Genomic DNA, 56,158 nt, shown 5'->3' with positions numbered 1-56,158 from the left:
AGGCGCACATTCGTCGGGAGCGGCGTGAGCGGGCCCAGCGGCCGGTCGCGCGAGAACGGATCGGCCTGATCGGGACCCGTCATCACGGAAAGGGCGAGGGCGGCATCGTCGACCGTCAAAGCAAATACCGAGATGCAGTCGAGCGTACGGCACGCCGGCACGAGACCCGCGGTCGAGATCATGCCGAGGCTCGGCTTCAACCCGACGATGTTGTTGAGCATCGCCGGCACGCGGCCACTCCCGGCCGTGTCGGTGCCGAGTGACAGCGGCACGAGGCCTGCGCCGACCGCCACGGCGGAGCCGGAACTCGATCCGCCCGGAATGAGATCCTCACGGATCGCATTTTTGGGAATGCCATAGGGCGAACGCACGCCGACGAGGCCGGTCGCGAACTGGTCGAGATTGGTCTTGCCGATGATGATGGCGCCGGCAGCGCGCAGCCGCTCCACTGCGGTCGAGTCATGGGTCGGCGTAAAGGAGAAAGCCGGGCAGGCCGCCGTGGTCGGAAAGCCCAACGCGTCGATATTGTCCTTCACGGCGACCGGCACGCCATAGAGCGGCAGGCTGGCGGCGTCCTTCGCGGCAAGCTTTTCGACCTCCGCGATCGCGTCCTTCTCGTCGCGCAGGCTGATGAAGATCGCGGGATCGTTGTGGTCGCGAATCCGCTGATAGGTCCGCACGACTGTCTGCGCCGGCGTCATCGTGCCCGCGCGATGCGCGGCCACGATTTCGGCGATCGTTTCAGGCTGCTCAGCCCCCATGGTGACAAAACTCCGGCAACAGGTCTTACCCGGATTGAAGCAAGCGATATGCCATTGTGTACATTATCCGGGCAGCGCGGTCGCCCCGGATAATATCGTGAGATCATAGACTTGAGGGATCCGTTGGCTAGTGAGCAGGCTGCGGTCGTTACGCCCTGTTCCGGGCATTTGCTCAAATCGTGTGCAGTCTGGGATCAGGTGAAGTCAGCCAGGATCCGGAGCAGCCGCTCCCGGTTGGCCTTGCCGAGCTTCTCCTCGACGTGCCGCTCGTGCTCGGCGGCGAGCCGCTTGAATTTGGCCAGCGCCGTCTCGCCCTGGCCGGTGAGATGCAGCGCGTGCGAGCGCCGGTCCTCTTTCGACTTGATCCGCTTCACCAGCTTGCGCTGCTCGAGGCTGTCGAGCAGGTGCACCAGCCGGGCGCGCTCGATGCCGAGGCGCTTTGCCACCGCCATCTGCGACAGGCCGGGATTGGCGCCGATCACCGTCAGCACCGAATATTGCGTCGGGCGGATGTCGACATCGCCGAGCGTCTTGATGAAATCCTGAAAGATCCAGATCTGGAAGCGCCGCACCGCGTAGCCGGCGTGGCCGACCAGCGCGTCCAGTCCGATCTCGTCCGCGTCGATCCGCCGCGCCGCGCCATTGCCGGTGCGTTTGCGGGGGGAAGTCTGGGCTGCGCTGGCTGTCACATTGCATCTCCTGCCGCACGACCTTAGCGCCTCGATGGCTTCAGCGGAAGATTGTTGTTGACGACAACAATTGTCCCGCCCAACATTATCGTCAAAGCGGCCCGGAACGAGGCTGCGGCCGATCCCTGATAGGGGCGAGGAGGAAACGATGATTTCAGCCGCACACGGTGACGCTTCGGGCCTGTTCGCAGCACCAAAGACCGTCGCCGAGCATCGTGCCGACGGCAGCATCGTGCTGCGCTCGGGCGAACCCTTGCGCGATTGCGCGCGCTGCGTCGGCGACTGGCTGGAGCATTTTGCGCGGCAGACGCCGGATACGATCTTCCTTGCCGAGCGTGACGGCGCCGATGCGCCCTGGGCCATCGTGACCTACGCGGGTGCTTTGCGCCGCGTACGCGCCGCGGCGTCGTGGATTTTGGCGCAGGGGCTCAGTGCGGAGCGCCCCGTCGTCATTCTCTCGGACAACAGCATCGATCACGCGCTGCTTGCACTCGCGGCCCAGCATGTCGGTGTGCCCTCGGCCGCGATCTCGCCGGCCTATTCGCTGATGTCCAGGGATTTTGACAAACTGAAGAGCATGATCGCGCTGCTTGAGCCCGGTGCGATCTACGTTTCCGCAACCAAGCCGTTTGCTGCCGCGCTCGCCGCGATCAAACCGCTGCATACGGCACAGATCATCAGTGGCAATGCCGGTGACGCCGATGCGCTTGCCTTCCGCGCCATCGCGGCAACGCCGGAAATTCCCGGCGTGACAAAGGCCTTCGCCGCCGTGACGCCCGACACGATCGCGAAATTCCTGTTCACCTCGGGCTCGACCGGCACGCCAAAGGCCGTCATCAACACCCAGCGCATGCTGACCTCCAGCCAGCAAGCCAAGGCGCAGACCTGGACATTCCTCGAGCAAGGTCGAGGCGACCTCGTCATTCTCGACTGGCTGCCCTGGAGCCATACCTTCGGCGCCAATCACAATTTCAATCTGGTGCTGCGCAACGGCGGCTCGCTCTATATCGACGGCGGCAAGCCTGCGCCCGGATTGTTTGCGACGTCGCTTGCGAACCTGAAAAGCGTGATGCCGACGGTCTATTTCAACGTGCCGCGCGGCTTTGACATGCTGATTACGGCGCTGCGCGGCGATGAGGAACTGCGCCGCCGCTTCTTCGGCGAGGTGAAGTTCGCCTTCTATGCCGGTGCGGCATTGCCGCAGAATCTGTGGGACGCGCTGGAGGAGCTTTCGATCAAGACGGTTGGTCATGCGATGCCGATGGTCTCGGCCTGGGGCTCGACCGAAACCTCGCCGCTGGCGACCGATTGCCATTTCCTTGCCGAGCGTTCCGGTAATATCGGCGTGCCGATTCCCGGTACCGAGCTGAAGCTCGTTGCCTCCGGCGACAAGCTGGAGGTGCGGGTCCGCGGCCCCAACGTCACGCCGGGCTATTGGAAGGCACCGGAGTTGACCAGGCAGGCCTTCGATGAAGACGGCTTCTATCTCATCGGCGACGCCGTGAAGCTTGCCGATACCGATCGGCCGGAGCGCGGCCTGTTCTTCGATGGCCGTGTTGCGGAAGACTTCAAGCTCAACTCGGGCACCTGGGTCAGCGTCGGCACGCTGCGCGTCGCCGGGATCGCCGCGCTTGCGCCGCTCGCGCAGGATATCGTCGTGACCGGTCATGGCGGCGACGAGGTGCGGTTTCTGGTGTTCCCGAACATGGTCGCCTGTCGCGCGCATGCCGGTTTGCCGGAGACGGCCGGCGCGAATGACGTGCTGGCGCACGACAAGGTCAGGACGGCCATCAAGCAGGGGCTCTCAAAACTGAAACAGCAGGGCGCCAATTCCTCCGGCCACGCCACGCGCGCGCTGCTGCTCGCCGAGCCGCCGTCGGTCGATGGCGGCGAGATCACCGACAAGGGCTACATCAACCAGCGCGCGGTTTTGACGCGCCGTGCCGATGCCGTGGCGCGGTTGAATGATGAGGCGTCGGATGAGTGGGTTGGGCTGTAGCTGAGCCCGCGCTGCTCTTAACCTCTCCCCGCTTGCGGGGAGAGGTCGGATCGCTCTTGCGATCCGGGTGAGGGGGTACAGGTCCAGCGACACTCGCGTGCGCGGAGAGAGGCCCCTCACCCCAACCCTCTCCCCGTAAGAACGGGGAGAGGAGAAGCGGAAGCGGCTTTCTCCAAATACGCCAGCCATTCTGCCGCATTATCCTGCATGATTCTTTTGTTGCCTAAGCAACTAATTTATGCGAACCGTTCCGGACAAGGATGACGGCGGGTCGAACCGCTGCGCCTGTTCCTGGAGGAAACTATGCTCGGCAGAATGGGTGCCGCGGGCAAACGCCAGCGTATGCCCGTGAGTGACGCGGGATCGCGCCCGGCGCGTGTCCTGTCAGGCCTCGGTGCCGCCCGTCACCGCGCCAAGATTCTCGTGCAATCGGCGCAGCAGGTCGATCAGGACCTCGCGCTCGTCCTTGTTCAGGCAGGACAGCAGACGCCGCTCCCGCTCGAACGCCGCGACGATCACCTTGTCATGGGTGGTGCGGCCCTTCGCGGTCAGCGAGATCGAATGGGTGCGGCCGTCATTCGGGTCGGTGCGGATCGACACATGCCCGCGCTTCTCCAGGCCGGCGAGCGTGCGGCTGACCGGGCCCTTGTCGAAGCCGATGACGTGGCAGATGCGCGAGGCGGGAATGCCGGGCTCGATCGCCAGCAGCGACATGATCCGCCACTCCGTGACGTTGACGCCGAACTGCCGCTGATAGAACGCGGTCGCGCTGTTCGAGAGCTTGTTGGCGATAAAGGTGATGAACGCCGGGACGTAACGATCGAGATCGAGCGTCGGCCCGGTTTCAGCGGGCGCAGGCTTTTGGCGGGATCTGGTCGAAGGCGGCATATCGGGAATCTGTCTCGCGGCGTGCCCGAAGACCTAAGGGCAAGCGCCGCCCTTTCACAAGATCAAAATGAGGGAGGACTTTTATGAGCGCACCCGGCTCCGCCATGTCAGGCGTCCCGCATCTCGACGTCGATCCCTTCGACATGAACTTTTTCGCCGACCCTTATCCGACGCACGAGCTGCTGCGCGAGACGGGTCCGGTCGTCTATCTCGACAAATGGAAGCTCTATGGCGTGGCGCGCTATGCCGAGGTTCATGCGGTCCTCAACGACCCCGCGACGTTCTGCTCCAGCCGTGGCGTCGGCCTGTCCGACTTCAAGAAGGAGACGCCGTGGCGGCCGCAGAGCCTGATCCTCGAAGCCGATCCGCCCGAGCACACCCGCACCCGCGCGGTGCTCGCGAGCGTGCTGTCGCCGACCGTGATGAAGGGGCTCCGCGACCGCTTTGCCGCGGCGGCCGAGGCGCGCGTCGATACTCTGCTGGAAAAGCGCAGCTTCGATGCGATTGCGGATCTTGCGGAGGCGTATCCACTCTCGATCTTCCCGGATGCGCTTGGGTTGAAACCGGAGGGCCGCGAGAACCTCATTCCTTATGCGAGTCTTGTGTTCAATGCGTTCGGCCCGCCAAACCAGCTGCGCCAGGACGCGATCGAGCGCTCGGCGCCGCACCAGGCCTATGTCACCGCGCAGTGCCAACGCGAGAACCTGACGCCGGGCGGCATCGGCGCCTGCATTCACGCCCATGTCGATGAGGGCGCCATCACGGCGACGGAGGCGCCGCTGCTGGTGCGCTCGCTGCTGTCGGCCGGCCTCGACACCACGGTCAACGGGATCGGTGCCGCCGTCTATTGCCTGGCTCGCTTCCCCGATCAGTGGCAGCGCCTGCGCAGTGATCTCACGCTCGCGCGCAACGCGTTCGAGGAGGCCGTGCGGTTCGAGAGCCCGGTGCAGACCTTCTTCCGCACCACCACGCGCGATGTCGAGCTGTCAGGTGCGACCATCGGCGAAGGCGAGAAAGTGCTGATGTTCCTCGCCGCCGCCAACCGCGATCCCAGACGCTGGGACAAGCCTGACAGCTACGACATCACGCGTCGCACCTCCGGCCATGTCGGCTACGGCTCGGGCATCCACATGTGCGTCGGCCAGCTCGTGGCGCGGCTCGAAGGCGAGACGATGCTCTCGGCCTTGGCCCGCCGCGTTGCCAGCATCGAGATCACCGGCGAGCCAAAGCGCCGCTTCAACAACACGCTGCGTGGGCTCGACAGCCTGCCGGTGACGATCACGCCGGCCTGACACCGCCGGCGGCGAAAACAACAAAGGGGAGGGACCCATGAAGAATTTGAAATGGACGCTCGCGCTCGCCGCGAGCCTGATCGGCGGCGCGGCGAGCGCCGAAATATCCGACAATGTCGTTCGGGTCGGCGTGCTCAACGATATCTCCGGTATTTTCCAGGACACCAACGGCATGGGCTCGGTCGAGGCCGCGCGCATGGCGGCCGAGGATTTCAACGGCGGCGGCAAGGGCATCAAGGTCGAGATCGTCTATGCCGACCACCAGAACAAGGCCGATGTCGGCAACGCCATCGCGCGCAAATGGCTCGATGTGGAAGGCGTCGATGCCATCGTCGATGTGCCGAACTCGGCCGTCGGTCTTTCCATCAACACGCTGTTGCGCGACAGCCGCATCACGTTCCTGGCGTCGTCGACCGCGAGCGCCGATCTCACCGGCAAGGCCTGCTCGCCGAACACCATCCAATGGGTCAACGATACCTGGGCGACCGGCAACACCACGGCCGCGGCAATGATGTCGCGCGGTGGCAAGGACTGGTATTTCCTGACGGTCGATTACGCGCTCGGCAAGGGCATCGAGGCGGAAGCGCAGAAATACATCGAGGGCCACGGCGGCAAGGTGCTCGGCTCCTCAAAGCATCCGCTCGGGACGTCGGACTTCGCCTCGTTCCTGTTGCAGGCGCAGGGCTCGAAAGCGCAGGTGATCGGCCTTGCCAATGCCGGCGGCGACACCATCAACGCCGTGAAGCAGGCGGCCGAGTTCGGCATCCAGCAGGGCGGCCAGAAGCTCGTCGCCTTCCTGCTCTTCATCAACGACGTCCATGGCATGGGCATCAAGGTCGCGCAGGGCCTGCAGCTCATGGAAGCCTTTTACTGGGACATGAACGACGACACCCGTGCGTTTGCAAAACGGTTTGCCGCGCGGCCCGGCATGAACGGCAAGATGCCGAGCGGCAACCAGGCCGGTGTCTATGCGTCCACGCTCGCTTATCTCAACGCGGTTGCCGCGACCGGCAGCGATAATGCCAGGGACGTCGTGCCTGAAATGAAGAAGTTCAAAGGCAAGGACAAGCTGTTTGGCGACACCGCGATCCGCCAGGACGGCCGCGTCGTGCATCCGATGTATCTGTTCGAGGTGAAGAAGCCGGAGGAGTCGAAATATCCGTACGATTATTACAAGCTGGTCTCGACGATTCCCGCGGAGCAGGCGTTTCGCCCGATGGCAGAGGGTGGGTGCGAGTTGGTGAAATAGGGGCGGCCGCGAGCGCTGCTGCACCCTCTCCCCTTGCGGGAGAGGGTGGCTTCGCAGAGCGAAGCCGGGTGAGGGGTTCTCCCCTCGAAGACGGTCTCGCGAGCGGAGAGAGACCCCTCATCCGGCGCTTCGCGCCACCTTCTCCCGCAAGGGGAGAAGGAAGAAAAGCTACGCCACCTTGCTGCTCCCTTGCGTGATCAGCCGCGCCGCCCGCTGATCCCGCGCGTAGATCCAGAGCCAGCTCAGCGCCACGCTGAGGCGGTGGCGCAGGCCGATCAGGAAGTAGATGTGGGCGATGCCCCAGATCCACCACGCGATGGTGCCGCGCAGCTGCACCTTGCCGAAATCGATCACCGCGAGCCGCTTGCCGATCTGCGCGAGGCTGCCGGAGTGCTTGTAGCGGAATGCGCCCTTGCTCTCGCCCCGCAGCCGCGCCTTGATGGTTTCGGCGACGTGGCGGCCCTGCTGCTTCGCGGCCGGCGCGATGCCGGGCACCGGCTTGCCCTCCCAGGCGTTGATATTGATGGTGTCGCCGATCGCGAAGATTTCGGGATGGCCCGGGATGGTGAGATCGTCTGCGACCTGCACGCGCCCGGCGCGATCAGCCGGTGCGCCGAGCCATTCGGCGGCGGGCGAGGCGCGCACGCCGGCGGCCCAAATTCGTGTCTTGGCCTCGAGCAGCTTGCCGCCGAACACGACGCCCTCACGATTGATCTCGGTGACGGCCTGTCCGAGCACGACCTCGACGCCGATCTTTTCCAGCGAGGCCTGCGCATAGGCCGAGAGATTGTCGGGAAAGCCTGCGAGCACGCGCGGGCCGGCCTCGATCAGGACCACCCGGGCCTTGTGGGTGTCGATGTTGCGGAAATCTGCAGGCAGCGTGTGGTGCGCCATCTCGGCGATGGTGCCGGCAAGCTCGACGCCGGTCGGGCCGGCGCCGACGATGACGAAAGTCAGCCGCGCCGCGCGCCTGGCCGGATCGGTCTCGCGCTCGGCGCGCTCGAACGCCACCAGGATGTGACGGCGCAGCGTGGTCGCGTCTTCCAGCGTCTTCAGGCCGGGCGCCCAAGCCTCCCACTCGTCGTGGCCGAAATAGGCGTGGCGCGCGCCGGTGGCGAGCACCAGCGTGTCGTAGGGCACCTCGCTGCCGTCGTCGATCAGCACACAGCGCCTGTCGGCATCGACGCCGCTGACGGTCGCAAACAGCGTCGTCACTTCGCGCCGGTCGCGCATCAAATGGCGCACCGGCCAGGCGATCTCGCTGGTCGCGAGCGAGGCGGTTGCGACCTGGTACAGCAGCGGCTGAAACAGATGATGGTTGCGGCGGTCGATCAGCGTGATCTCGACCGGCGCGCCCGCCAGCCGGTAGGTCGTCTCCAATCCGCCGAAGCCTGCGCCGACGATGACGACGCGATGCGGTGTCGTGGTCATGATGTGCCCTCGAATCTCGCTGCTCACTTTCCTCATTTAAGTGCGGATTGGGCCCCGTGGTCCAATAGCCGTCATCAATCGGGGAATAGGCCCGATGTATCGATTGGCCGCGAAAAAGCGCCGCAGCCACGGCCGAAGTGAGTAGAATTATATTTCTTGCCATCGGCGATTGGGGCGAAATATGGTGCAGGGCGAGCGCTGAGCCATTGGCGGCGCGACAGATTTTGCGTTCAATAGAGACAGACCCGGGGCGGCGATCACCCCGTTTCCGGGATCAATAATAAGGAGGGGAGTGGTTATGAAGACAGCATTCTGGCTGGCGGGTGCGGCTGCGCTCGCGCTGGCGAGCCCGGCATTCGCCGGCGACACCATCAAGATCGGCTTCGTCTCGACCTTCAGCGGCCCGGGCGCCGTGATCGGCAACGACATGCGCAACTCCTTCGAGCTCGCACTGGATCACATGGGCCGCAAGATGGACGGCAAGCCGGTCGAGGTGATCTACGAGGATGACGGCCAGAAGCCCGATGTCGGCAAGCAGAAGACCGAAAAACTGGTTCAGTCCGACAAGGTCGATTTCCTCGCCGGCTACATCTGGTCGAACGTGCTGCTCGCCTCGCTCAAGACCGCAGTGGATTCGCAGACCTTCCTGATCTCGGCCAATGCCGGCCCGTCGCAGCTCGCGGGCGAGCTGTGTTCGCCTTACGTGTTCTCGACCTCCTGGCAGAACGACCAGACGCCGGCCGCCATGGGCCTCTACATGAACCAGAAGGGCGTCAAGAGCGTGTTCCTGATCGGGCCGAACTACGCGGCCGGCAAGGACATGCTTGCGGGCGTGAAGAGCACGTTCAAGGGCGAGGTGAAGGGCGAGGAATACACGGTGTGGCCGAGCCAGCTCGACTTCTCCGCCGAGCTCTCCAAGGCGCGCGCCTCGGGCGCGGAGTCGATCTTCGTGTTCTATCCGGGTCCTGCCGGTGTGCAGTTCCTCAACCAATATGCGCAGGCAGGCCTCAAGAGCACGATGCCGCTCTACACGGCGTTCACCGTCGACGAGCTGTCATTGCCGCTGCAGAAGGAGAACGCGCTTGGCGTTCCCGGCGCGCAGGAATGGGTCAACGACCTGCCCAACGAGCAGAACAAGCGCTTCGTCGCCGACTACCGCAAGAAGTATACCGGCTTGCGTCCGACCTACTACGGCGCCCAGGCCTATGACGCGGCCCAGCTGATCAACAGCGCGGTCGTCGCGGTGAAGGGCGACACCAGCAAGAAGGACGCGATGAAGGCCGAGATGGAGAAGGCCAACATCAAGTCGCTGCGCGGCCCGTTCAAATACGGCAAGAACCACATCCCGGTGCAGAGCTTCTATCTGCAGGACGTAGTCAAGGACGGCGAAGGCCAGCTCTCGCTGAAGACCGTGGCGACGATCGTGGAGAACGACCAGGATCGTTTCCACGACAAGTGCACGATGAAGTGAGGTCTTAGCCTCTCCCTCTCCCCGCAAGCGGGGGGAGGGAAACTACACCCGCGGCACGCTCGATGGCCGCACCTCGCGGGCCTGCGCCGCGAGCCTGATCCCGGCATTGGCCGCACCAAAGCCCTGATAGCTCCGCCGCTCCACGATCTCGAAGAAGAACCGCTCGTCGAAGATGTGGGTGTAGACCTGGAAGAACTCGCCATCGCCCTCGCGGTCGTAGAGGATGTGATTGGCGCGGAGTTTTGCCATGACATCGGGCGCGAGGTCGTATTTGGCCTCGATGTCGTCGTAGTAATTGTCAGGGATATCCAGGAAGTCCGCGCCGCGGGCGCGCATCGCAGCGACGGTGGCAAAGATGTCCTCGCACGCGAACGCGACATGCTGCACGCCTGAGCCGAAGAACTCCGAGATGAAGCGCGCCGGCAGCGTGCGGTTGGCGGAGGAGCCGTTGACGACGAAGCGCAGGCTCTGGTCGCCATTGATGAGGGCCTGACTCTGCACGAGACCCCGGGGATCGGCGATCTCCATCTGCGGCAGCCGCTTGAGGTCGAGGATGCCAGTGTAGAACAGCAGCCAGGACAGCATCTCGTCATAAGGCATCGACTGCGCGATGTGGTCAATGGCGAGCAGCGCATCGGTGCTGGCATCGCTCGCGACGGGCGCAAAATCCGTATCCCAGTTCTTGCCGGCCTGGTCGAGGAAATACAGGAGACTGCCGCCGACGCCATGGATCGCGGGGATCTCCAGCTCGCCCGGTCCGACCGGCTGGTAGAAGGTGCGCGCCTTCAGCGTCTCCGCCCGCTGCATCGCAAGGCCGGCATTGTCGACATCCAGCGCGATGGCGCAGACACCCGGGCCGTGGGTGACGTAGTGGGAATGAGCAAACCCGTCGGTCTCGGAATTGATCACGAGCTCGACCTTGCCCTGCGACCAGCGCTCGACGGCCTTGCTGCGATGCTTGCCGCTTCTGCGGAAGCCGAGCTGCGAAAACAGATGCGCGAGCTCGCCGGCCTTGGTCTCGTTGACGGCGAACTCGATGAAGCCCGTGCCGCTGCTCTTGGCCTTCGGCGCCAGAGGCTCGCCGACGAGCTTCGGCCAATCCGGCGCGAGCTGGTCCTGCAACAGGATCAGCGAGCGCAGGCCGTCGACCGCGGTCTGTGCCGCCGAGCCGGCGCGGAACTGATCGTTGAAGATTTCCAGAGACCACGGACCGGAATAGCCGGTTGCCGCGATCGCCTGCATGAACTCGCCGACCGGCAGATCGCCCTGGCCGGGGAAGGAGCGGAAGTGGCGGCTCCAGGAGAGGATATCGAGCTCGAGCTTGGGAGCATCGGCGAGCTGCACCAGAAAGATCTTGTCGCCGGGGATCGAGGCCATCGCGCGCACCGGGAAGCCGGGTGCCAGCGCGTGAAAAGAGTCGAGGATGACGCCGATCGCGGGATGATCGGCGCGGCGGACGATCTCCCAGGCATCGCGATAGTCGTTGACATGCCGCCCCCAGGCCAGCGCCTCGTAGCCGACGCGCAAACCGCGCTTGGCGGCGCGGTCGCCGAGCTCGCGGAAATCGTCAGCCGCGCGGTCGATGCCGCCGAGCGAGCTCGGGGAGACGTTGGAGCAGATCAGCAGCAGATCGGTGCCGAGCTCCTGCATCAGATCGAACTTGCGCTCGGCGCGGGCAAAGTTGCGCGCGCGTTGCGGCTCGGGCATGCCTTCGAAGTCGCGGAACGGCTGGAACGCGCAGATCTCGAGATTGAGGTCCTTGCAGAGCTTTGCGATGTCGCGCGGGCCAGAGCCGAACGACAGCAAGTCGTTCTCGAAGATCTCGACCGCCTCGAAGCCCGCGGATGCGATGGCGCGAAGTTTTTCGTCCAGCGCCCCTGAGAGGGAAACGGTTGCGATCGAGCGCTTGTTCATGCTGCCTGCTCCATGATGTGGCCCGGCGATATTTTTTGGCCCGTACGTGCTGCTTCGCTGACGGCCTCGACGACCGCAAGCGTGCCCATCGCGTCTTCGACGGAGATCAGCGGTTGTTCGTGGCCGGCGATCACGGCGAGGAAGTGCCGCAGCTGCTCGGCGAGGGGATCATATCCTGCGAGTGCGACGGGATCGCGCGATAGCGGCGCATGCCAGCCCGGATTTTGCGGATAGGACCACAGCTCCATGGTCGGCACCGAGAGCGACCCGTTCGTTCCGGCAAAGACGTAACAAGGCTGATCCTGCCTGGGATAGACCGCGTTCTCGCCCGCGGTCAGTTCCCAGCTCCACGGCGCCGGCGTCGCATCGGAGACCGTCACCGTTCCCAGCGCGCCATTGGCGAAGCGCAGCAACAGGGCCGCGGTGTCCTCGACCGCGAAGCCGCGCACCTTGTTCGACGTCAGCGCCTGCACCTCGGTGATCTCGCCGCAGACGAAACGGAGATTGTCGATGTCGTGGATCAGGTTGATCAGCAGCGGCCCGCCGCCCTGCTCGCGTCGCCAGGTGACCTCGAAATAATCGTCGGGCTTCTTCAGGAGCCACAGCCCCACCACGGCGGTGAGCTGGCCGAGCTTGCCGCTCGTCACCATCTCGCGGGCCGACTTGATGATCGGATTGTGCCGGCGGTGATGGCCGACCAGCATCGGCACGCCGGTGCGCTTTACCGCCGCGCACAGGCGCTGCGCGGCGGCGACCGTCTCGGTCACCGGCTTCTCGATCAGCGCGGGCACGCCGGCTTCGGCGCAGTCGAGCGCCATCGGCAGGTGCAGGGTGTTGGGCGAGGCGATGACGAGGCCGTCGGGTTTCTCCTGCGCCAGCAGCGCGCGATGGTCCGGATAGCAGGGCACGTTGTGCGCCAGCGCGTAATCCTTTGCGGCGGGCGAGGGATCGGCGATCCCTGCCAGGACGCAATCCCCGGACGCCTCGATCAATTCGATATGACGGCGGCCGATCAGGCCGGCGCCGGCAACGCCGATGCGCAATTTTGCAGTCATGCTGCACTCTCCTCCATGGCGCCACCGAGGAAGAGCTGCCCGATGCGCGGATCGTTCAGGATGCGCTCGGCCTTGTCGACCATGCGGGTCTGGCCGAGCTCGAGCACGATGCCGATGTCCGAGATCTCCAGCGCCGAGCGTGCGTTCTGCTCGATCATCAGGACGGTGACGCCGCGGTCACGCAGGCTCTTCAGAATATCGAAGGTCTGTTGCACCATCAGCGGCGACAGGCCGATCGACGGCTCGTCGATCAGCACGAGCTTTGGTTCGAGCAGCAGCGAGCGGGCGATCTCGAGCTGCTTCTGCTCACCGCCGGAGAGGGTCGAGGCCTGTTGCGTCGACTTTCGCCGCAGCGCCGGGAACAGATCGAGGGCGGCCTCGATCCGCGTCGGCAGGTCGATGCCTTTCCCCGCAGAGACGCCACCGAGCTCGATGTTGCTGCGGACCGAGAGCTCGGGAAAGATGTTGCGGCCCTGCGGCACGTAGCAGATGCCGGCATTGAGCAGCGCGCGCTGGCTCAAATTCGTGACGTCGCGGCCTGCAAAGCTGATCTTGCCGTCGCGCAGCTTCAGCAGGCCGAAGATCGCCTTGAACACGGTCGACTTGCCGGCGCCGTTGGGGCCGATGATGGTGGTGATGGTCGCCGGCGGCACCGAGAATGTGGTGCCGTTCAGGATCGTCATCTTGCCGTAGCCACCGACGAGGTTGTGAACCGAGAGGATCGGATCGCTCATGGCTCGTTGTCCCTAATGTCCGAGATAGGCTTCGATCACGGCGGGGTTTTTCCGGACCTCGTCCGGCCGCCCCATCGCCAGCACCTTGCCTTCCGCCATCACCATCACGCGCGAGCACAACGACATCACGAACTCCATGTTGTGCTCGATCACGACGAAGGTCGCGTTCTTCTCGCGGTTGATCGCGACGAGGCGCTCCTTCAGATCCGATAGCATGGTCGGATTGACGCCGCCCGCTGGCTCGTCGAGCAGCACCAGGCGCGGCCCGCCCATGAAGGCCATGGCCGCATCGAGCAGCTTTTGCTGGCCGTAGGAGAGACCACCGGCAGGTTCCGCGGCGAGATGATCGAGCTTGAAGAAGCCGATCATCTGGTCGGCGGCATCCGTCAGCCCGGCGTCGGAACGGCCGACAAGGCGCGAGGCCATGTTGCCCTGGTGCTCCTGTCCGGCGAGGATCAGGTTTTCGCGCACCGAGAGTTTTGGAAACACCTGCAGGAGCTGGAAGGTGCGGCTGACGCCGAGCTTGTTGAGCTCGGAGGGGCGCAGGCCGGTGACGAGCTTGCCGTCGAGCTTGACCTCGCCGCCGGATGGCGTGAGCTGGCCGAGGATGCAGTTGAACAACGTCGACTTGCCGCAGCCGTTCGGGCCGATCAGACCGAGGATCTCGCCCTCGCGAACATCGAAGGAGACGCCGTCGACCGCGGTGATGCCGCCAAAGCTCTTCTTGATGTTGGTGACTTCGAGGACCGCACTCATTGCGCCGTCTCCAGCCGGGATTTTGCGACGGCGCGCAATGCGGAGGCCGCCTTGGTGCGGCGTGCGGCCATGTAGCGATCAAGAATTCCCAGAATGCCTGTCGGCGACCAGATCAGCAGTCCCATCACTGCGATCGCGTAGAGCATCAGATAATACCCCTCCGTGAAGCGGAGCCATTCCGGCAGCAGTACCGCGATCATCGCCCCCAGGAAGGGACCAAAGTAGAAGCCGGCGCCGCCGACGATCACCATCATCAGGAGATCGAGCGAGAGCGACAGGTTGAACGGCACAGGGTCGATATATTGCGTTAGCGGCGCATAGAGCGCGCCGGCGATGCCGCCGAGCGCCGAGCCGAGCGCAAATGCCATCAGCGTGTAGCGGCGGGTGTCGATGCCGAGCGATTGCGCGCGCAGCGGATTCTCGCGCAGCGCCATGAAGGCGCGGCCCCAGGGCGAACGAATCAGCCACCAGACCGCGACGGACACGATCGCGAGCGAGCCGAGGCAGACATAGTAGAACGGCAGCGGCTTGTTGGTCGCGATGCCGAAGAAGTGCGGCCGCGGAATGTTGGAGATGCCGTAGATGCCGCCGGTGAGCCAGCTCTCGTTGCGGAACACCAGGAAGGCCAGGGTCGAGAAGGCGAGCGTGACGAAGGCGAGGTAGTGATGCTGCACCCGCAACGCCGGATAACCGAGCACCCAGCCGATCGCGAAAGCAAGCACGATTGCGACCAGGATCGCCGCGGGCAGCGGCCAGCCATGGGTGGTCATGATCGCCGATGCATAAGCGCCAATGCCGACGAAGGCGCCCTGCGCCAGCGAGACCTGGCCGGCATAGCCGAGCGTGAGATTAAGACCCATCGCCGCGATGGTCATCACCGCCCACTGGCTCAGGATGAACAGGCCGTAGCGGTTGAAGTTCATGGGGACGACGATCAGGCCGGCAATGACGATGAGGCCGAGCGCGATCTTCAGGGGTTTGGCAAAACCGCTCATACCGTGCGCTCCTCGGCGCGGCCGAGCAATCCTTGCGGCCGGAACAGGATGACGGCGATCAGGAACATCATCGGCACGGCGGCGCGGTACTGCGTCGAGACGTAGGCGGCCGCGAGATTGTCGAGCACACCGATCAACAGGCCGCCGGCGATGGCGCCCCGCACCTGGTTGAAGCCGCCGACGATCGCGGCGATGAAGGCGGCCTGGCCCAGCACTTCGCCGGAGGAGAACTTCGCCAGATAGATCGGCGTGATCAGCAGCGAGGCAAGGGCGACCAGGAAGGCGTTGATCAGGAAGGTCAGCAGGATCATGCGCTCGACGGGCACGCCGATGATGCGCGCCACCGTCGGGTTTTGGGCTGCCGCCTGCATCTGGTGGCCGAGCGAGGTGCGGTTGAGCAGCGTCGTCAGGCCGAACACGGCGAGGATGGCGACGACCAGGACGCCGATGCTCTGCAGCGAGACGGCGTGGCCGAGGATGGAGATGTCACCGGTCGGCACGATCGACGGAAACGGCGACGCCTCCGCGCTGAAGAACTGCTTGACGGCTTCCTTGATCCCGATCGCCAGCGCCATGGTCGCGATCGCGAGCGGCAGCACGCCATGGCGCATCATCGGATCGACCAGCAGCATCTTGAAGGCCAGCCCAAGCAGGATCATCGACAAGAGGATGCCGAGAATGATCGCGAGCCAGAACGGCGCGCCGACATGCATCGCCGCCAGCATCAAAAATGCCGGCAGCATCACGAACTCGCCTTGCGCGAAATTGATGGTCTGCGAGGTCTGCCACAGCAGCGTGAAGCCGACCGCGACCAGCGCATAGATCGCGCCGGTAGCCAGTCCCGCGACCAGAAGATCGAACAGATTGGACATTTTCCCCTCTCGTGTCCCACGTCCGGCTCTATCGTCTCCCTCGCCCCGCGCTTGCGGGGAGAGGGTGGGGTGAGGGGCTCTCTCCGCGAGCCTAACTCTCACCATTTTTGCGGAAGCGGCCCCTCACCCCAACCCTCTCCTCGTAAGAACGGGGAGAGGGGGAAGAGAGATCTCTCCCCGCGAAGAGCGGGGCGAGGGAGAAGGGCAAAGAACGCCTCACTTCACCTTCGGCAGCACCTGCTTCACGACCTGCTTGCCTTCGACCACCTCGACCAGAAAACTCTGCCGGTCGATGTCGCCGTTTGCATCGAAGGTGACGTCCATCAAAATGCCCGGCTCGTCCGCGGTCTTGATGGTGAGACCGTGCAGCGTATCGGCAAAAGCCTTGGAATCGACCTTGCCCATCTTCTCGGTGGTGGCCTTCACCATGTAGACGGCGAGGTAGCCCTTCAGGCCGTTATGGTCGGGCACGTAATTGTACTTCTTCGCGAAGCGGTCGCGGAAACCCTTGATCAGGTCGACCGGCGCATCCGTGGTGAGGCCGACATGGCCGCGCGCGCCGTTGGCGGCGTCGCCGGCGAGCTCGATCACCTTCTGACCGATCAGCGTGGTCTCGCCCATCAGCGGCGCGGTGACGCCCTGGCGCTTCAGCTCCTTGAGAATACGCGCGCTCTCTTCCTCGTTCAGATAGACGAACACCGCATCGGGATTGGCGGCCTTGATCTTGCCGACGTCGGCGGCGAAATCGGCCTGGCCCGCCTCGGTGGAGAGATCCGCGACGACCTTGGAGCCGAGCCGCTCCAGCTCCTTGACGACGACGTCGCGTCCGCCGCGGCCGAAGTCATTGTTGACCCAGACCACCGCGACCGACTTCGCCTTCATGTCGTCGTGGATGTATTTTGCGACCTTCGGCATCGAGGACTGCTGGCCGAACGAGGTGCGGAACAGGAACTTGTTGCCGGCCTGGGTCAGTTCGGCGGCTTCGCCACCCATGATCTGGGCGATGCCGGCTTCGGCCGCGAGCGGGGCGGTGACCTTCACCGAGCCGGAATAGCCCGGGCCGAGCAGCACATAGGGTTCGGCATCGAGCGCCTTCTGCACCTGCGCGCGGGCGACGCCGGGGTTGGATTGCGAGTCGGCATGGGTGACCTCGAGCTTGCGGCCGAGCACGCCGCCTTTGGCGTTGATCTCCTCGATGGCGAGGTCGATGCCGTTCTTCCAGTTGGTGCCGACGGTGGCGCCGCCACCGGAGAGTTCGGCGACGTCGGCGAGCTTGATCGCCTGCGCATAGGCGCCCGATGTCGTGATTGCTGTGAGCAGCGCGCCCACCAGTAGCGTTGATTTCATCGTCCTCTCCTCCCGTTTCAATTTTGCAAGCGGCCTTGTGTCCGGCCGCTTCGCTTCAAGCTGCCTGATAGGCGGCGCTGCGCGCGGCCATCACGGCGTCAAAAGCCTCTCCCATGACTTCGGTCGACGGGGCAAGGCCTGTGAACAGTTCGAAGGCGTCGGCAGCCTGGTAGATCGCAAGCTCGCGCCCGGTCATGATCCGCGCGCCCTTCTCCTGCGCTGCGGCAAGGAGCGGCGTGATCAGCGGCGAATAGACGGCGTCGGCGACCCACAGGCTTTCGCGCAGCAGCGTGGGCGGGACCGGGGTGTCGCGGTTCGGCAGCATGCCGACCGGCGTGCCGTTGACGAGGCCGGTTGCGCCGTCGAGCGCGTCCTCGACGCTCCTGGCGACCCGCGCGCCACCATGCTTGGCCAGCAGCGCGGCGAGTTTTTCGGCTCGCGCCGGCTCGCTGTCGAAGATGCGGAGGTCGGCCACCTTCAGGCTCGCCAGCGCAAAGGCGATCGCCTTGCCGACGCCGCCGGTGCCGATCACGGCGACCGCGTTCTCGGCAGGAGCCAGCAACGGCTTGACGGCGCGCGCAAAGCCGGTGGTGTCGGTGTTGTGGCCGATCAGGCGGCCGTCCTTGACGACGACGGTGTTGACCGCGGCCATGGTCGCCGCCGTCGTAGCCAGCTCGTCGAGCAGCGGCACCACCGCCTCCTTGTAAGGAAAGGTGACGTTGACGCCGGCAAAGCCCAGCCGCCGTACGCCCTCGAGCATCATGCTGAGACCGGTCGCGTCCGCACCGGCGACCTCGATGAGCTGATAATGGCCGCGCAGGCCAAGCGCTTCGGCGGCGCGCTCGTGCATGGCGGGGGAGGCGGAATGGGCGATCGGCGCGCCGATCAGGCCGGTCAGGAGTTTCTTGGGGGCGATGGGTCCGCGGCTAGACATGATCCACTATCGTCTCTTGATCGTCTGTTGGGGCGCGTTGAGGTCCGGCCATTAGCGGGGAAATCCGCACCATTCCAAGAGGGACGATAGTCTTTCCCCTGCCTAACACAATTACCCATTTAGCCAGCAAACCTAACATAATGTTATTTCTTGCGCCCGCGCCCCGAGGCGGCCCTGCCGTTGCCGCGGGACGGCTCGACCGCGCGCATCTCGGCGCGCAGGGACTCGATGAAATATTCGACATGGAGCGACAGCGGGGCGCCGCGCTTCACCGCAATATAGGTGTCGAACCGGGTCGGCTCGGTGATCTTCAGGAGCTCGATGCCCGGATAGCCGCCATGGGCCACGGTGAACTGGTCGATGATGGCAATGCCGAGCCCGGCCTTCACCAGCGCGCAGACCGTGGTGCCGAACCGCGCGCGGATGGTGATGTTGTACTCCAGCCGGTTGCGCGCAAAGATCTCGGCCATGATGCGGCCGTAAGGGTCGTTCGGATCGATCCCGATCAGCGGATAGCGGGTGATCTCGGCGGCGGAGACCTGCTTGCGGCCGGCAAGCTCGTGGCCGGGCGGCACGATGCAATAGAGTTCGCCCGAGGCAAGCGGCATGAAATCGAGGCCGGAATGCTCCAGCCGGTAGCTCATCGCCACGCACTCGCCGCGGCCGAGCATGAGATAGTCGATCGCTTCCTCGAGCTTGAGGATGTTGATGTCGATGCCGAGGTCGGGATAGCGGCGCCGGACGCGCTCGATCGCGCGCGGCACCATCACCTGCGAGATGCTCGGCACCGAGCCGATGCGCAGCTCCGACAATCCGCCGCGGCCGATCTTGGAGATGATCTCGGAGAGGTCGTCGACCTTCTTGTAGACGCCGTTGATCTGCTCGAAAATGTTCTCGGCTTCCGGCGTCGGGAAGTAGCGGCCGTTCTGGCGCTGGAAGAAGCGGATGCCGAGCGAGCGCTCGGTGTATTTGACCAGCCGGCTGATCCCCGGCGCCGACACGTTCAACAGCTTCGCCGCGCCGCCAATGGTGCCCGTCACCATCACGGCACGGATCACTTCAACCTGGCGCAGAGTCATCATGGTCTTGGCATCCGAAAGACGATCGTGGCGGCGATCATCTCACGGAAGCTGTGACGTCAGCCAGCGGCAAGTGGGACTTTAGTGGAGGGGAGGACGACGGGTAACGTCGCAGTCAGGGTGTTTCGACCAAAAGCAGCGCGCTCACATCGAAAGACATCGCCACGCGATCGGTTGCATCGGCGTCGTCTGCTGCACCTGCGTGCTATCTCGCAGGATTTTCCGGTGAAGCGCTGTCGACGAGCTTGGGGCGCTCGCTTTGCAGCACCTCGCGCGCGAACTCGATGATCTTCTGCTTGTTGGCCGTATCGCGCACGGCGAAAAACACGCGGTTCAATTCCAGGCCGAGCACGCTGTTGAGGGCGATGTTCTCGTCTTCCATCGTGGCTTTCCCGCTCTAGACACCTCAGGTGTAACTTGGCGTCACTTCCTCCACAAGTAGATTAAATCTTCGGTGCGAAAGCCACACCGGGAAATTACGGAAGCGGTGAATTGAGGCCGCCCCCAAAGACGTGCTATACGGAACGGCGAGGGTCAGGAAACGCACCGATGTCTGCCGTTGATTATGGCCGGGAAGCGCTGGACTTCATCGAAGGGCTGGGAGCCTATGACAGGGTCCCGGACGCAATGGATGCGCTTGCGATCACCTTCGGCCGCTACGGCTTCGAGCACATCATCGTCACCGGATTGCCGAATCCCGATCAGCGCTTTTCGCAGATGGTGCTGGCCAAGAGATGGCCTGCGGAATGGTTCAGCCTCTACACCGAAAAGAGCTACGACCGCGTCGATCCCGTGATCAGGAAGTGCCGCCACACGGTCAATCCGTTCGAATGGTCGGAAGCGCCTTATGACGCGGATCTTGAGCCGGGCGCGGTTGAGGTGATGCGGCGTGCGGCCGATTTCCGCATGTCGCGCGGTTTCGTCGTGCCGATCCACGGCTTGACCGGTTATGAGGCCGGCGTCTCGCTCGGCGGCGTTCATCTCGATCTCAATGCCCGCAGCAAGCCTGCACTGCATTTGATCGCGATGTACGGCTTCGACCACATTCGCCGTCTGCTCGCGCCGTCGCCGCATCCGTCGGCGCGCCTGACCCCGCGCGAGCGCGAGGTGATCGCCTGGGCATCGCAGGGCAAGTCCGCCTGGGAGATCGGCGAGATCCTCAACATCACGCAGCGCACCGCCGAAGAGCATCTTGCAACCGCTGCGCGCAAGCTCGGCGCCGTCAACCGGACGCATGCGGTCGCGATCGCGATCCGCCAAAGAATCATCAATCCCTGAAATCTTCGCCTACTGGGAAATTTCCCAATAGTCGGTTTTGGCTTTTTCGCTGAGGCTGCCCCCATTTCAAGCTATGGGGGAGTTCATGATTCATGTGATTTCTGCCGTCAACCGGCACCTCTACGAGGATGTGCTCGAACAGCATTTCCGTTTGCGCCACGAGATTTTCGTCGAAGAGCGGAAATGGGAGGCGCTGCGCAAGCCCGACAGCCGCGAGATCGACGACTACGACAACGAGGACGCGGTCTATCTGCTGGCTCTCGAGAATCGCCGCGTGCTCGGCGGTTCCCGCCTGTATCCGACCACCAAGTCGACCATGATGAGCGAGGTCTTCCCCCATCTCGCTGCGGTGCGCGGCTGCCCGGTCGATCCGCAGGTCTGGGAATGGTCGCGCTTCTTCGTGACGCGGGAGCGCCGCGACGGTGCGTTCAATCTGCAGCTGATGGCGGCGGCGCAGGAGTTCTGCCTCGATCAGGGCATCGAGCGGCTTTGCCTCGTCATGGAGACATGGTGGCTGCCGCGCTTCCACGACATCGGCTTCGTCGTCACGCCGCTGGGATTGCCGGCGCTGGTCGAGGGCTCCTGGACCATGGCCGCGACCATCGAGATCCGCCAGGAATCACTCAACATCGTGCGCGAACGGATCGGGATGAAGAACCTCGTCCACCAGGACGGGCCGCGTCTCGATTGTATCGCCCGTGCCAACCTTTGCGGCCGTACCGCCGCGCAACGAAAGAGCGCCTGAGATGTCGAACATGATGCGAGACAGCCAAATCATGGCGCAAACCAAGGACGAGAATCTCGGCTACATGTCCGACATGGCGCTCGAGCTGGCGCAGATGGCCGAGGACACCGGGTTGGCGACGCTCGCCTACCTGTTCCGGATGGCGGCGCTGGAGGCCTCGACGGCCAACAGCGAACTCAACGAGCCGGATGATTTCCCTCGACGGGTCACGTCGCACTAGACGTATCTTCGTTCCGACAAGCTGCGCACCCTCTCCCCGGCAACGGGGGGAGGGTGATCGTTTGGGTGCGTCAGGCTGCCCCACCCTGCGCGGCAGTCTTCTTGCAAGGCGGTTTTGTGCACGGCGGGATTTGCGAGGCCTGTTTTTGATCGCATGCACCGGCATGCAACAAAGTGCATGTCTGACGCGGAATCACTCTTGCCTCGGAACGATACTGCCATTACCCATTTTTCCGCCTTGAAGAGGCAGGGGGAGCTCTTTCACTGATGGCGACTGTGTTCGAACATCGGCGCGCGTCCGCATGCGCCTGAAAGAGTTTTGATGCTGCTCGTTGTCGAACAGTTCTTGAACGGATTGCAGTTCGGCCTGCTGCTGTTCCTGCTCGCCGCCGGCCTGACGCTGGTGTTCGGGATCATGGATCTCGTCAACCTCGCGCACGGCTCGCTCTACATGATGGGCGCCTATTTCGCCGCGACCTTCGCGGCGTGGACCGGCAGCTTCCTGCTCGGCGCGTTGCTGGCGCTAGGTGCGACTCTCGTGCTCGGCATCGTGCTCGAAATGAGTGCGCTGCGGCATCTCTATGGGCGCGACCACCTCGACCACGTGCTCGCAACCTTCGGCCTGATCCTGTTCTTCAATGAAGCCGTGCGGCTGATCTGGGGCCCGGCGGGCCTCGCACTGCCGCTGCCGGCCTGGCTCACGGTGCCGGTGCCGATCCTGCCGGGCATTCATTATCCGGCGTACCGGCTCGCGATCATCGTCGTCGCGCTGCTGGTGGCGCTGCTGCTCTATCTCGGCGTGATGCGCACCCGCGTCGGCATGCTGATCCGCGCCGGCGCCTCCAACCGCGAGATGATCGGCGCGCTCGGCATCAACATCAAGCTGCTCTACACGCTGGTGTTCGGGCTGGGCGCGGCGCTCGCAGGGCTCGCCGGCATGATGCAGGCGCCGATCCTCACGGTGCAGATCGGCATGGGCGAGAACATCCTCATCCTCGCCTTCGTCATCATCGTGATCGGCGGCATTGGCTCGATCCGCGGCGCGTTCCTCGCCGCGATCTTCGTCGGCATGATCGACACGCTCGGCCGCGCCTTCCTGCCCAATCTGCTGCGGCAGGTGCTGAGCGGCGCCGCTGCCTCCACCGCCGCGCCCGCGCTGTCGTCCATGCTGATCTACCTGCTGATGGCGATCGTGCTGGTGGTGCGGCCGGAGGGGCTGTTTCCGGCCCATCGCAGATGAAGAGCTTGCGTCGATGAAGGCTTTCTCGGTGAGCAAGGCCGTCACGGCCCTGATGCTGGCGGGCCTCGTGCTGCTGCCGCTCTATTCGTATCTGTCCGGCAACGTCTTCATCCTGACGCTGTTCACCCGCATCGTCATCCTGGCGCTGGCGGCGGCAAGCCTCAACCTCATCATGGGGTTCGGAGGCATGATGAGCTTTGGTCACGCCGCCTATCTCGGCATCGGCGGCTACGCGGTCGGCATGCTGGCGCAGGAAGGCGTCGGAAGCGGCTTCATCCAGTTTCCCGTCGCGCTGGCGGCATCTGCGATCTATGCGCTTGTGATCGGCGCGCTCTCTCTGCGCACGCGCGGCGTCTACTTCATCATGATCACGCTCGCGTTCGCGCAGATGGCCTATTACGTCGCCTCGGGCTTGGCGCGTTACGGCGGCGATGACGGCCTCACCGTCTACAAGCGCAGCGACTTCTCCGGGCTGATCAACCTCTCGAACCGCACGCAGTTCTATTATCTCTGCCTGGCCTGCCTGTTTGGCGTCATCTTCCTGATCTGGCGCATCGTCAATTCGCGCTTCGGCCTCGTGGTCCAGGGCCTGCGCTCCAACGAGCAGCGCATGCAGGCGATCGGCTTCCCGGCCAAGCGCTACCAGCTGGTCTGCTTCGTCATCTCCGGCACCATGTGCGGGCTCGCCGGCGCGCTGCTCGCCAACAACACCGATTTCGTCAGCCCGGCCGTGATGTACTGGACCCGCTCCGGCGATCTCATGGTGATGGTGATCCTCGGTGGCATGGGCACACTGTTCGGCCCGGTCATCGGGGCGGTGGTGTATCTGCTGCTGGAAGAATTCCTGTCGCAGATCACCGAGTACTGGGCGCTGATCATGGGGCCACTGTTGCTGCTGATCGTGCTGTTCGGCCGCGGCGGCATCATGGGTCTGCTGGGGAGGCTCAATCGTGGCTGAACCGCTGCTCCGCGTCGAAAAGCTGGTGCGCCGCTTCGGCGGCATCACCGCGACGGATAACGTCTCGCTCGACGTTGCCAGCGGCGAGCTGCACGCCATCATTGGTCCGAACGGCGCCGGCAAGACCACGCTGATCAGCCAGCTCACCGGGCATCTCGAGCCGCATTCCGGCAGTGTGTCGTTGGGCGGCCGCGACATCACCTATCTACCGGCCTATCGCCGCTGCGCGCTGGGCCTCGCACGTTCGTTCCAGATCACCTCGCTGCTGCTGGACTTCACCGCCGCCGACAATGTCGCGCTGGCGGCGCAGGCGCATGCCGGCACCTCGTTCAGCTTCTTTGCCAATGCCCGCAAGGAGAGGGGGCTGCGCGATGCCGCCCATGCCGCGCTCGACCGCGTCGGCCTGTTGCACCGTGCCGATGTCGTGGTGAACAGGCTCAGCCATGGCGAACGGCGCGAGCTCGAGCTTGCCGTCGCGCTCGCGAGCAAGCCGAAACTTCTGCTGCTCGACGAGCCGATGGCGGGCCTCGGCGTCACCGAATCCCAGCGCATGGTGAAGCTGTTGCAGGAGCTGCGCAAGGAAGTCTCGATCGTGCTGGTCGAGCACGACATGCCTGCGGTGTTCGCGCTCGCCGACCGCATCTCGGTGCTGGTCTATGGCCGCGTCATCGCCTCCGGCGACCCGGCCGCGATTCGCGCCAACGATGACGTCAAGCGCGCTTATCTCGGCGACCAGCACGTGGTGACGCACCATGGCTGATACGCTGCTCGACGTCGACGGCATCGAGACCTGCTACGGCCTCAGCCAGGTGCTGTTCGGTCTGTCGCTGTCGATCAAGCCCGGCGAGATGGTCTCGCTGATGGGCCGCAACGGCATGGGCAAGACCACGACGATCCGCTCGATCATGGGGCTGACGCCGGCGCGCGCCGGCAGCATCCGTTTTGCCGATGCCGAAGTCCGGCAACTTCCGTCGTACCGGATCGCCAAGCTCGGCATCGGGCTGGTGCCGGAGGGACGCCAGATCTTCCCGAACCTCACCGTGCGCGAAAATCTGGTCGCGGCCGCCGCCGATCGCTTCAACAGCGCCAATGCCTGGACGCTCGCTGCGATCTACGTGCTGTTCCCGCGTCTCGCCGAGCGCGCCGCCAACATGGGTAACCAGCTCTCCGGCGGCGAGCAGCAGATGCTCGCCATCGGCCGCGCGCTGATGACCAATCCAAAACTCCTCATCCTGGACGAAGCGACCGAGGGCCTCGCGCCGCTGATCCGCGAAGAGATCTGGAACTGCCTGTCGCTCCTCAAGAGCCGTGGCCAGTCAATCCTGGTCGTCGACAAGAACGTCGACCACCTCGCCCGCATCTGCGACCGTCACTTCATCATCGAGCGCGGCAAGACCGTGTGGAGCGGGACGTCTGACGAGCTCATGGCCGAGCCGGATTTGCAGCATAAATATTTGGGAATCTGAGGCCTCGCTCTCACCCCGTCATTGCGACGGGAGCGAGCTGGAGGCGCTCACCAATAAATCCCGTGCCGATGCAGCTCGCGGATCACGCGTGCCTCGGTGGACGGCTGGCGGTGCTTCGGCTTGGCCGTTTCGGCAGTCGGCTGCGCGGGCGCTGCGGCCGGCGCTGCCGCGGTTTGCGCCGGTGGTGCCGGTGGCGTTGAAGCCGGTATCGTTGAAGCAGGTGTCGTGGTCGCCGTCTGCACGGTCGCCGGGGGCGTTGCCGTCGGAGCCTGTGTCGCCTGCGAGGGAGCCGTCGTTGCCGGCTGCTCTGTCGTCTGGCTGGCGTTGGTCGCGGACAGGCTCAGGCTCCGCGCACCGCCGGCATAGGCTTGGCCGGCCAACAGTGACATCGTTACGATCAGGATCAGCTTGCGCATGGCAACCCCCTTTGTTTGGTCAATCCCTCTGACCTTGCTCGGCGTCAGCGGGCGAGGTGATGAGTACCGATCTCGACCAAGGTTGTCCGGCAGGACCAGCGGTAGATCAGACTGAACAATTGACCCAACATGATCGAACTCCATCGTTGATCATGGAGAGCCACACTAGCTCTCGTGTCTTTCCGGCCGTTTTCGCGGCCTGGGGAAAATGGCTTCGTCCGGGGCCTGCGTGATGTCTTCGGAACTGCCTTGACGACATCGCCTCACGGAGGTGTGAGCCCATCGCCGGCCAATCCGGCAGGTTGACGTCAGAACAATATCGGGATATCCCTGGATCATAAATAGCGGGATATCCCGATATCGGAGACGAAATGGCCGAGCAAGAGCTTCCTGTCATGGAGCGAAACCGCTGCAACTGCGCGGCGCTGCGCAAGGCGTCGCGCCACATGACGCTGTTCTACGATGCAGCGCTGGAGCCATCGGGCCTCCGCTCGACGCAATTCGCGATGTTGACTGAAATTCACCGCCGCGGCGACGCCGCGCCTTCCATCGGCGATCTCGCCGAGGCGCTGGTGATGGACCAGTCCACCATCGGCCAGAACCTGCGCCCGCTCCAGCGCGACGGTCTCGTCACTCTGGAACGCGATGAAGCCGATCGCCGAAGCCGCCAGATCAAGCTGACGCGCGCGGGACGTTCGCGCCTTGCTGATGCACGACCGCTCTGGCTCGCGGCGCAGGAGAAGTTTGAAAACGGTTTCGGCAAGCGTGCCGCCGCCGAGCTGCGAAACCTGTTGGCGGAGATTGCCGGGGATCCGTCGCTGGTCCCCGAACGGGCTGAATCGCATCACCAAAAGGCATAAGCGATGAACAGTATTGAACGCGCCACCTTTGCCCGTGCGGTGCCGCTCGACGATCTCTCGCTGCGGCCAAAACCTCCCCGCCCGTCGACGTCGCCAAACCTGGTGCTGGCGATTGTCTGTGTCGGCATTTGCCTTGCCAATCTCGACCTCTTCATCGTCAACGTCGCGCTGCCCAGCATCGGGCAGGACTTCAAGGACGCCTCGCTCGACGACATGTCGTGGGTGCTCAACGGCTACGCCATCGCCTACGCGGCGTTATTGGTCTTCTTCGGCCGGCTGGCCGAGCGTCACCGCAGAAATCTCAGCTTCCTGCTCGGCGTCGGCCTCTTCACGGCGGCGTCGGCCGCCTGCGCGGCCGCCAACAGCGTCGGGGTGTTGACCGCGTTTCGCATCGTGCAGGCCGCGGGCGCTGCATTGATGACGCCGACCTCGCTTGGTCTGCTGCTGGCGGTGTTCGCGCCGGAAAAACGCGGCGGCGCGGTGCGGACCTGGACGGCGATCGGCGGCCTCGCCGCGGCACTCGGACCAGTCGTCGGCGGCGTGCTCGTTGCGGTCAACTGGCGCTGGATCTTCTTCGTCAATGTCCCGATCGGTCTCGTCGCCATGGTGATCGGCTGGTGGAAGCTGCCGGAGATCGAAGGTCATGACGCGCCCCGGCCCAAATTTGTCGATGCAGTGCTGGTGACCGGCGGTATCGGCGCGCTCGTCTTCGCCATCGTCAAGGTCAGCGATTGGGGCTTTCGCACACCCGCCATCGGCTACAGCTTTGCGGTTGCTGCCGTTCTGCTTGCACTGTTCGTCTGGCGCTGTCTTCGCCTCGAAAATCCCTTCGTCGATCCGGCGTTGTTTCGCATCCGTCCCTTCACCGGGGCCGCCCTGGTGATGGCGCCCTACTCGGCGGCCTTCGGCGCCATGCTGCTGTCGGTTGCGCTGTGGGAGCAGACGGCGTGGGGATGGTCGGCGTTGCAGACCGGGCTTGCGATCGCGCCGGGTCCACTGATGGTGCCGATCACCTCGCTGCTGTTTGCCGGGCGATTGATCGCGCGTTTCGGCGCCGCGCCCGTCGTGACCGCCGGCATCATCGTCTTCGCGGCCGGTCTGGTCGCCTGGGCAACCCTGATTGGAGCCGAACCGCATCCGGCCTTCGTGATCCTGGGCATGATCCCGACCGGCATCGGCGTCGGACTGACGTTCCCGACCCTGATGGGCGTCAGCGCCGCAGGCCTGCCGCCGTCGTCCTTCGCGACCGGCTCCGGCGTCATCAACATGATCCGCCAGGCCTCGCTCGCGGTCGGCGTCGCGATCTTCGTCGCCATGATCGGCTCGCCGTCATCCCTGCCGGAGCGCCTCGTCGCGTTCCAGCGTGGATGGTGGGTGATGGTCGCGATCGTCGCGCTTGGCCTGCTGCCGACCTATCTCTACCTCAGGCAGAAGCCGAAGGCGCCGTAACGGAGCGGTCAGAACATCTCGAAATATTCGCGATGCTCCCAATCCGTCACCTCCGACAGGAAACGGTCGATCTCGGCGTTCTTGATGTGGGTGTAATAATCGACGAACTCCGCGCCGAATTCGTCGCGGAAGAACGGATCGTCCTTCAGCGCGGAGACCGCATCGCGCAAGGACTTCGGTAGCAGCGGCGCCTTGGTCTCGTAGGGCGTGTCGGCCGAGGGGCCGGGATCGAGCTTGCGGTCGACGCCATCGAGGCCCGAGAGAATCTGCGCGGCCATGTAGAGATAGGGATTGGCGGCCGGCTCGCCGACGCGGTTTTCCAGGCGCGTGGCGGCATCGCCGGCACCGCCGAGCACGCGGATCATCACGCCGCGATTGTCGCGGCCCCAGATCGCTCGGTCCGGCGCCAGCGAATAGGAGCGGTAGCGCTTGTAGCCGTTGATGGTCGGCGTGGTGAACACGGTGGCCGCGCGGGCGTGGTCGAGCAGGCCGGCGAGGTATGAGCGGCCGAATGCGCTGAGCGGCTCGCCGCCGTCTTTGGCCATGAACAGGTTTTCGCCGTTCGCGCGCGAGACGATCGACTGGTGCAGGTGCCAGCCGCTTGCAAACAGGTTCGGCAGTTTCGGCCGGCACATGAAGGTGGCGTGATAGCCGTGCCGGCGCGCGATCTGCTTCACGGCGCTGCGAAACAGCACCATGTTGTCGGCGGGCTCCAGGCCCTTCTTCGGCGCAAAGGTGAATTCGCACTGGCTCGGCCCGAACTCGACCTCGACCGAGCGCAACGGCAGCCCGAGCGCGACGATGTCGCGGCGCAGGATCTCCAGCACGGGCTCCATCTGGTCGAAGCGCTGCTCGGTCAGATATTGATAGCCGTGAGAGAGCAGGCTCACCGACGGCGGCGTGCCCGGCTGTCCCGCGTCTTCGGCGCGCATATGCGGGTCGTCGAGCTTGAAGATGTGGAATTCGACCTCGAGGCCCGCGACGAAATCGTGGCCGCGGCGGCCGAGCTCGTCGAGCGCCTTGCGATACAGCCCGCGCGTCGCGAACGGCACCGGTCGGCCGTCATTGAAATAGAGGTCGCAGAGCACCCAGCCCGTCGCCGGCGCCCAAGGCAGCACGCGAAACGTGGTGGGATCGGCGACCATCAGCACGTCGGCCGCGCCCTCCATCTCCTTCATGCCGAAGCCGCCGCCCGCGGTGAACACCGGAAACACCGTGCGGTGCGAGGTGTCCTTGGCGAGCATGGTGGTGGTGATGGAGCAGCCGCTCTCCAGCGCCGCGATAGCCTCGGCGGCGATGATGGTCTTGCCGCGAAGAATGCCGTGCTGGTCGGGGAAGGCGAGGCGGATGACCTCGAGGTTCTTGTCCTCGACGATGCGGCGCATGCGCGCCGCGGCGTCTGTCTGCTCATCCGACCACAGCGCATGACGCGCGACGAAAGTCACTTGGCCACTCCCTCAACTGCCGTAGGGTGGGCAAAGCGAAGCGTGCCCACGATCTATATCCATCACGGAGAAATGGTGGGCACGGCGCGTTGCGCCTTTGCCCACCCTACGGCAGCGGTGCACGAACGTCACTCCGCCGCCGTCAGCCGATGCACGTTGTCGGCGATCTCCTTCGGCACCGGCGCGGTCCAGGACGCGCCGCGGCGGCGCTTGACGTCGACTTCCATCCAGTAGGTTTCCCAGCCGCGCGTCGGGCCGATACCGTCCATGGTCGCCGGACCCTGGATGCTGCGCGCGTTGGCCTCATCCAGGAACAGCATTGGCTTCTCGCCGCCGCCGACCTTCTCGATCTCCTGCCGGAGCAAGCGGCGATATTGCACGATCGCCTTGTCGCTCGAGCCGAGATGCTCCTTGGTGCGGTCCTGGATCGCGCCCATCGACTCCACCGCCCATTGGTCGTGGACGTTGATGTCGTTGCCCATGCCGGTATAGGTCTCGGTCTGCTGCTCGTGCGGATCAAAACCGTAATCGTTGCTGCGGTTCTTGCGCGACTTGTAGTCCGGCAGCTCGTAGAGCTCGAGCCGCTGCTCGCGCATCTTCTTCTTGTCGACCGGGTTCGAATAGCTGGTGAAGATCGCGTACCAGTAGCAGTTCTCGTCGTCGACCGGCACGTGCCACTGGGTGATCGTCATCTCCGTGCTCATGGGAATGACGAAGCCGTGTGGAAAGAGCTGGTTGGTGACGCGCACATGCGTGCGCTCCTCGTCGATCTCGCGCAGCGCGATCAGCCGCAGGCCGTATTCGGTGCACTCGACATTGATGATCGGGCGGTCGTATTCGCGCAGGATTTTTGTCATCGGCAGGTCGCTGCCGGCCGAGGCGCCGCGGAACTGTTTGCCGTAGGCGGTCGACGTGTCCTCGTCCTCGAAGAAGCGGTGCAGATAGGAGGCGTGCGCGGGATCGATGCCGACCTCCAGCGCCTGCAGCCAGTTGCAGGCCATGTGGCCCTTGAACGCGAACGTATGTGTGCCCGGTGCGACGAAGCAGTCGATCTCCGGGAAAGCCGGCGGTTCACCCTCGCCGAGATAGGCCCAGAGGATGCCGCTCTTCTCCACCACGGGATAGGAGCGCTGGCGGATGTTCTGGCAGAGTTTTGAATCCTTCGGCTCGGCCGGCGTCTCGATGCACTGGCCGGTCGCGTCGAACAGCCAGCCATGGAAGGCGCAGCGCAGGCCGCCATGTTCGAGCCGCCCGAAGGCGAGGTCGGCGCCGCGATGGGCGCAATGACGATCGATCAAGCCGTAGCGACCGCTCTCGTCGCGAAACAGCACCAGGTTTTCGCCGAGCAGTTTGACGGGACGGATCGGCCGCTCGCCCTCGAGCTCGTCGATCAGCGCCGCCGGCTGCCAGTAACTCCGCATCAGCTTGCCGCACGGGTCTTTCGGCCCGGTGCGGGTGATCAGGTCGTTCTGCTCCTGGCTCATCATGGCGGTCGCGTCCTTTTTCGTGAGGGGCGTTCTGTTCGCCTATTGAACGAATGGGCGAATTATGACATGCCTTGGATCGGCAGCAAGCACTATTTTGCAGGATTGTCCCAGGGATCATGCCCAAGCTGAAGCGGAGCGAGACTGACGAGCGCGCGACGGATTTCGTCGAAGCCCTCGATCGCGGCCTGCGGCTGTTGCAATGCTTTGGCACCAACTCAGGCCCGATGACACTGAGTGATCTCGCTCGCGCTGCCGAGCTGCCGCGTGCGACGGCCCGGCGCATGCTGTTCACGCTCCAGCGCGGCGGTTTTGTCAGTGGCGACGGAAAACTGTTCTCGCTGACGCCGCATGTGCTGACGCTGGCGGCATCATACCTGCGCTCCAACCAGCTCGTCGCCGTGCTCCAGCCCGTGCTCGACCGCGTCGCGACCGCGGCCAACGAGATCTCCTCGCTCGCCGTGCTCGATGGCGATGACGTCGTGTTCGTCGCACGCAGCAGCCCGGCGCGGATGTTTTCGGGCGGATTGGAGATCGGCTACCGTCTGCCGGCCTTCTGCACCTCGGTCGGCCGCACCATGCTCGGCCAGCTCGACGATGCCGATCTCGCCACGCGGCTGACAGCGATGAAGCGCGAGGCGATGACGCCGCAGACGGAGACCGATCCCAAGGCATTGCTCGCGCGGATCGCCAATGACCGCGCGCAAGGGTATTCGCTGGTCGACCGCGAGGCCGAGCCGCATTTCCGCTCGATCTCGGTTCCCGTCCATCGTTACGACGGCGTGATCGTCGCCGCCATCAACATGGGCGCCCATGTCGATCGCGTCCCGGCGCAGGAATTGATCGGGCGCTTCCTGCCACTGCTGCGTGAAGGCGCGGACTCCGTGCGTTCGCAATTGCTGTAGTGGACCGGTCGCCCCGGGGGAGCGCCGCGGTGCCCGGGAATGTATTGCAGGACCCCGGATGTCGCTTCGCTGATCCGGGCTGCGGGCCTATAATCTGCTCCACATACCAGATCAGGGAGCACGCCATGCAACACACCATGGTTCCCAGTGATCGCGTCGAGCACGTCGCCGTTTATGGGTGCGACGGCTCGAAGCTCGGCACGATCGAACGATTGATGCTCGACAAGGTAAGCGGAACGGTCGCCTACGCCATCATCAAGACCGGCAGGTTGCTCGGGACGCATCATCACTATCCCGTGCAATGGAGCGCGCTGAAATATGATCCGGGACGTCAGGCCTTCCAGGTCGAACTGACGCCGGAGCAATTGAGCAGCGGCCCCTGCGAGTTTGATGGCGATGAATTCGACTGGGGCGACCGCTCGCCGCCGTATCAGCATCCGAACTACTGGTCGATCTGAGGCCGCGAATTCCGGTGCCCATGCGACATCGCGACCGCCTCACTTGGTCGCGGTGCGCGAGCGCGCCTGCTGTGTCAAAAGGCAAAAATGCCGCATGACACACCTCTCATCGCCACCATCGTCGTCGGACTTGGACTAGCCTTCGTACTTGGAACAATCGCGCAGCGGTTCCGCATTCCGCCGCTGGTCGGATATCTGCTCGCCGGTGTTGCGGTCGGCCCGTTCACGCCGGGCTTCGTCGCCGACCAGGCGCTTGCCACCGAGTTGTCGGAGCTCGGAATTATCCTGCTGATGTTCGGTGTCGGCCTGCATTTCTCGCTGCAGGATCTGCTCAGCGTCCGCAACATCGCCGTGCCCGGCGCCGTCGTGCAGATCGCGGTCGCGACCTTGATGGGGCTTGGCCTTGCCCTGCTGATGGGCTGGAGCGCCAGCGCCGGCCTCGTGTTCGGCCTCGCTTTGTCGGTGGCGAGCACCGTCGTGCTGCTGCGCGCACTGCAGGAGCGGCGCCTGATGGAGACCGATCGCGGCCGCATCGCCGTCGGCTGGCTGATCGTCGAGGACCTCGCGATGGTGCTCGTGCTGGTGCTGTTTCCGGCGATCGCGAGCCTTCAGGGCGGCCATGGCGGCAAGCCGGCGTTCGAGCCGCTGGCCGCGCAGCTCGGTCTCGGGCTTGCCGGCGTGGTGATGCTGACGATCGTCAAGATCGTCGCGTTCATCGGCCTGATGCTGGTGGTGGGCCGCCGGGTGATTCCCTGGATTCTGCACTATATCGCCCATACCGGCTCGCGCGAGCTGTTCCGCCTTGCCGTGCTGGCCATCGCGCTGTGCATCGCCTTCGGCGCGACGAAGCTGTTCGACGTCTCGCTGGCGCTCGGCGCGTTCTTCGCCGGCATGATGCTGCGGGAATCGCCGCTCAGCGCGCGCGCCGCGCAGGAATCGTTGCCGCTGCGCGATGCTTTCGCCGTGCTGTTCTTTGTCTCGGTCGGCATGATGTTCGATCCGATGAGCGTGGTCCGCGAGCCCTGGCCGCTGCTGGCGACGCTTGCGATCATCATGCTCGGCAAATCGCTTGCCGCGTTCCTGATTGTGGTGCTGTTCCGGCATCCGGTCGCGACCGCCCTGACGATCTCCGCAAGCCTGTCGCAGATCGGAGAGTTCTCCTTCATCCTGGCCGAGCTCGGCGTCGCCTCGCAGATCCTGCCGAGCGACGGCCGCGACCTGATCATGGCCGGCGCGATCCTCTCCATCATGCTCAACCCGCTGATGTTCGCGGCCGCCACCTGGCTCGCGCCGCTGCTCGAACCGAGGCGGGATACGCTGCAAGTCGCGGCCGCCGTGCCCGAGCCGATCCGCACTACCGATCTTGCCGACCATACGATCGTGATCGGCTATGGCCGCGTCGGCGCCCTGGTCGGCGATGCCTTGAAGCAGCGGCAATTGCCGTTCCTGGTCGCCGAGGTCGGTGAGAGCGCGCTCGAGAAGCTGAAGCGGGGCGGCATCGAGACCATCATGGGCAATGCCGCGCAGCCCGAGATCCTCGGCGCCACAAATCCGGCGCGGGCACGGCATCTGGTCATCGCGATCCCCGAGGCGTTCGAGGCGGGGCAGATCGTGCAGCAGGCGCGCGCGGCCAATCCGGATCTCCGCATCATCGCGCGTGCGCATGCGGATGCCGAGGTCGATCATCTCAGGGGATTGGGGGCTGACGTCGTCATCATGGGCGAGCGGGAAATCGCGCGCGGCATGATCGAGGAGCTGGAGAGGAGAGTTCCGGATGCTGCCCAGCAAGATCCCCGTGCGCTCGCGGTCGGTTCGGTCGTATGACCTGATCACGCCGGCGGGCCGGATCTACCGATTCCCGCCGCCGACATTGGTGCAGCGCGTGTTGCGATGGGCGCTCGCGCATGCGGAGACGGTCGCGATCTCCGCGGCGATCCTGGCGTTGATCTATGTCGCGGGCTTTGCGGCCGAGGCGCTGGATCGCTCGGGGTTCGATGTGTGCAATGATGGCGGGCGCAGGGTTGGTTAGCCCTATCGTCCTTCCGCCTCGCGCTCCATGTCGCGGCCCGAAAGATCCTCGCCCTGCATGTTGGCGTAGTCGCGCGCCATCTCGCGCATGAGGAATTTCGCCGGCACGTCGTGATAGGTGCCGCGGTCGTTGACATATTGCATGTAGGCGCGGCCTTCGCCGTCGAAGGGATGCAGCAGCGCATCGGTGTGGCCGTCGAAATCGAGCGGCGCCACGCCGACCTTGGCGCAGAGCGTGTCGTTGAAGGTCGGCGTCGCCTTGCGCCAGGCGCCGTCGACATGCACTTCCGTAAAGCCGTGCCAGGTGAAGATATCCGTGCCCATGCTCGCGCGTAGTTTTTCGGTGGTGAGATGGTTCTTCACGTCGGCAAAGCCGACCCGGGCGGGAATGCCGTGGACGCGGCAGGCGGCGGCATAGAGCGAAGCCTTGCCGACGCAATAGCCCTGACCCGCGGCAAGCACGCTCGACGCGCGAAACGTCTCGGCGACGCGCATGCTGACGTACGGGTTATAGCGGATGCCGTCGCGCACCGCCTTGTACAGCACGCTCGCCTTCTCGCGGGCGCTGGCGTCCCCGCGTACCGCCGTTTCGGCGAATTGCTGCACGGCGGGATGATCGCTGTCGATGTACTCGCCTGGATCGGTGTAGAGGCGGCGGAGGGTATCGGGAAGGATGTCGGTCATGGCGCGAGTTTAGCAGCCGGCTTTGATCTAGCTCAATTTCGTTGGTTGCAGGCCGCCCATGCTCGCTGCACTGCGCCGTCACCGCTTGCGTCGAGCCGCTATCGCTTTTGCAGGCGGCGATGCTGCGCTAGGTTGAGGGAACCGGCGAGGGGGAGTGGCAGCATGCTGAGATGGTGTGCCCATTGCCAGCAATTCATGGGCGAGATGCCGCCGCACGCGGATCTCGGCATCACACATGGGCTGTGCCGGAAGTGCGCGGGCGAACAGCCGGATCTGCTCAGCGGCGATGAATATGCCCATGCGGTCGCGTTGAGGGACATCTTTCAGTCGCTGTTCTCGGCCGGACGCAGGAACGATTTCGCTGCCGCGGGGCCGCTGATCGACAACGCCATCGCTGCCCATTGCCGGCCGGTCGACATTCTCATCGGCATGATCGCGCCAATGCTCTACGAGATCGGCAACGCCTGGGAGAACGGCACCCTCACCGTCGAAGGCGAGCATGAATTCACCGCTTACGCCGAGCGCGTGATCGATCTGGTCGAAGCGAGGATGCGGTTGGCCTGGTCAAGGCCGGCGCGCGCCGGCGGTGACGGCTGCTTTTTTCTGATGAATGCGCCGGGCAACATCCATGTGGTGGGCATTCGCATTCTCGGCCTCTGGCTCCAGAACCAGGGGTGGCGAACGCGGCACGTCGACGACCGTACGGTGCTCGATGCGCTGTCCGAGCCGGCGATGGAGGGTGAGCCCAAGACGCTGCTGGTCTCGATCGCGCTTCCCGATCAGTACGATGCCGTCGCCGCCCTCGTTGAACGCGTCCAGGCGTTGCCGGCGCCGAGCCGTCCGGACATTGTGCTCGGCGGCTACGCGGTCAAGACGGGGTCGGTGCCGCGGACCCCGGGTGTGAAGCTTGCCCCCGACATCAACGCGCTCGGTCTCGACTAGCTGCGATTGCGCATCCAGTCGGCAAGGCCGGATATGGCTTTATCGAGGTCCCGTCGCGCATCGACGTCAGTGACGGTCTCCTCCATCGCACCGCGCATGCAGAGCAGCCACGCATCGCGCTCGGCATCGCCGATGGCAAAGCCGATATGCCGCTGCCGCAATCGCGGATGGCCCTTCTCCGGCGTGTAGAGTTTTGGACCGCCCGTCCATTCCGTGAGGTAGCGCTTCAGCACGTCCCTGATCAGGTCGAGATCGTCCGCATGCATCGCGCGGATGATTGTTGCTTCCGGCAGCGTGTCCATGCGGTCGTAGAAGCGGTCGACCAACAGGTCGATCGTGGCACGGCCGCCGATCCGTTCGAACATGGAGGTGGTGACGTCGCTGGAGGTCATTGTGGGTCCGGATGGTTGCTACTGGGTTCGCATATAGTGACATTGCGGCGTGCCCACAAACTCCGCTGTCGTCCCGGACAAGCGAAGCGCAGATCCGGGACCCATAACCACAGGGCGCGGTTTGACGAAGACTGGTCGTTCGGGATTGGCGCGCGTGCGCAATCGATGGATCACGCGGTATGGGTCCCTGCGTTCGCAGGGACGACAGTGGTGTGTGTGTGGCGCTGGATCGCCCTACAGCGCCACGCTCCGCAATCCAAAACTCCGCGCTTCGCTCTGCAGCACCGGCCGCACCGCATCGATCAGTCTTGCCGCTGCTGCATCGACCGACAGCCCCGCCGTATCCACCACCGCCGTCGCGCGCGCGTAGAGCGGCTCGCGGCTGAGCAGGATGTTGCGCAGCTCGGCCATTGCGGAGCGATCATCCGCCATCGGACGCAAATCGCCCTGGCGCCGGACGCGGGCCATGTGCTCTTCCGGTTCGGCCTTCAGCCAGATCGTGTAGAACGACGACAGGATCTGGTCGAAGGTCAACGGCTCCGACACGATGCCGCCGCCGGTCGCCAGCACCATCAGCTCGTTGCGTGCGAGCAGCTGCTGCAGCGCGGCCTGCTCCATGCGGCGGAAGCCTTCCTGGCCGTAGAGTGCGATGATCTCGGCGACCGAGAGGCCGTTCTGCTGCTCGACCTCCTTGTTGAGCTCGACAAAGCTCCAGCCGATCTTCTTCGCCAGCATTCTTCCCAGCGTCGATTTGCCGGCGCCGCGCAGGCCGATCAGCGCGATGCCGCAGAACGGCGCGCGCCGCGGCGCGGAGGCGCTGCCGCCGGCGAGCAGATCCTTGGCCTGGGCGATCTGCGCCGGTGTCGCCTTGCGCAAGAGATCGCGAAACATCTGCCAGTCCGGCGTCGGATCGGCGGAGGGAAGTAGGTCCTCGAGATGCGCGCCCATCGCGTCGGAGACACGGCGCAGCAGGACGATGGAGACATTGCCCTTGCCGCTTTCGAGCTGCGCGATGTAGCGCTCCGAAATTCCTGATACCTTGGCGAGCACCTTGCGCGACATGCCGCGCAGCGCGCGCATGGTGCGCACGCGCTGGCCCAGCTGTTCGAGAAAGCGGGATTCGGCGTCGGGACTGTCGGTCATGAGCCTTCTTTACAGGAGGTCCTGCGGCGCGTTTTAATGAAACATAATGCCTGCTGGCATTGACAGCAAGCTGTCACAGTGTCTTTCTATGAATTATAATTCTAAATTCGGGGGAGACGACCGTGAGCGAGGGATCCTACAACGCGGTGACCTGGCTGCTCGACCGTAACGTCGAGGAGGGCCGGGGCAACAAGCTCGTCTTCGACGACACCGTCTCGCGGCTGACCTATGGCGAGCTCCAGCGCGAGACCCGCCGCGCCGCCAACATGCTGCGCCGGCTCGGTGTCCGCCGCGAAGAGCGCGTCGCGATGATCATGCTGGATACGATCGATTTCCCGATCGTATTTCTGGGCGCGATCCGCGCCGGCGTCGTGCCGGTGCCGCTCAACACGCTGCTGACCGCGGACCAATACGCCTACATCCTCGCCGATTGCCGAGCGCGCGTGCTGTTCGTGTCCGAGGCGCTCTATCCCGTCATCAAGGATGTCGTCGGCCGAATGCCCGATCTCGAGCATGTCGTGGTCTCCGGCGCCAAGCAGAACGGGCACAAGCAACTCGCGGAAGAGATCTCGGGCGAGAGCGATCAGTTCACCACGGCCGTGACGCATCCCGACGAGCCGGCATTCTGGCTCTATTCGTCGGGCTCGACCGGCATGCCCAAGGGCGTACGCCACATCCACTCGAACATGCAGGCGACCGCCGACACCTATGCCAAGCAGGTGCTCGGCATCCGCGAGAACGATGTCGGCCTCTCCGCCGCAAAGCTGTTCTTCGCCTATGGCCTCGGCAATGCGCTGACCTTCCCGATGTCGGTCGGCGCCACGACTATCCTGAACAGCGAGCGTCCGACGCCGGCGCGGATGTTCGACCTGATGAACCGCTACAACCCGTCGATCTTCTACGGCGTGCCGACGCTGTTCGCGGCGATGCTGAACGACGAGACCATGAAGAGCGAGCGCGGCGGCAAGTCCTTGCGCATCTGCACCTCGGCCGGCGAGGCGCTGCCGGAATCGGTCGGCAACAGCTGGAAGTCGCGCTTCGGCGTCGACATTCTCGATGGCGTCGGCTCAACCGAGCTGTTGCACATCTTCCTTTCGAATGCGCCCGGTGACATCAAATACGGCTCCTCCGGCAAGCCGGTGCCGGGCTACGCGGTGCGGCTCGTCAACGAGGCTGGCCAGGATGTGGCCGACGGCGAGGTCGGCGAGCTCCTGGTCGATGCGCCCTCGGCCGGCGAGGGCTACTGGAACCAGCGTCACAAGAGCCGGCGCACGTTTGAGGGTCCATGGACCCGCACCGGCGACAAATATGTTCGCGACACCGATGGCCGCTACACCTTCTGCGGCCGCGCCGATGACATGTTCAAGGTCTCCGGCATCTGGGTCTCGCCGTTTGAGGTCGAGAGCGCGCTGATCACGCATCCCGCGGTGCTCGAGGCCGCTGTGGTACCCGAGGCCGATCCGGAAGGCCTGTTGAAGCCGAAGGCCTTCGTCGTGTTGCGCCCTGGCGCGAAGACGAGCGACCTGCAGGAGATGCTGAAGGAGCACGTCAAGCAGAAGATCGGGCCGTGGAAATATCCGCGCTGGATCGACGTGGTGGACTCGCTCCCGAAGACGGCGACGGGAAAGATCCAGCGGTTCAAATTGCGCGAGGGCGCGAACTGATAGTACGAGCTACGCTTGCTTACCCTCCCCTGGAGGGGGAGGGTCGGCACGCGATCGAGCGTAGCGAGATGCGTGACGGGGTGGGGTGATCTCTCCACGCGGGCACTGCATCTGTGGAGAGGCTGTCACCCCACCCCGCTTCACATCTCGCTACGCTCGATGTGAATCGACCCTCCCCCTCCAGGGGAGGGTGGGCATCTCGGCATTGGCTAGGAATGGGAATTCGAACATGACCAACCTCACCCCCACCGGCTTCCTCAGCATCGGCACCGCCAGCCTCGAGTACAAATGGCTGGCGCCGCACTCGGCCGACGCCCCGACCATCGTCATGCTGCATGAAGGCCTCGGCTCCGTCGGCTTGTGGGGCGACTTTCCGGAGAAGCTCCAGCAGGCCACCGGTGCCGGCATCTTCGCCTATTCGCGTGCGGGCTACGGCCAGTCGAGCCCGGTCGCGCTGCCGCGGCCGCTCGACTACATGCAGCGCGAGGCGCTCGACGTGCTGCCGAAAGTGCTGGACGCCATTCCCTTCAAGCGCGGCCTGCTGCTCGGCCATTCCGACGGCGGCTCGATTGCGGCGATCTATGCCGGTTCACATCAGGACAATCGCCTGCAAGGCATCGCGCTGATCGCGCCGCATTTCATCGTCGAGGACGTCTCGGTGAAGTCCATCGCCGCGATCAAGACCACCTATGAGACCACCGATCTCAAGGCGAAGCTCGCGCGCTGGCACAAGGACGTCGACAACGCCTTTTACGGCTGGAACGGCGCCTGGCTCGACCCGAAATTCCGCGACTGGGATATCTCGGAATATCTGGCCTACATCCGCGTTCCTGTCCTGGTCGTGCAAGGAAAGGACGACCAATATGGGACACTGCGGCAGGTCGAAATTGCACAGGAAGAGTGCTACTGTCCGGTAGATTTGAAAATTATTTCAGACGCGGGCCATTCCCCGCATCGTGAAGCGCCCGGAGCGACGCTTGACGCAATTGAGCAATTTGCAAAAGCGGCCCTGCGCGACGATCAGGGACTCGGGGTATGCGCCGCATGATCATGCGGAGGCACATCCATGAATGTGCCTTCACATGCGGACGGCCAATTACCGTGGCCGCGCTGGGCCTATGTGCCTGGCGAGATCGGCCACGTCGACGCGGATTACCAGACCCTCGACATGGCCAAGGCGCTGGTGCCCCCGGCGTTCCGCGGTTACGTGCCGGCACGCCATCCGGCGCTCCGTTACGGCCTCGCGCTGAACGACCGCGGCTATTTCTGGGAGTCGCAGGAAGTGCTGGAAGCGCTGTGGGCGGGAGCCCCGCAAGGCGGCCGCGAACGCATTCTGCTGCGGGCCTGCATCCATGTCGCCAACGCCAATCTGCGGCTGCGCATGCAGAAGGCGCATTCGGCCGCGCGCCTGTTTGGGGATGCGCTCACCGAACTGCGTGCGCTGAACTCCCGCAAGGCGGCCCCGGCCGGCGATGGCTTCGTCGAGAGCTTTCCAGTGCCGGCGCTGGCAGCCTCGCTCCAGGCCAAGCTCGGCCGTGCCCAGCTCACCAAGGCCGATTGGATCGGGCTCGGGGCCATCGTGCGGTCCCAGGCACCTTCATGAAACAAAGTGCACATTATCACCTTGACAAAGCACTACACCACGGGTAGTTTCCAATCATTGGAGCAACCCGATGACCGATCTTCTCAAAAACCCGATCTTCCTCGACGAGACAAAAGCCCGCGAATGGCTTGAGGCCCGGGTTTGGCCGCAGGGTCCGACCTGCCCTCACTGCGGCAATGCAGACCAAGAGAAGATCACCAAGCTTGAGGGTGATGCTCACCGCCCGGGCGTGTACCAGTGCAATGAGCCGCAGTGCCGCCTGCAATTCACGGTGACCGTGAATACGGTTTTCGAGCGCTCCAAAATCCCGCTGACCAAGTGGCTTGCGGCCCTGTTCCTGATGACGGCCTCCAAGAAGGGCATTAGCGCCCATCAGGTGCACCGCATGCTCGGCATCAGCTACAAGAGCACTTGGTTCATGATGCACCGCCTGCGTGAGGCTATGCGCGTTGGCGGCCTGCTCCCGCCCATGGGCGAGGATGGCGGCGCGGTAGAGGTTGACGAGACCTACATTGGCCGTCTGCAAGGCGTGAAGAAGAAGCGCGGCGGTGCGGCTCATAAGAACACGGTTCTTTCGTTGCTGGATCGCGAGACCGGCCACGTTCGCAGCTTCCATGTTGCAACCGCGACGGTTGATGACGTTGCGCCCATCGTGCGCGCCAACGTCTCCAAGGAAGCCCACCTGATGACCGATCAGGCCAAGATTTATAAGAAGCTGGGCGCTGAGTTCTCGCGCCACGACACGGTCAACCACCAAGAGGACGAATACGTTCGCCGCGACGGCGAAACGGTCATCACCACCAACACCATTGAAAGCTACTTCTCTGTGTTCAAGCGCGGCATGGGCGGCACCTATCAACACTGCGCTGAGAAGCATCTACACCGCTATCTTGCTGAGTTCGATTTCCGCCACAACAACCGCACAGCCTTGGGCGTGAACGACACGGAGCGCGCCGACCAATTGGCTAAGGGCATCGTTGGGAAGCGTCTGACCTACCGACGGCCTGACCGCAAGGGAAGCACCACGCAGGCTTAGGCGCCTCCTGAAACGTGTATTGGAAGACTCCGACCTCTAGCATTTCCAAAGCAGACAAGCATGGTACCTCCATCAGACGATCGTCCGACACAAGGGACAGCGCGTGAGGTGTTTCTTGAGCGACTTGTTCCGGGACGTGAATGCGGAGAGTGCGTGGCATGCTGCAAAATCCTGGAGATCGACCAACCCGAGCTAACGAAGCCAGCGGGTTTGCTGTGTCCTCATTGTACGGGTACCGGCTGTGCAATTTATTCTACGCGACCGCCCGTCTGTCGTACTTGGTATTGTCTGTGGCGACGGATCGATGCGCTGCCGGACCACCTGAGGCCGGATAAGCTTGGGGTTGTTTTTTCGCTAGATCAGCATGACCCGCCAAGGATCGTCTTTGAGCGGGTCTATATCGTTGCAAGAGTAATCGGCGATGATATCGATGTACTTGCATCGCCTCCGGTAGCAAGCGCCCTCGCCATGTTTATAGACGAGGGGTCGCTGCCTGTCTGGATAAGCTCCAAAGGCCAGAAAAAGCTAATTTATCCGGACCCTCAATTGGCCGACGCGATTTTGCAACCAGAGCAAACGCCGTGGCAAAGCCTTATTCCGCGAGCGCTTGAATTTCGAAGACGCTACGGGCTCGATTGACGACCCTTGGCGGACTTTTTTCGTGTCTTCTTCTTAGGTTTCCTATGCTGCGGCGGACTTTTTGCCACCACGCCAGCGGCGCGCTCAAAGCGCTCCCATGCATCGGGGTGTAGTTCGATTTCTTTACCCTGGTTAGGTTTTGCCATGCCTCGTCAGCCCTATTTGCGCGTCGTCCCGCACCCAAAGGGTGCCAAGATCGATATAGGAACACATGTCCTGCAACAAAGGCCAGAACTGCAAGCCGTGATTGGCGATTGCCTTCTCAGTTGGCCTTTCGTCGAAGCAGAGATGGCGGTCCTATTGGGATTGCTAATCGGAGCAGAAAACCAAGCGGCAATGGCCGTCTTCCAATCAATGCGACGGTCCCAAGCCCAGAGGGAAGCAATCTCTGAGGCCGCTCGCTACGCGATAAGCCCACAAGATCAAGAACTCCTCAGCGCAATTCTCAATGTCCATAAGTCCGCCGAAGCGGAGCGAAACGCTCTAGCCCATGGACACTTTGGGACATCCACAAAACTGCCAAACGACCTGATCTGGCAAACCACGAACGATTACTTGACATTTCGAGCACAGATGGCGCTGACCAACGCAACGTGGAGCGATGAGACACATCAAAGTCTATTAGCCAGCATTTGGGTCTACACGCTCAAAGACCTGAAGATGATTGAGCAAGACATCAAGCACTTGGCCCACATGTGGTTTGATTTCCTGAAATACCTTCAGGCCCACAAGAGGAATACAAAAAAAGCTTCTGAATTATACTCCCAACTATGTGGTCGACCGCGTATTGCCCAAGAGTTGCGGATACTCCGTCAGAAAAATAATCCTTCAGTCCCTCCTCAATCGCCGCCGCCAGTTGACGGCGAGAAAGCGTAATTTCATTCGCGGGCGCGCCAGCCCCGGACGAATCGTCCGGAACGGTCCCAACTGTAGATGTAGTGCACTGCTTTGTCATGGTTATAATGTGCAACAAAGTGCATGTATGGGCGATTAAAGACTAGACGCGCCCAGTAACATGCATTATTGTGCATCTAACCGTAAAACCAAGACGAGCTCAAGGGTGGCCCATGGCCGGGGAAGATCGGCGCCTCGCAGGCGGCGCGACATTCATCGATTTCCAGACCGAACCGTCCCGCTACAAGCACTGGAAGCTGGCGGTCGATGGTGACGTCGCGACGCTGACCATGGACGTCGACGAGAACGGCGGCCTGTTCGAGGGCTATCTGCTCAAGCTCAATTCCTACGACCTCGGCGTCGACATCGAGCTTGCCGACGTGGTGCAGCGGCTGCGCTTCGAGCACCCCGAGGTGAAAGTCGTGGTGATGCGCTCGGCCAAGAACCGCGTGTTCTGCGCCGGCGCCAACATCCGCATGCTCGCGGGCTCGACCCACGCCCACAAGGTGAACTTCTGCAAGTTCACCAACGAGACCCGCAACGGCATGGAAGATTCGTCCGAGAATTCCGGCCAGCGTTTCATCACGGTCGTGAACGGCTCGGCGGCCGGCGGTGGCTATGAGCTCGCGCTCGCCACCGATCACATCATCCTCGCCGACGACGGCGCATCTGCTGTTGCGCTGCCCGAAGTGCCGCTGCTCGCGGTGCTGCCGGGCACCGGCGGGCTGACGCGTGTCGTCGACAAGCGCAAGGTGCGCCGCGATCACGCCGATTTCTTCTGCACCATCGAGGAAGGCGTGAAGGGCAAGCGCGCGGTACAGTGGCGCCTCGTCGACGAGATCGCGCCGAACTCCAAGCTCGAGGCCAAGATCGTCGAGCGCGCCAAGGAATTCGCAGGCAAGTCGAAGCGTGCCGGCAGCGGCAAGGGCATCGCGCTTTCCCCGCTCAGGCGCACGATCGACGAGACCAGCATCCGCTACGGCTTCGTCACCGTCGATATCGACCGCGCCGCGCGCATCGCCACCATTTCGATCAAGGCGCCGGAGGCGGCAGCCCCCGCCGACATCGACGGCATGATGGCGCAGGGCGCGTCGTTCTGGCCGCTGCAGGTGGCGCGCGAGCTCGACGACGCCATCCTGCATTTGCGCATCAACGAACTCGAGATCGCGATGCTGGTGTTCAAGAGCCATGGCGACCGCGCCCATGTGCTCGCCAGCGACGCCTTTCTCGAAGCCAACAAGGCGCACTGGCTGGTCAACGAGATCCGGCACTATTGGAAGCGCGTGCTCAAGCGCATCGACGTCACCTCGCGCACGCTGGTGACGCTGGTCGAGCCCGGCTCATGCTTCGCCGGTACGCTCGCCGAGCTCGTGTTCGCGGCCGACCGCTCCTACATGCTGATCGGCGCGCGCCAGGGCGACAACCAGCCGCCGCCGTCGATCGAATTGTCGGCGATGAACTTCGGCCCGTATCCGATGAGCCACGGCCTGACGCGGTTGGAGTCGCGCTTCCAGGCCGACCCGGCGGATGTGGAACGCGCGGAAGCCACACTTGGCACCACGCTCGACGCCGAGCAGGCGGAAGAGCTTGGTCTCGTCACCTTCGCGCTCGACGATATCGACTGGGACGACGAGGTCCGCGTGTTCCTCGAGGAACGCGCCAGCTTCTCGCCCGACAGTCTCACCGGCATGGAAGCGAGCTTGCGCTTCGTCGGCCCCGAGACGATGGAATCAAAAATCTTCGCGCGCCTGACCGCCTGGCAGAACTGGATCTTCCAGCGCCCGAACGCCGTCGGCGAGGAAGGCGCACTGCGCCGCTACGGCAGCGGCCAGAAGCCGAAATTCGATATGACGCGGGTTTAAGGAGAAGCACGGCCATGAACATGAACATCATGAACGTCGACTACTCGACCAAGATTCCGAACAACGTGAATCTCGCCGAAGACCGTCAGGTGCTGAAGGCGCTGGAAGGCTGGCATCCCGGCTACATGGATTGGTGGAGCGACATGGGGCCGGAAGGTTTCCAGGAATCGCTGGTGTATTTGCGCACCGCGTATTCGGTCGATCCGCGCGGCTGGGCCAAGTTCGATTATGTCCGGATGCCCGATTATCGCTGGGGCATCCTGCTTGCGCCGCAGGAAGAGAACCGCGTCGTTCCCTTCGGCGAGCACTATGGCGAGCCGGCCTGGCAGGAAGTCCCGGGTGAATATCGCGCCATGCTGCGCCGCCTGATCGTGATCCAGGGCGACACCGAGCCGGCGTCGGTCGAGCAGCAGCGCCACCTCGGCAAGACCGCGCCCTCGCTCTACGACATGCGCAATCTGTTCCAGGTCAATGTCGAGGAAGGCCGTCACCTCTGGGCGATGGTCTACCTGCTGCAGAAATATTTCGGCCGCGACGGTCGCGAGGAAGCCGATGATTTGCTGCGCCGTCGCTCCGGCGATGCCGACGCGCCGCGCATGCTGGGCGCCTTCAACGAGGCGACGCCGGACTGGCTGTCCTTCTTCATGTTCACCTACTTCACCGATCGCGACGGCAAGATGCAGCTGCATTCGCTGGCGCAGTCGGGCTTCGATCCGCTGTCGCGCACCTGCCGCTTCATGCTCACGGAAGAAGCGCACCACATGTTCGTCGGCGAGACCGGCATCACCCGCGTCGTGCAGCGCACTTGCGATGCGATGCGCGAAGCCGGCATCACGGACCCGACCGACATCGCCAAGGTCCGTGCGCTCGGCGTGATCGATCTGCCGACCATCCAGAAGAAGCTCAACCTGCACTACACGCTGTCGCTCGATCTGTTCGGCTCGGAAGTTTCGACCAACGCCGCCAACGCCTTCAATACCGGCATCAAGGGGCGCTATCACGAGACCCAGATCGACGACGATCACCAGCTCAAGAACGCCACCTATCCGGTGCTCAAGTTCATCAACGGCGAGATCAAGCTGGTCGACGAGCCGGCGCTGACCGCACTCAACATGCGCCTGCGCGACGATTACAGCCAGGATTGCGTCAAGGGCATGCTGCGCTGGAACAAGGTGATCTCGACCGCCGGCTACGACTTCAAGCTGACGCTGCCGAACGTCGCCTTCCACCGCCATATCGGCGAGTTCAAGGACGTGCACGCGACGCCCGACGGCATTTTGATCGACGATGCCAGCTGGGCCAAGCGCAAGGACGACTGGCTGCCCTCGACCGCCGACGGCGACTTTATCACGTCGCTGATGCAGCCCGTCACGGAGACCGGCAAGTTCGCGTCGTGGATCTCGCCGCCGAAGGTGGGTATCGACAACAAGCCGGGTGATTTTGAGTATGTGAAGATCGAGTCGTAAGCGTCAGGTCGACGCTCGCGCCAAAAATTCCGCTGTCGTCCCGGCGAAAGCCGGGACCCATAACCACAGGGAGTTAATTGGCGAAGGTTCGTCGTTCGGTACTCATACCGATCGCAATCGATGGATTCCGCGGTATGGGTCCCGGCTTTCGCCGGGACGACACCGCGCGTGACGGAGCGCTTACCCCGCGATCTCCAATCCCGCATTCGCGTACACCACGCCGCCATCGACCGCGATGGTGTTGCCGACGACGTAATCTCCCGCACGCGAGGCGAGGTAGATCGCGACGCCCGCCATGTCCTCGTCGGTGCCGATGCGGCGCGCCGGAATGCGCTTGGCAACATCGTCCGAATGGTCGCGCGCGGCGCGGTTCATGTCGGACTTGAACGCGCCCGGTGCGATCGCGGTGACGTTGATGTTGTCCTTGATCAGCTTCGTCGCCATGCGCCGGGTCAGATGGATCACCGCGGCCTTGCTCGCGGCGTAGGAATAGGTCTCGCCCGGATTGACGAAGATGCCGTCGACGGAGGCGATGTTGATGACCTTGGCGGGCCGCTCGTGCGAGGCCGCCGCGCGCAGCGGCTTGGCCAGCGCCTTGGTCAGGAAGAACAGCGATTTGACGTTGAGGTCCATCACCTTGTCCCAGCCGCTTTCGGGGAATTCGTCGAACTCCGCGCCCCAGGCCGCACCGGCATTGTTGACGAGGATGTCGAGCTTCGGCTCCAGCTTGATGATTTCGGACGCGAGCTTGTTGCAGCCTTCGACGGTCGAGATGTCGATCGGCAGGGCAATGCATTCGCCGTCATATTGCGCCGAGAGCTCTTGCGCCGTGGCTTCGCACGGGCCGGCCTTGCGCGCGGTGATGTAGACCTTCGCAGCGCCGGCGCCGAGGTATCCGGCCGCGATCATCTTGCCGATGCCGCGCGAGCCGCCGGTCACGAGTGCGATGCGGCCTTTGAGCGAAAACAGATCGTTGGACATGGTGCCTCCCTTGGTTGGCGCCGTTTTGAGCGCCGCGGGGAGGGGAGTCAAGGAATGCGCTGAGATCGGAGTGTGGCGCGCGGCGGTTCAAAAAAACTCGGTGTCGTCCCCGCGAAGGCGGGGACCCATAACCACAGGGAGTGGTTTGGCGAAGACTCGTTGTTCGATACGCCTACCAACCGCAATCGATAAATTCCGCGGTATGGGCCCCGGCCTTCGCCGGGACGACAGCGAAATGTGAGGCCTACGCCGCGGCAAACCGGCGAAGGCCGTTCCACATCGCGGTCGCGGCGCCGGAGGTCAGCACCGGTAGAATGCGCGCGTCCTGGTAGTTGCCGTTGAGCGAGACGCGCGGCAGCGCGGTCATGTGACCGGCGTTCTCTGCGAACAGCATGCCCGGCCGTGTCGTCACCGCGGTCTTGAAGCCGGCGGATGCGGCCAGCGTGAATTCGCGCTCGCCCGCGGCTTCGCGATCGCCATAGGGATAGGCGAGATGCAGCACCTCGCGGTCCAGTGCGGTCTCGATCCGCACCCGGCTGACGGCCATCTCCTGTGCGGCGATCGCCTCGCTCTGCTTGGCGAGATTGCAATGGCTGATGGTGTGGGCGCCGATCGTGACCAGCGGGTCGGCCGCGAGCCGCTTCACCTCGTCCCAGGACAGGCAGAGGCTGCGGCACAGTGCTTCCATGTCGACACCATGCGTCGCGCAGAGTGCTTCGATCTCGCGCTTCAGATCGTGCTCGCCAGGAAGGGCGCGGAGCCAGTCGTGCAGGCGGTCGAACGCCGCCTGCTTCGCCGCCGGCGTGCTCGCATCGAGCCGCAGCGCGGAATGGCCGATCTGCACGTCGACCTGCTCGGCCCTGGCGATGACGGCCTCGAGCGCGGCCCACCACAGCCGCCCGGTGCCCTCGGCGAAGTCGCTGGTCACGTAGATGGTCGCGGGCGCGTCAAATTCGCGCAGCACCGGCAACGCGTGGTCGTGGTTGTCGCGGTAGCCGTCGTCGAAGGTGAAGGCGGCGAAGCGGCGGTCGAAGCGGCCTTGCAGCAGCCGTTCGTGCAGCTCGTCCATGCTGACGATGTCGATCTCGCGTGACCGCAAATGGCACAGCGTCGCGCGCAGGAAGTCGGGGGTAACCTCGAGATGCCGGTTCGGCTGGAACGCGCCCGCACGGGCCGGCCGCACATGGTGCAGCATGAAAATGGCGCCGACGCCCGACAGCAGCGGGCGCAGCAGATGGTGCGCCCCGCTGAAATAGAGTGCTCCCAGCCCGGCGCGAATGACGTTGTTACGGAGTTGTTTCATGACCGGCTGGCCGACCCCTGGGCATTCCGCCCTCAACTTAGGGTGTGACCCTTGAAGAAAAAGTTATTCCAATTGTCCACGCGGGGTCCCCGAAAGCGCCCCATTTCCGGTTTGACAGCCTGCCAAGGGTTTGTTTTGTCTCCGGTTCCAGAGTTCGGGTCGTCGAATGCAGATGCTTTTCAGGTGGGCCAGCAAATGGTGGCCGGGGTTGATTCCCCTGGCCGTCATGTGGGGATTTGCGGCCTGGAATAACACTTTGCCGGTTGAGGCCGACCTGTCGGCCCGCAGCTCGGCCGCGCTCAAGGACACCGTCCTGGACAAGACCCGGATCGCCGTGGACGGCCGCGACGTCAGCCTGGCCGCCGACGCCTTCTCCGAGGAGGGCCGCCGCGACGCCGTGACCACGGTCGAGATGGTTCCCGGGGTGCGGCTGGTCGATGACCAGACCCGCCTGGTTCCCGAAGCAAAGCCCTTCGTCTGGAGTGCCGAGCGCGACGTGGTGCGGGTGACGCTGTCGGGCTCCGCGCCGCTGCCGTCGATGAAGGCGCGCCTCACAGAAGCCGCGCGAAAAGAGGTCAACGGGACCGAGGTCGCCGATCAGATGGGCCTGGCCCGCGGCGCGCCGGCGCGGTTCGAAGCGGCCGCGATGCTGCTGCTCGACCAGATCGGCAAGCTGAAGGACGGCAAGATCACGATCACGGACACCAAGGTCAATCTGTCAGGCATGGCGCGCGATCTCGGCGGCCGCGAAGCGATTGCGGCTGCACTGAAGAACCTGCCCGAGGGCTTTACGATCGCCGCCAACGACATCAAGGCACCGCCCTACATCTTCCAGGCCTACAAGGATCCGGTCGCCGCCACCGTGACGCTGACCGGCTACGTGCCCGACAACAGCGTGCATGCCGCGATCGCGACCAGCGCGTCGCGAAAATTCTTCACCGAGAAGGTCGTCGACAATCTCAAGGCCAGCATCGGCGCGCCCGGCTCCTTCAACACCGCGGTGGTCGCAGCGCTCGGCGCGCTGTCGCGGCTGTCGACCGGCACGTTGGTGGTGTCGGATCGCGAGGTGAAGCTGTCGGGCGATGCGCTGTATGAAGGTGCGGCCAACGACATCCGCGCAGGGCTCGGCAAGGACTTTCCGAAAAACTGGCTGTACAAGCCCGAAATCACCGTGAAGCCCGCGGCCGGGCCGGTCGACGGCACCGTCTGCCAGCAATTGTTCTCGGAGCTGCTCGCCAAGGGCAAGATCCGCTTCGCCACCAAGCGCGCCGACATCGATCCTGACTCCGCCGGCATTCTCGATCATCTGATCGAGACGGCGCTGCGGTGCCCCACCACCAATATCGAGGTCGCGGGCCACACCGATGCCGACGGCGAGGACTCGTTCAACCAGGCGCTGTCGGAGAAGCGCGCGCAGGCGGTGATCGATTATCTGGTCAAGGCCGGGCTTCCTGCGGACCGCTTCACCGCGGTCGGTTACGGCAGCACGCAGCCCGTCGCCGGCAACGACACCGACGACGGCAAGGCGCAAAACCGCCGCATCGAATTTCTGGTGAGGTGACGATGCCCTATCTCGTCTCGTTTCATATGGGCTGGCTGATCGGCGCGGCACTGCTGGGTTTCTGCATGGGCTGGATCTCGGTGGTCCAGCGCGGCAACGGCACCTCGAAGGTGACTGCGCGCTGGCTCGCGGTGTTCGTTGCGGCCTTGGTCGCAGCCTCGTTCGCGCATGTGGTCCCGGGCCGCTTCGGCTACTGGCTCGACCTCGGCCTGGTCCTGTTCGCCTGCTACCTCGTCGGCTGCACCATCGGCGCATGGCTGCGCTATTGGGTGGTCTCGCGGAGCCAGCCGGCGGCCTGAACCGCGGTCCGCCGCCGGCGCGAACGAGCGTCTCAAATTCCGATAACTGACTGATCGGTAAGCAGATCGCCGAGGGAGGAAGTCAGTGCTTGAAAATAATACGTACGTACGTATTATTTTGTGCATGCCAAAGCCATCGCTTAAAGACGCCATCCTCGATGCCGGCCTGAAGGTCATGTTCCGGACCGGCTATCACGGCACCAGCGTGCGCGACGTCACCGCCGCGGCGGGCGCGCCGCAGGGGTCCTTCACCAACCATTTCCGCTCCAAGGAGGCATTCGCCTCCGAGGTGCTCGACCGCTATTTCGACGTCACCAGGGGGCTGGTCGCCGAGGCTCTCGACGACACCTCCCTGACGCCGCGGGCGCGGCTGCGGCGCTATCTCGACATCATCACCGGCCGGCTCGAGGCCGACGGATACGGCCGCGGCTGCCTGATCGGCGATCTCAGCCTGGAGGCATCAGGCAGCAGCGAGCTGCTGCGTGCGCGTCTCGCGGCGATCTTCGCCGAATGGCGCGCGCCATTCGCCGCCTGCATCAGGGATGCCCAGACCAGCGGCGAGATCGCGTCCGATTTCGAGCCTGACGAGCTCGCCGACTTCCTGCTCGCGTCCTGGCAGGGCGCGATCCTGCGCATGAAGGTCGACCGCAATCCGAAGGCCCTCGAGCGCTTCAAGACCATCGCATTCCAAACCGTGTTCAGGGAGACGACGACATGAGCAAGCCGACCGAGATCGAGATTCGCCTGGCGCCGGTGCTGGGCAGCACAATCGCCTATCGCGAGACAGGCGCGGAGGACGCACCGGTCGCGCTGTTCCTGCACGGCAATCCGACCTCGTCGCACATCTGGCGCAACATTCTGCCGCTGGTGTCGCCGGTCGCGCGATGCATCGCGCCCGACCTCATCGGCTTCGGCCAGTCCGGCAAGCCCGACATCGCCTACCGCTTCTTCGATCACGTCCGCTATCTCGATGCCTTCATCGAACAGCGCGGCATCAAATCGGCCTATCTCGTCGCGCAGGATTGGGGCACGGCGCTGGCCTTTCATCTCGCCGCGCGCCGGCCGGATCTCGTGCGCGGCCTTGCCTTCATGGAGTTCATCCGCCCGATGCCGACCTGGCAGGACTTTCACCACACCGACCGCGCCGACGAGCAGGATCACGCCGAGGCGGCGAGGGCGGCGTTTCGCAAGTTCAGGACGCCGGGCGAGGGCGAAGCCATGATCCTCGAGGCGAATGCGTTCGTCGAGCGCGTGCTGCCCGGCGGCATCGTTCGCAAGCTCGGCGACGACGAGATGGCGCCTTATCGCGCGCCGTTCCCGACGCCGGAGAGCCGTCGCCCGGTTCTTGCGCTTCCGCGCGAGCTGCCGATCGCCGGCGAGCCCGCCGATGTCTATGCAGCACTCCAATCCGCGCATGCGGCGCTGGCCGCATCATCCTATCCAAAGCTGCTGTTCTCGGGCGAGCCCGGTGCGCTGGTCGCGCCGGAATTCGCCGAGACGTTTGCGGCGTCGCTGAAGCATTGCGCGCATGTTCGTCTCGGCGCCGGGCTGCACTTCCTTCAGGAGGATCACCCCGAGGCGATCGGCCGCTCCGTCGCCGGCTGGATTGCCGGCATCGAGGCGGTGCGTCCGCAACTTGCGGCCTGAGCAGGCCGCTCCCTCCGAACGGCAAGCTCCCCGCCGGCCCCTCGCCGGCGGACGCCGCGACCGCGCCTCCCTCCGTGATGCCGCGGTGCAACCGAATATCAGGGATCTGGCCTCAGCCGCGCGATTGCCGCGCGGCCATTTGTGCCGCCGCCGACTGTCGCGGCTCGCCCCTCTTTCAACAGGCCGGCGGCGCCCATAGATTGATTTCGACTTAAGGCGTGGCGGAACATTGACCGGTCGAAATCATCAAAACTTCATGGCCCCTGCGCAGGATTGCCATGGAGATTCGCGTCAGCCCTGCCGCCGAAAGCGCCAAACCGTGCACCTTCAGCCCGCAAACCTGCCTAAAATATTGAAGGCACGTGATTTTGTTCACATTGGCGAATTCCACTCCGCCTCAAAACGCGCTAGTGGAAGGGCGGGGGGCATGCGCGAGGCCGGAGCAGGCGGCAAAGGTTCGTTGAGTGCTCGTTCGTTGAGTGCCTGTGCGTCGTCCGCCTGTTCGCCGGCCACCCTGGCCGTTGCAGCGTTGTTCGAGGTCTAGATGCTGGAAGCCATACGCAGAGCGATGACGTTTCTGCGCCAGAAGCAAATCCTGCATAAGCTTGGAGTTGTGATCAGCGTCGCGGTCATCGGCATCGCTTGCTATGTGCTCTACCACATGCTGCGCGGCATCGACATGAACGAGGTGGTCGAGGCCATCAAGAGCACCGAGCCGCGCCAGATTGCGATGGCGGCGCTGTTCGTCGCCGCAGGCTATTTCACGCTGACGTTCTACGATCTGTTCGCCGTACGCGCGATCGGCCATTCCCACGTGCCCTATCGCATCAACGCGCTCGCGGCCTTCACCAGCTATTCGATCGGCCACAATGTCGGCGCCAGCGTCTTTACCGGCGGTGCGGTGCGCTACCGGATCTATTCGGCCTATGGGCTGAACGCGATCGACGTCGCAAAAATCTGCTTTCTCGCCGGCCTCACCTTCTGGCTCGGCAATGCCGCCGTGCTCGGCCTCGGCATCTCCTATCATCCGGAGGCGGCCGCCTCGATCGACCAGTTGCCGGCCTGGCTGAACCGGACGGCTGCGATGATGATCCTCGTCGCGCTGGTCGGATATGTGGTCTGGGTCTGGACCCAGCCGCGGGTGGTCGGACGCGGCCCCTGGACCGTGGTGCTGCCGGGCGGTCCGCTGACGCTGCTGCAGATCGCGATCGGCATCATCGATCTCGGCTTCTGCGCGCTCGCGATGTATGTGCTGGTCCCCGACGAGCCCAATCTCGGCTTCGTCGTGGTCGCGGTCATCTTCGTCTCGGCGACGCTGCTCGGCTTCGCCAGCCATTCGCCCGGCGGGCTCGGGGTGTTCGACGCCGCCATGCTGGTCGGCCTCTGGCAGATGGACCGCGAGGAACTGCTCGGCGGCATGCTGCTGTTCCGGGTCCTCTATTATCTGTCGCCCTTCGTCATCTCTGTAATCTTGCTGACGTTTCGCGAGGTTATCATCGGTACCCGATCGAAGCGGCTGCAACAGGCGGCGCTCAAGCTCGATCCAGGCCCGCCGCCTGAAGCCGCTTATGTGAGAAAGCGCAGCGACAGCGGCGCCTGACCGGCGCAAAACGCAACAAGGAGAAGCCCGCCCCGATGGCGATCGACGCTCCCTCGTCTCCCACTGTGCAGCCCTGGTCCGACCGGCTGCGGCACTCGACCATCATCCTGATCGCCGCCGCGCTGGCGCTGTCGGTAGTGGTCTCGCTCGGCGAATTGTCGGTGGTGCGGGCGGTGACGGTGTTCCTCTGCATCGCAGCGGCGGCGCTGATCCCCTGGCGGCTGCATGATACCGCTGCCTCCCGCGAGGACACCCGCCGCGTCAATCCGGTCGAGAGCGCGGCGGTGGCCGCGGTCGTCGCCGGCATGCCGGATCCGGCCGTGTTGCTCGACCGCGCCGGCCGCGTCATCCATCTCAATGCCGCTGCCGCCCAGCTCGCGCCGGCGCTGCGCAAGAACGAGCTCGCCCAGTTCGCGCTGCGCTCGCCGGAGATCATCACGGCGCTGCGCGAGTCCATCGCGACCACCGAGCCGCGGCGCGCGACTTATCTCGACCATGTGCCGGTCGATCGCTGGATGGAGCTGATCATCACCCCGGTGCCGGTGCCGACCACGTTCGGCGGCGCCGACAAATGCATGCTGATGACCTTCCACGACCAGACGCCGCTGCGCCGGGTCGAGGAAATGCGCGCCGACTTCGTTGCCAACGCCAGCCATGAATTGCGCACGCCGCTGGCCGCGCTCTCCGGCTTCATCGACACGCTGCAGGGCCAGGCCAAGGACGATCCCAAGGCGCGCGAGCGCTTCCTCGGCATCATGCACAACCAGGCCACCCGCATGGCGCGCCTGATCGACGATCTGCTGTCGCTGTCGCGGGTGGAGCTGTCGGCCCATGTGCGGCCGGATACGCTGGTCGACCTGCTGCCGATCATCTTCCAGGTCGCCGACGGGCTCGAGCCGCTGGCCCGGGAACGCCAGGTCGAGGTCGAGACCCATCTGCCGGAAGCGCCGGTCATGATCGCGGGCGACCGCGAGGAGCTGCTGCGCCTGTTCGAAAATCTGATCGAGAACGCGCTCAAATACGGTGCCTCCGGCGGGCGCGTCATCGTGTCGCTGACCGCGACCCCGGCGACTGACGGACCTCAGGAAATCCGGGTCATGGTGCGGGATTTCGGACCCGGCATCGCGCCCGAGCACCTGCCGCGCCTGACCGAACGGTTCTACCGGGTGGACGTCGGCGACAGCCGCTCCCAGGGTGGAACCGGTCTTGGATTATCGCTGGTGAAACATATTCTTAACCGTCACCGCGGCCGTCTTTTGATCGAAAGTGTCCCTAAACAGGGGGCCACTTTCACGGCCTGTTTTCCCCAGGCTAAGACTTTAGTTTAGGGACGAAAATCAAGCGATTTCAATCGCTTGAAGGTGTCATCCGACTGTCACGAAACCTTCGTAAAAGCACAGCCGACCGCTCCTAAAGGGGCGGCGCGGGGAGCGCGATCGGGCGCTGATGGCGCTTCGCTCCCCTGTATGGAGACCAGCATGAATTTCATCAAAACGATCGTCGCTGCCGGCTTGGTCGCCGCAACGACGACGGCGGCCTTTGCTGCCGACATCACGGGTGCAGGCGCGACCTTCCCATTCCCGATCTATTCGAAGTGGGCTGACGCCTACAAGAAGGAGACCGGCAACGGCCTGAACTATCAGTCGATCGGCTCCGGCGGCGGCATCAAGCAGATCCAGGCCAAGACCGTGACCTTCGGCGCCAGCGACGCGCCGCTCAAGGCCGAACAGCTCGAGAAGGACGGCCTTGCCCAGTGGCCGATGGTGATGGGCGCCATCGTTCCCGTCGTCAACCTCGAAGGCGTCAAGGCCGGCGAACTGGTGTTCGACGGCGAGACCCTCGCCAACATCTATCTCGGCAAGATCACCAAGTGGGACGACGCCGCGATCAAGAAGCTCAATCCGAACGTGAAGCTGCCGTCGGACGCGATCACCGTGGTCCGTCGTTCGGACGGTTCGGGCACCACCTTCAACTTCACCAATTACCTCTCCAAGGCCAGCGCCGACTGGAAGAGCAAGGTCGGTG

Annotated in this window: 54 protein-coding genes (2 of these 54 cut by a window edge); 32 read left to right on the top strand and 22 right to left on the bottom strand. The window is 64.2% G+C overall.

The features are described from left to right. Both atzF and QA645_RS42350 read right to left on the bottom strand, forming a co-directional pair. Positions 1-761, bottom strand: the 5' end (the start) of a protein-coding gene (gene atzF / locus QA645_RS42355; protein ID WP_283047055.1) for an allophanate hydrolase. The gene continues 1,045 nt to the left of window position 1, outside the view; 761 of the gene's 1,806 nt are visible here — the first part of the coding sequence; it begins with the start codon at positions 759-761; its stop codon lies beyond the left edge, outside the window. Between the two features lie 194 nt (positions 762-955). Then, positions 956-1,450, bottom strand: coding sequence for a MarR family winged helix-turn-helix transcriptional regulator (locus QA645_RS42350; RefSeq protein WP_254134993.1), 495 nt, complete (start codon positions 1,448-1,450; stop codon positions 956-958). Between the two features lie 148 nt (positions 1,451-1,598). On the opposite strand from QA645_RS42350, the gene QA645_RS42345 reads away from it, so the two are divergent. Further along, positions 1,599-3,449, top strand: coding sequence for a feruloyl-CoA synthase (locus tag QA645_RS42345; RefSeq protein ID WP_283047054.1), 1,851 nt, complete (start codon positions 1,599-1,601; stop codon positions 3,447-3,449). Between the two features lie 384 nt (positions 3,450-3,833). Here the strand turns inward: QA645_RS42345 and QA645_RS42340 are convergent, their stop codons facing one another. Then, complete coding sequence (locus tag QA645_RS42340; RefSeq protein ID WP_254134991.1) at positions 3,834-4,337, bottom strand: MarR family winged helix-turn-helix transcriptional regulator; 504 nt, start codon at positions 4,335-4,337, stop codon at positions 3,834-3,836. Positions 4,338-4,420: 83 nt separating this feature from the next. On the opposite strand from QA645_RS42340, the gene QA645_RS42335 reads away from it, so the two are divergent. Both QA645_RS42335 and QA645_RS42330 read left to right on the top strand, forming a co-directional pair. Then, complete coding sequence (locus QA645_RS42335; RefSeq protein WP_254134990.1) at positions 4,421-5,629, top strand: cytochrome P450; 1,209 nt, start codon at positions 4,421-4,423, stop codon at positions 5,627-5,629. Positions 5,630-5,666: 37 nt separating this feature from the next. Continuing rightward, on the top strand, positions 5,667-6,878 hold the full coding sequence (locus tag QA645_RS42330) for an ABC transporter substrate-binding protein (RefSeq protein WP_283047052.1): 1,212 nt from the start codon (positions 5,667-5,669) through the stop codon (positions 6,876-6,878). A gap of 168 nt (positions 6,879-7,046) precedes the next feature. Here the strand turns inward: QA645_RS42330 and QA645_RS42325 are convergent, their stop codons facing one another. Further along, positions 7,047-8,309 (bottom strand): NAD(P)/FAD-dependent oxidoreductase, encoded by a 1,263-nt coding sequence (locus tag QA645_RS42325; protein ID WP_254195992.1) that lies wholly within the window; start codon positions 8,307-8,309, stop codon positions 7,047-7,049. Between the two features lie 298 nt (positions 8,310-8,607). Between QA645_RS42325 and QA645_RS42320 the strand changes: the two genes are divergently transcribed. Next, positions 8,608-9,780: an ABC transporter substrate-binding protein gene (locus tag QA645_RS42320; RefSeq protein ID WP_254195991.1), complete on the top strand. Its 1,173-nt coding sequence runs from the start codon at positions 8,608-8,610 to the stop codon at positions 9,778-9,780. 42 nt (positions 9,781-9,822) lie between these two features. On the opposite strand, the gene QA645_RS42315 is transcribed toward QA645_RS42320, so the two are convergent. The 10 genes from QA645_RS42315 to QA645_RS42270 form a co-directional block, all read right to left on the bottom strand. Beyond that, positions 9,823-11,694, bottom strand: coding sequence for a sugar phosphate isomerase/epimerase and 4-hydroxyphenylpyruvate domain-containing protein (locus tag QA645_RS42315; protein ID WP_283047048.1), 1,872 nt, complete (start codon positions 11,692-11,694; stop codon positions 9,823-9,825). After that, positions 11,691-12,749 carry a Gfo/Idh/MocA family oxidoreductase gene (locus QA645_RS42310; protein WP_283047046.1) on the bottom strand — a complete coding sequence of 353 codons (1,059 nt, stop codon included), beginning with the start codon at positions 12,747-12,749 and terminating at the stop codon, positions 11,691-11,693. Before QA645_RS42310 ends, QA645_RS42315 begins: the two co-directional genes overlap by 4 nt. Then, on the bottom strand, positions 12,746-13,483 hold the full coding sequence (locus tag QA645_RS42305) for an ABC transporter ATP-binding protein (RefSeq protein WP_283047044.1): 738 nt from the start codon (positions 13,481-13,483) through the stop codon (positions 12,746-12,748). Before QA645_RS42305 ends, QA645_RS42310 begins: the two co-directional genes overlap by 4 nt. A 12-nt stretch (positions 13,484-13,495) precedes the next feature. Further along, positions 13,496-14,239 (bottom strand): ABC transporter ATP-binding protein, encoded by a 744-nt coding sequence (locus QA645_RS42300; RefSeq protein ID WP_283047042.1) that lies wholly within the window; start codon positions 14,237-14,239, stop codon positions 13,496-13,498. Further along, entirely contained in the window at positions 14,236-15,234 is a 999-nt protein-coding gene (locus QA645_RS42295; protein WP_283047040.1) for a branched-chain amino acid ABC transporter permease, read from the bottom strand. Before QA645_RS42295 ends, QA645_RS42300 begins: the two co-directional genes overlap by 4 nt. Beyond that, complete coding sequence (locus QA645_RS42290; RefSeq protein ID WP_254134981.1) at positions 15,231-16,106, bottom strand: branched-chain amino acid ABC transporter permease; 876 nt, start codon at positions 16,104-16,106, stop codon at positions 15,231-15,233. Before QA645_RS42290 ends, QA645_RS42295 begins: the two co-directional genes overlap by 4 nt. Before the next feature lie 216 nt (positions 16,107-16,322). Beyond that, positions 16,323-17,453: an ABC transporter substrate-binding protein gene (locus tag QA645_RS42285; protein WP_283047038.1), complete on the bottom strand. Its 1,131-nt coding sequence runs from the start codon at positions 17,451-17,453 to the stop codon at positions 16,323-16,325. A 55-nt stretch (positions 17,454-17,508) separates the two neighbouring features. Continuing rightward, positions 17,509-18,387, bottom strand: a complete 879-nt coding sequence (locus QA645_RS42280) for a shikimate dehydrogenase (RefSeq protein ID WP_283047037.1) — start codon at positions 18,385-18,387, stop codon at positions 17,509-17,511. A gap of 143 nt (positions 18,388-18,530) precedes the next feature. After that, the gene (locus tag QA645_RS42275) at positions 18,531-19,469 is read right to left on the bottom strand and encodes a LysR family transcriptional regulator (protein WP_254134978.1); all 939 of its coding nucleotides are present in this window, start codon (positions 19,467-19,469) and stop codon (positions 18,531-18,533) included. A gap of 202 nt (positions 19,470-19,671) precedes the next feature. Further along, positions 19,672-19,848, bottom strand: a complete 177-nt coding sequence (locus tag QA645_RS42270) for a hypothetical protein (RefSeq protein WP_254134977.1) — start codon at positions 19,846-19,848, stop codon at positions 19,672-19,674. 167 nt (positions 19,849-20,015) lie between these two features. On the opposite strand from QA645_RS42270, the gene QA645_RS42265 reads away from it, so the two are divergent. The 7 genes from QA645_RS42265 (at position 20,016) to QA645_RS42235 (ending at position 25,372) form a co-directional block, all read left to right on the top strand. Continuing rightward, the gene (locus QA645_RS42265) at positions 20,016-20,744 is read left to right on the top strand and encodes a LuxR family transcriptional regulator (RefSeq protein WP_254134976.1); all 729 of its coding nucleotides are present in this window, start codon (positions 20,016-20,018) and stop codon (positions 20,742-20,744) included. An 85-nt stretch (positions 20,745-20,829) separates the two neighbouring features. Beyond that, a complete protein-coding gene (locus QA645_RS42260) occupies positions 20,830-21,489 on the top strand; it encodes an acyl-homoserine-lactone synthase (RefSeq protein ID WP_283047036.1) in 660 nt (219 codons plus the stop codon). Position 21,490: 1 nt separating this feature from the next. Beyond that, a complete protein-coding gene (locus tag QA645_RS42255; protein WP_283047035.1) occupies positions 21,491-21,709 on the top strand; it encodes a hypothetical protein in 219 nt (72 codons plus the stop codon). A 321-nt stretch (positions 21,710-22,030) separates the two neighbouring features. After that, positions 22,031-22,948: a branched-chain amino acid ABC transporter permease gene (locus QA645_RS42250; RefSeq protein ID WP_254134973.1), complete on the top strand. Its 918-nt coding sequence runs from the start codon at positions 22,031-22,033 to the stop codon at positions 22,946-22,948. Between the two features lie 13 nt (positions 22,949-22,961). Next, a complete protein-coding gene (locus QA645_RS42245; RefSeq protein WP_254134972.1) occupies positions 22,962-23,906 on the top strand; it encodes a branched-chain amino acid ABC transporter permease in 945 nt (314 codons plus the stop codon). Further along, a complete protein-coding gene (locus tag QA645_RS42240; protein ID WP_283047030.1) occupies positions 23,899-24,666 on the top strand; it encodes an ABC transporter ATP-binding protein in 768 nt (255 codons plus the stop codon). The genes QA645_RS42245 and QA645_RS42240 overlap by 8 nt, the downstream gene beginning before the upstream one ends. Further along, complete coding sequence (locus QA645_RS42235) at positions 24,659-25,372, top strand: ABC transporter ATP-binding protein (RefSeq protein ID WP_254134970.1); 714 nt, start codon at positions 24,659-24,661, stop codon at positions 25,370-25,372. The genes QA645_RS42240 and QA645_RS42235 overlap by 8 nt, the downstream gene beginning before the upstream one ends. A gap of 47 nt (positions 25,373-25,419) precedes the next feature. Here QA645_RS42235 and QA645_RS42230 read toward each other — a convergent pair whose 3' ends face one another. After that, positions 25,420-25,788, bottom strand: coding sequence for a hypothetical protein (locus QA645_RS42230; protein ID WP_283047029.1), 369 nt, complete (start codon positions 25,786-25,788; stop codon positions 25,420-25,422). Between the two features lie 371 nt (positions 25,789-26,159). Here QA645_RS42230 and QA645_RS42225 point away from each other — a divergent pair, with 371 nt between their 5' ends. Continuing rightward, entirely contained in the window at positions 26,160-26,648 is a 489-nt protein-coding gene (locus QA645_RS42225; protein ID WP_283047028.1) for a MarR family winged helix-turn-helix transcriptional regulator, read from the top strand. Between the two features lie 3 nt (positions 26,649-26,651). Then, the gene (locus QA645_RS42220) at positions 26,652-28,097 is read left to right on the top strand and encodes an MFS transporter (protein ID WP_283047027.1); all 1,446 of its coding nucleotides are present in this window, start codon (positions 26,652-26,654) and stop codon (positions 28,095-28,097) included. An 8-nt stretch (positions 28,098-28,105) separates the two neighbouring features. Here the strand turns inward: QA645_RS42220 and QA645_RS42215 are convergent, their stop codons facing one another. Both QA645_RS42215 and QA645_RS42210 read right to left on the bottom strand, forming a co-directional pair. Next, positions 28,106-29,542, bottom strand: a complete 1,437-nt coding sequence (locus QA645_RS42215; RefSeq protein WP_283047026.1) for a glutamine synthetase family protein — start codon at positions 29,540-29,542, stop codon at positions 28,106-28,108. Between the two features lie 128 nt (positions 29,543-29,670). Then, positions 29,671-31,029: an aromatic ring-hydroxylating dioxygenase subunit alpha gene (locus tag QA645_RS42210; protein ID WP_283047025.1), complete on the bottom strand. Its 1,359-nt coding sequence runs from the start codon at positions 31,027-31,029 to the stop codon at positions 29,671-29,673. A 116-nt stretch (positions 31,030-31,145) separates the two neighbouring features. Between QA645_RS42210 and QA645_RS42205 the strand changes: the two genes are divergently transcribed. The 4 genes from QA645_RS42205 to QA645_RS42190 all read left to right on the top strand — a co-directional run bounded on the left by QA645_RS42205 (position 31,146) and on the right by QA645_RS42190 (position 34,418). Beyond that, on the top strand, positions 31,146-31,931 hold the full coding sequence (locus QA645_RS42205) for an IclR family transcriptional regulator C-terminal domain-containing protein (protein ID WP_283047024.1): 786 nt from the start codon (positions 31,146-31,148) through the stop codon (positions 31,929-31,931). A gap of 125 nt (positions 31,932-32,056) precedes the next feature. Beyond that, positions 32,057-32,389, top strand: a complete 333-nt coding sequence (locus QA645_RS42200; protein ID WP_254134963.1) for a PRC-barrel domain-containing protein — start codon at positions 32,057-32,059, stop codon at positions 32,387-32,389. Positions 32,390-32,476: 87 nt separating this feature from the next. Beyond that, on the top strand, positions 32,477-34,213 hold the full coding sequence (gene ybaL / locus QA645_RS42195; RefSeq protein WP_283047023.1) for a YbaL family putative K(+) efflux transporter: 1,737 nt from the start codon (positions 32,477-32,479) through the stop codon (positions 34,211-34,213). Next, positions 34,164-34,418 (top strand): hypothetical protein, encoded by a 255-nt coding sequence (locus QA645_RS42190; protein ID WP_283047022.1) that lies wholly within the window; start codon positions 34,164-34,166, stop codon positions 34,416-34,418. The genes ybaL and QA645_RS42190 overlap by 50 nt, the downstream gene beginning before the upstream one ends. A gap of 2 nt (positions 34,419-34,420) precedes the next feature. Here the strand turns inward: QA645_RS42190 and QA645_RS42185 are convergent, their stop codons facing one another. Beyond that, positions 34,421-35,101 carry a transglutaminase family protein gene (locus tag QA645_RS42185; protein ID WP_254195975.1) on the bottom strand — a complete coding sequence of 227 codons (681 nt, stop codon included), beginning with the start codon at positions 35,099-35,101 and terminating at the stop codon, positions 34,421-34,423. A 162-nt stretch (positions 35,102-35,263) separates the two neighbouring features. On the opposite strand from QA645_RS42185, the gene QA645_RS42180 reads away from it, so the two are divergent. Then, positions 35,264-36,043 carry a B12-binding domain-containing protein gene (locus tag QA645_RS42180; protein ID WP_283047019.1) on the top strand — a complete coding sequence of 260 codons (780 nt, stop codon included), beginning with the start codon at positions 35,264-35,266 and terminating at the stop codon, positions 36,041-36,043. On the opposite strand, the gene QA645_RS42175 is transcribed toward QA645_RS42180, so the two are convergent. Further along, on the bottom strand, positions 36,040-36,435 hold the full coding sequence (locus tag QA645_RS42175; protein ID WP_283047017.1) for a group II truncated hemoglobin: 396 nt from the start codon (positions 36,433-36,435) through the stop codon (positions 36,040-36,042). The two genes, QA645_RS42180 and QA645_RS42175, sit on opposite strands and share 4 nt — an antisense overlap. Before the next feature lie 234 nt (positions 36,436-36,669). Then, positions 36,670-37,578, bottom strand: a complete 909-nt coding sequence (locus QA645_RS42170; RefSeq protein ID WP_283047015.1) for a helix-turn-helix transcriptional regulator — start codon at positions 37,576-37,578, stop codon at positions 36,670-36,672. 122 nt (positions 37,579-37,700) lie between these two features. Between QA645_RS42170 and QA645_RS42165 the strand changes: the two genes are divergently transcribed. The 7 genes from QA645_RS42165 to boxB all read left to right on the top strand — a co-directional run bounded on the left by QA645_RS42165 (position 37,701) and on the right by boxB (position 46,742). Next, positions 37,701-39,242, top strand: coding sequence for a benzoate-CoA ligase family protein (locus tag QA645_RS42165; protein ID WP_283047013.1), 1,542 nt, complete (start codon positions 37,701-37,703; stop codon positions 39,240-39,242). Between the two features lie 229 nt (positions 39,243-39,471). After that, a complete protein-coding gene (locus QA645_RS42160; RefSeq protein ID WP_283047011.1) occupies positions 39,472-40,290 on the top strand; it encodes an alpha/beta hydrolase in 819 nt (272 codons plus the stop codon). Between the two features lie 18 nt (positions 40,291-40,308). Beyond that, a complete protein-coding gene (locus QA645_RS42155) occupies positions 40,309-40,845 on the top strand; it encodes a DUF309 domain-containing protein (protein WP_283047010.1) in 537 nt (178 codons plus the stop codon). Positions 40,846-40,915: 70 nt separating this feature from the next. After that, positions 40,916-41,881 carry an IS1595 family transposase gene (locus tag QA645_RS42150; protein ID WP_283047008.1) on the top strand — a complete coding sequence of 322 codons (966 nt, stop codon included), beginning with the start codon at positions 40,916-40,918 and terminating at the stop codon, positions 41,879-41,881. Positions 41,882-42,526: 645 nt separating this feature from the next. Beyond that, on the top strand, positions 42,527-43,396 hold the full coding sequence (locus QA645_RS42145; protein WP_283047007.1) for a hypothetical protein: 870 nt from the start codon (positions 42,527-42,529) through the stop codon (positions 43,394-43,396). Between the two features lie 191 nt (positions 43,397-43,587). Next, positions 43,588-45,276: a 2,3-epoxybenzoyl-CoA dihydrolase gene (gene boxC / locus QA645_RS42140; RefSeq protein ID WP_283047006.1), complete on the top strand. Its 1,689-nt coding sequence runs from the start codon at positions 43,588-43,590 to the stop codon at positions 45,274-45,276. Positions 45,277-45,290: 14 nt separating this feature from the next. Further along, a complete protein-coding gene (gene boxB / locus QA645_RS42135; RefSeq protein ID WP_283047004.1) occupies positions 45,291-46,742 on the top strand; it encodes a benzoyl-CoA 2,3-epoxidase subunit BoxB in 1,452 nt (483 codons plus the stop codon). 180 nt (positions 46,743-46,922) lie between these two features. Here the strand turns inward: boxB and QA645_RS42130 are convergent, their stop codons facing one another. Both QA645_RS42130 and QA645_RS42125 read right to left on the bottom strand, forming a co-directional pair. Next, positions 46,923-47,723 carry an SDR family oxidoreductase gene (locus QA645_RS42130; protein WP_283047002.1) on the bottom strand — a complete coding sequence of 267 codons (801 nt, stop codon included), beginning with the start codon at positions 47,721-47,723 and terminating at the stop codon, positions 46,923-46,925. Between the two features lie 244 nt (positions 47,724-47,967). Then, positions 47,968-49,026 (bottom strand): polysaccharide deacetylase family protein, encoded by a 1,059-nt coding sequence (locus QA645_RS42125; protein ID WP_254134951.1) that lies wholly within the window; start codon positions 49,024-49,026, stop codon positions 47,968-47,970. Positions 49,027-49,192: 166 nt separating this feature from the next. Between QA645_RS42125 and QA645_RS42120 the strand changes: the two genes are divergently transcribed. The 7 genes from QA645_RS42120 to pstS form a co-directional block, all read left to right on the top strand. After that, positions 49,193-50,587: an OmpA family protein gene (locus QA645_RS42120; RefSeq protein ID WP_254134950.1), complete on the top strand. Its 1,395-nt coding sequence runs from the start codon at positions 49,193-49,195 to the stop codon at positions 50,585-50,587. A 2-nt stretch (positions 50,588-50,589) separates the two neighbouring features. After that, entirely contained in the window at positions 50,590-50,886 is a 297-nt protein-coding gene (locus QA645_RS42115) for a hypothetical protein (RefSeq protein ID WP_254195964.1), read from the top strand. A gap of 124 nt (positions 50,887-51,010) precedes the next feature. Continuing rightward, positions 51,011-51,604 carry a TetR/AcrR family transcriptional regulator gene (locus QA645_RS42110; RefSeq protein WP_254134949.1) on the top strand — a complete coding sequence of 198 codons (594 nt, stop codon included), beginning with the start codon at positions 51,011-51,013 and terminating at the stop codon, positions 51,602-51,604. Beyond that, positions 51,601-52,533: a haloalkane dehalogenase gene (locus QA645_RS42105; RefSeq protein WP_283046999.1), complete on the top strand. Its 933-nt coding sequence runs from the start codon at positions 51,601-51,603 to the stop codon at positions 52,531-52,533. Before QA645_RS42110 ends, QA645_RS42105 begins: the two co-directional genes overlap by 4 nt. Before the next feature lie 544 nt (positions 52,534-53,077). Next, positions 53,078-54,133 carry a lysylphosphatidylglycerol synthase domain-containing protein gene (locus QA645_RS42100; protein WP_254195961.1) on the top strand — a complete coding sequence of 352 codons (1,056 nt, stop codon included), beginning with the start codon at positions 53,078-53,080 and terminating at the stop codon, positions 54,131-54,133. 35 nt (positions 54,134-54,168) lie between these two features. Continuing rightward, on the top strand, positions 54,169-55,461 hold the full coding sequence (locus tag QA645_RS42095; protein WP_254134946.1) for an ATP-binding protein: 1,293 nt from the start codon (positions 54,169-54,171) through the stop codon (positions 55,459-55,461). Positions 55,462-55,611: 150 nt separating this feature from the next. Next, positions 55,612-56,158, top strand: partial view of a phosphate ABC transporter substrate-binding protein PstS gene (pstS, locus tag QA645_RS42090; protein ID WP_234682148.1) — the 5' portion only. The gene runs 467 nt beyond the window's last position; the window shows 547 of its 1,014 coding nt (coding positions 1-547); it begins with the start codon at positions 55,612-55,614; its stop codon lies beyond the right edge, outside the window.

The sequence above is a fragment of the Bradyrhizobium sp. CIAT3101 genome (assembly GCF_029714945.1).
GTDB lineage: Bacteria > Pseudomonadota > Alphaproteobacteria > Rhizobiales > Xanthobacteraceae > Bradyrhizobium.
Note: the sequence above shows the minus strand (reverse complement) of the source record. Positions and strands in the feature narration are given on the sequence as shown.

What these genes read in the sequence shown, in the direction of transcription:
- boxB (WP_283047004.1), top strand. Translation starts at nt 45,291, where the DNA reads ATGAACATGAACATCATGAACGTCGACTACTCGACCAAGATTCCGAAC.
- QA645_RS42200 (WP_254134963.1), top strand. Translation starts at nt 32,057, where the DNA reads ATGCAACACACCATGGTTCCCAGTGATCGCGTCGAGCACGTCGCCGTT.
- QA645_RS42335 (WP_254134990.1), top strand. Translation starts at nt 4,421, where the DNA reads ATGAGCGCACCCGGCTCCGCCATGTCAGGCGTCCCGCATCTCGACGTC.
- QA645_RS42120 (WP_254134950.1), top strand. Translation starts at nt 49,193, where the DNA reads ATGCAGATGCTTTTCAGGTGGGCCAGCAAATGGTGGCCGGGGTTGATT.
- QA645_RS42095 (WP_254134946.1), top strand. Translation starts at nt 54,169, where the DNA reads ATGGCGATCGACGCTCCCTCGTCTCCCACTGTGCAGCCCTGGTCCGAC.
- QA645_RS42305 (WP_283047044.1), bottom strand. Translation starts at nt 13,483, where the DNA reads ATGAGCGATCCGATCCTCTCGGTTCACAACCTCGTCGGTGGCTACGGC.
- QA645_RS42340 (WP_254134991.1), bottom strand. Translation starts at nt 4,337, where the DNA reads ATGCCGCCTTCGACCAGATCCCGCCAAAAGCCTGCGCCCGCTGAAACC.
- QA645_RS42270 (WP_254134977.1), bottom strand. Translation starts at nt 19,848, where the DNA reads ATGGAAGACGAGAACATCGCCCTCAACAGCGTGCTCGGCCTGGAATTG.
- QA645_RS42315 (WP_283047048.1), bottom strand. Translation starts at nt 11,694, where the DNA reads ATGAACAAGCGCTCGATCGCAACCGTTTCCCTCTCAGGGGCGCTGGAC.
- QA645_RS42175 (WP_283047017.1), bottom strand. Translation starts at nt 36,435, where the DNA reads ATGACCTCCAGCGACGTCACCACCTCCATGTTCGAACGGATCGGCGGC.
- QA645_RS42110 (WP_254134949.1), top strand. Translation starts at nt 51,011, where the DNA reads ATGCCAAAGCCATCGCTTAAAGACGCCATCCTCGATGCCGGCCTGAAG.
- QA645_RS42125 (WP_254134951.1), bottom strand. Translation starts at nt 49,026, where the DNA reads ATGAAACAACTCCGTAACAACGTCATTCGCGCCGGGCTGGGAGCACTC.
- QA645_RS42325 (WP_254195992.1), bottom strand. Translation starts at nt 8,309, where the DNA reads ATGACCACGACACCGCATCGCGTCGTCATCGTCGGCGCAGGCTTCGGC.
- QA645_RS42265 (WP_254134976.1), top strand. Translation starts at nt 20,016, where the DNA reads ATGTCTGCCGTTGATTATGGCCGGGAAGCGCTGGACTTCATCGAAGGG.
- QA645_RS42290 (WP_254134981.1), bottom strand. Translation starts at nt 16,106, where the DNA reads ATGTCCAATCTGTTCGATCTTCTGGTCGCGGGACTGGCTACCGGCGCG.
- QA645_RS42275 (WP_254134978.1), bottom strand. Translation starts at nt 19,469, where the DNA reads ATGATGACTCTGCGCCAGGTTGAAGTGATCCGTGCCGTGATGGTGACG.
- QA645_RS42185 (WP_254195975.1), bottom strand. Translation starts at nt 35,101, where the DNA reads ATGACCGACATCCTTCCCGATACCCTCCGCCGCCTCTACACCGATCCA.
- QA645_RS42105 (WP_283046999.1), top strand. Translation starts at nt 51,601, where the DNA reads ATGAGCAAGCCGACCGAGATCGAGATTCGCCTGGCGCCGGTGCTGGGC.
- QA645_RS42245 (WP_254134972.1), top strand. Translation starts at nt 22,962, where the DNA reads ATGAAGGCTTTCTCGGTGAGCAAGGCCGTCACGGCCCTGATGCTGGCG.
- QA645_RS42300 (WP_283047042.1), bottom strand. Translation starts at nt 14,239, where the DNA reads ATGAGTGCGGTCCTCGAAGTCACCAACATCAAGAAGAGCTTTGGCGGC.
- QA645_RS42285 (WP_283047038.1), bottom strand. Translation starts at nt 17,453, where the DNA reads ATGAAATCAACGCTACTGGTGGGCGCGCTGCTCACAGCAATCACGACA.
- QA645_RS42150 (WP_283047008.1), top strand. Translation starts at nt 40,916, where the DNA reads ATGACCGATCTTCTCAAAAACCCGATCTTCCTCGACGAGACAAAAGCC.
- ybaL (WP_283047023.1), top strand. Translation starts at nt 32,477, where the DNA reads ATGCCGCATGACACACCTCTCATCGCCACCATCGTCGTCGGACTTGGA.
- QA645_RS42130 (WP_283047002.1), bottom strand. Translation starts at nt 47,723, where the DNA reads ATGTCCAACGATCTGTTTTCGCTCAAAGGCCGCATCGCACTCGTGACC.
- QA645_RS42255 (WP_283047035.1), top strand. Translation starts at nt 21,491, where the DNA reads ATGTCGAACATGATGCGAGACAGCCAAATCATGGCGCAAACCAAGGAC.
- boxC (WP_283047006.1), top strand. Translation starts at nt 43,588, where the DNA reads ATGGCCGGGGAAGATCGGCGCCTCGCAGGCGGCGCGACATTCATCGAT.
- QA645_RS42345 (WP_283047054.1), top strand. Translation starts at nt 1,599, where the DNA reads ATGATTTCAGCCGCACACGGTGACGCTTCGGGCCTGTTCGCAGCACCA.
- QA645_RS42225 (WP_283047028.1), top strand. Translation starts at nt 26,160, where the DNA reads ATGGCCGAGCAAGAGCTTCCTGTCATGGAGCGAAACCGCTGCAACTGC.
- QA645_RS42235 (WP_254134970.1), top strand. Translation starts at nt 24,659, where the DNA reads ATGGCTGATACGCTGCTCGACGTCGACGGCATCGAGACCTGCTACGGC.
- QA645_RS42260 (WP_283047036.1), top strand. Translation starts at nt 20,830, where the DNA reads ATGATTCATGTGATTTCTGCCGTCAACCGGCACCTCTACGAGGATGTG.
- QA645_RS42210 (WP_283047025.1), bottom strand. Translation starts at nt 31,029, where the DNA reads ATGATGAGCCAGGAGCAGAACGACCTGATCACCCGCACCGGGCCGAAA.
- QA645_RS42155 (WP_283047010.1), top strand. Translation starts at nt 40,309, where the DNA reads ATGAATGTGCCTTCACATGCGGACGGCCAATTACCGTGGCCGCGCTGG.
- QA645_RS42170 (WP_283047015.1), bottom strand. Translation starts at nt 37,578, where the DNA reads ATGACCGACAGTCCCGACGCCGAATCCCGCTTTCTCGAACAGCTGGGC.
- QA645_RS42100 (WP_254195961.1), top strand. Translation starts at nt 53,078, where the DNA reads ATGCTGGAAGCCATACGCAGAGCGATGACGTTTCTGCGCCAGAAGCAA.
- QA645_RS42320 (WP_254195991.1), top strand. Translation starts at nt 8,608, where the DNA reads ATGAAGACAGCATTCTGGCTGGCGGGTGCGGCTGCGCTCGCGCTGGCG.
- QA645_RS42180 (WP_283047019.1), top strand. Translation starts at nt 35,264, where the DNA reads ATGCTGAGATGGTGTGCCCATTGCCAGCAATTCATGGGCGAGATGCCG.
- QA645_RS42295 (WP_283047040.1), bottom strand. Translation starts at nt 15,234, where the DNA reads ATGAGCGGTTTTGCCAAACCCCTGAAGATCGCGCTCGGCCTCATCGTC.
- QA645_RS42230 (WP_283047029.1), bottom strand. Translation starts at nt 25,788, where the DNA reads ATGCGCAAGCTGATCCTGATCGTAACGATGTCACTGTTGGCCGGCCAA.
- QA645_RS42190 (WP_283047022.1), top strand. Translation starts at nt 34,164, where the DNA reads ATGCTGCCCAGCAAGATCCCCGTGCGCTCGCGGTCGGTTCGGTCGTAT.
- QA645_RS42220 (WP_283047027.1), top strand. Translation starts at nt 26,652, where the DNA reads ATGAACAGTATTGAACGCGCCACCTTTGCCCGTGCGGTGCCGCTCGAC.
- QA645_RS42205 (WP_283047024.1), top strand. Translation starts at nt 31,146, where the DNA reads ATGCCCAAGCTGAAGCGGAGCGAGACTGACGAGCGCGCGACGGATTTC.
- QA645_RS42310 (WP_283047046.1), bottom strand. Translation starts at nt 12,749, where the DNA reads ATGACTGCAAAATTGCGCATCGGCGTTGCCGGCGCCGGCCTGATCGGC.
- QA645_RS42160 (WP_283047011.1), top strand. Translation starts at nt 39,472, where the DNA reads ATGACCAACCTCACCCCCACCGGCTTCCTCAGCATCGGCACCGCCAGC.
- QA645_RS42115 (WP_254195964.1), top strand. Translation starts at nt 50,590, where the DNA reads ATGCCCTATCTCGTCTCGTTTCATATGGGCTGGCTGATCGGCGCGGCA.
- QA645_RS42330 (WP_283047052.1), top strand. Translation starts at nt 5,667, where the DNA reads ATGAAGAATTTGAAATGGACGCTCGCGCTCGCCGCGAGCCTGATCGGC.
- QA645_RS42280 (WP_283047037.1), bottom strand. Translation starts at nt 18,387, where the DNA reads ATGTCTAGCCGCGGACCCATCGCCCCCAAGAAACTCCTGACCGGCCTG.
- QA645_RS42250 (WP_254134973.1), top strand. Translation starts at nt 22,031, where the DNA reads ATGCTGCTCGTTGTCGAACAGTTCTTGAACGGATTGCAGTTCGGCCTG.